This is a genomic window from Halalkalibacter oceani, from assembly GCF_023715605.1.
Lineage (GTDB): Bacteria > Bacillota > Bacilli > Bacillales > Bacillaceae_D > Halalkalibacter > Halalkalibacter oceani.
The window spans coordinates 1-43,142 of sequence record NZ_JAMBOL010000028.1 but is presented as its reverse complement, the minus strand read 5'-3'; the positions used below and the strand labels follow the sequence as shown (position 1 = coordinate 43,142).

Genomic DNA, 43,142 nt, shown 5'->3' with positions numbered 1-43,142 from the left:
GCCCTTGATAAGCTCGAGTCAAACCATTGGCGTGTTTGTCAAGGGCGATTGCGTGGCCTTCCCACTAAATTCATGGAAAGAATCTGAACCATCTACCGACTTTTCATAGAACTTTTGACAGTACCACTACCCAGCTTATCACACAGCTCTCCTGCAAATTTCTTTCCGATTGCGTTAGATCTGCCACAAGCAAGAAGATAGTCACAATGCCCTGTTTTGCTTTAAATTGTTTTGATTCTGTCCGGACGTGGTATCGCTCATTACGCAAGAAAAATGCTGCAAATCTATTTAATTACGGAGAAAGAAACAGGACTTTTGTAAAAAATATAGAACATTTCTATAAATAGGGAATAAAGGGGATGGAGACAATGGGTCGATTGCTTACTTCTTCTCATGCAAAAAAAGGGCTGCAAAAAGTACAAAATGTTGCCAATCTAATACGGACCAAGCGGGATCATACAAAATCATTAGAAAGCCAAACAGAGGATATCCGCAAAATGTTGGATGATGAATTAGAGCAGGATGAGTTTTTCGTTATCGTGGACCATTCCGGGAAGGGTGTCGTTCATACGAATAGACTGCGGGAAGGATCCTTTTTCACTGATGACGTCGGGCTTAAGGCGGCCCGGACCGCGGAACCGTTACTTCAGCTATATCCCAGAAATACAGGGGAAGTCTTACTTGACGCCTCATGCCCGCTATTTCAAGATAAAAATGGAAAGCGGTACAACTTAAGAATGGGACGATTGATTCACAAGCCGTTTCTCGGCATACTTTTTGCCGCTTTAAATGGGGTCGCTGCGCTTTCAGCAGCGATTGCCTCAAAGCTGGTCGGCGGCACACCATCAGACATGCTTATTGTGTTTCTGTGCACATTTGTTATCGCTTACATTTTCAACTTCTTTTTCCATAGGCTCCTTATCACCCATTTAAGAAGCTGGTACTCCGTTACCCGTTCGATTTCCTCCGGTGACCTGAGTGCGGAAGTCAGGACGGTCGGGCGGAGAAACGAGTTTCATCAAATTGGCTATGAAATTAATAAAGTCATTTTAGGAGTTCGCTCCATTATAAAAAACATCGAGAGCTCGATCAAGACTGTTAACCATATTAGTGATGAGCAGGAAGCCGCTTCCCAACGGTTATCAGCTGCCTTTCAACAAATATCCGCAACGATGCAAACCTTTCAAGGCGGCTCGGAGCAACAGCAAGGTTCAGTGAACCTCGCCCACCAAATGGTAAATGAACTGATGAAGAAAGCAGACAGTATGGCAAACGAAGTGAACAAAGCGGTTACCGGCGCGGATCAAGCTCTTATCACCGCAAAAAAAGGCGAAGACGCTGTACTCTCCACCACCACGATCATGAAAACGATAGAAGAAGATGTGAGATGTACGGCAGAAAAGATTAAAAAGATTGCCGCTGAAGCCGATGCAGTAATGAATAAAGTGTCCTCCATTACGGACATTGCCGAACAAACAAACTTACTTGCCTTAAACGCATCCATCGAAGCAGCCCGCGCCGGTGAATCCGGGAAAGGATTCGGTGTTGTGGCGACGGAAGTAAGAAAATTAGCCGAAGGAACAAATGAATTCGCCAAAGATATTTTATCGTCCTTACAACAGACACAGCGCGATTTAAGCGATGCCGTTCTCCAAGTCGAGAATAATATGAACTTTATTAAGAACGGCATGAATACCGTATCCTTCGCCGGCCAGACGATCTCAGAATTAAAGGCAAGCTCCTTAAAGACAAAAGAGTTAGTCGAAAACAACCAAACCTTTGCTCATGATGTCATGGCCGAAGGGAAAAAGCTCGAGCAAATTATGAAAGAAATTAACGCCATCGCCCATGACTTTACGTCTATGATTCAGGAAACAACTTCAACGATGGAAACGAATGTAGAAGGGATTCAAACACTCGCTAACGATTCCGCCTTACTCGCAACCGAAGTAGCCCAATTAAATAAAATCGTCAAACGCTTTCGTTATTCCTCTGTGACCTGAACTTAGAACTACCTGGGGACAGAGCAATCCCAAACTAAAAAGCAAGGAGTGGTGCTTTGAGGTCATGCCAACCAGCAGCGCTCTGTTGCTTCATTCGAATAACGATGGAAGGAGAGAACCACATGCACTTGAAAAGGATTTTATTTATCGTGACAGGCAGCTTAGCATTTATCTTTTTTGCCCTCATGTTTTATTTCAAACAGACTGCTTTATTTATTCTTGCCGCAGCGTTATGCATAGTTTGTATAACGCTGGCTCACATTTTTAACAAAACAACATGCAGGCATTGCGGGAAGACAGGCAGACATTATGGACAGCCATTTTCACACTGCCCATTCTGTGGGAATCCTTTTGAACCTTCTGGGAAATCGTCTTAACTTGTCATCTTAGTGCAGACAGCATCTCTGCTCTTATGGCTTCCTGCTATACACTTCATAAGCAAAATAGCCAACTAATAAACCAATTCCCGCTCCTAACCCAATAATAGACAGTAACGGAATTTGGACGATCATGCTAATAATCACACTGACGGCCGTACCTGCCAGCATCCCCAATGGTAGTAAACTATCTAACAGGGATTGCGCGCTTTTCGATTTTTTCTTACCTAGAGTGCCTTGTTTATGTTTTGATTGAAGCCTTTTAATCACAAAGACCGCAATTCCCGCCACTACGACAAGAGGGAATAAAATACGCCCAATTTCCATCATTGAACCCATATTAAAAACCCCGCTCCCTTTAAAATTTTTCAATTCTAGCATGTTCACTACCATTCACGGCCGTTGATGCACTGGTTGATGCCAACCAACTATATAGGAGCCTCGCTCTGTATCTTAGCATGAATAAGAGACTGGAACAAAAGGTTGTTTTTTGACCTTTTTCCCAGCCTCGCTAAGCAATGAGCGGAACCGCCACGATCTTTTAAAGTCCAAAGCTAGTTTTGTCTCAAGCTCTTTTATAAAATAGACAAGCCTATTTTAAGAAGTTATCCAGAAACTTACTCGCATCACTATTGAACTTCCACATCACCCCGAATTGATCAATTACGATTCCAAAGCTTGCTGACCATGGTGTTGACGATAACGGCATGATCACCGTCCCCCCTTCCGCAAGCTTTTCAAAGCTTTTTGTATTCATTTCCGGATCAGCATCAATGATACTAATTAACACGCTATTTCCCTTTGTGATTTCTCCCGTCATAGCCTGCATCGAAGGCGGCACATCAGAGAGCATTAAACGGTTGCCAAAAAACTCAATACGCGCTTCCATAATCATGTTTTGCTCTTCTTCCGTCATTGGGACATTTGGATTTTGACCGAAAGCATCAAACCTGACTTTTTGCACGCTTGTTGCTTGTAATGCCACTTCATAAAAGGATAACGCCTCTTCCGCGTCCCCATTAAATTGTAAATATGTGATGGATTTCATTATTGATTCCCTCCTTTTTATAGTTGAAGTATAATGGAGTATAGGCGACATATGTATGTCGTATATGGGAGGCTACTATGAAAAAAGTTGAGCGGCTTATCTCTATCGTGATGATCTTGTTACAACGAGAAGTTGTTCCGGCATCAGAATTCAGCCGGCTTTTTCATGTAACGAGACGAACGATTCAGCGTGATATGGAAGCATTAAGTTATGCGAACATCCCTGTTTATGCGGAATATGGAGCAGAAGGGGGATATGCGCTGATGGAAGAATATAAATTCGATAAGCGACTACTGAATCAACAGGATATCGAAAATATCCTCGTCGCTTTAGGCGGCTTTGAGCAACTGATTCAAAACCAGGAAATTCAAGCTACTATACAAAAAATCAAAGGAATGACCAGCGCAGATATTTCTCCCAAACTAGATTTATCCTTCTACGATTGGCCGGGAAGAAGAGACATGAAGGAAGATATTTCTTTGATCAGGCAAGCAATCGAGAACCACCGGCTACTAAAATTTGACTATGTCGACCAAAAGGGAAACAAAACTGCCAGAGTCGTCGAACCTTATAAGATGCATGTAAGTGAGATGCAGTGGTATCTGTTCGGTTACAGCGTGGAACGAAACGACTACCGGACATTTAAATTAGCGAGGATATTACACATTGAAAAAGGCGGGTTTTTTACCCCCCGGGCTGATCCCGAGCTTAAAGAACAAACAAAGCCCAACGAACCACATTTAGTTCGTGTTCAGTTAATGCTAGATGTTTCTGTCAGAGATCAATTTATTGAACGCTATGGCAAGAGGGGGGTTACGAAAGTGCCATCAGGCAGTTACCTGGCGAACATCGAACTACCGGAGAACCCTTTTGCCTATCAGTTTTTAGCCGGCTTCGGTAACAAAGTTAAGATTATAAAACCAAACGATTACATTAAAAAATACGTCACCTTTTTGGATCAGGCGGTGGAGCTGTACAGACAGCCAAAGAAGTAGACATCTTCATAATGAAGCTACCTTCACTTCGTTTCTTTTTGGAGCTGCAAATCTATGATTTTGTCCACGTTCGACGCGATTTCATCTACATAAAAAATTTATTATCACTGCCCCAAATACGCCTAACCCCGTCCTGATATTTAGACGGGGTTTAAAATAAAGTTGTTTAAATCTTGGTTTTTTATTACCAATGAAACGATATCCCTTTTGCATTATCTTAAAATACTCGGCAGATATAAAGAAATACTCGGAATAAAGGTTACTAACAGCAAAACCACTATCATGACAAAAATCCATGGAATGATCGATTTAGCGAGAGTTTCATATGAGACATTACTTACTTTTGTTGCCATAAATAAATTGGCACCCAATGGTGGTGTAATAAACCCAATTGCCAAGTTTAGAACCATAATCAAACCAAAATGAACTGGGTCCACTCCAACCGCTGTAACGATAGGCAACAGTATTGGGGTCAAGATCACAATTGCCGCATTGGTCTCCATGAATGTACCCGTAATCAGTAAAAGAACATTGATTAATAGCAGAATCACTATCATATTTGTTCCCATATCTATAATAAAACTTGAAATTGTTACTGGTAGCTGAGTCACCGTAAGGATTAATCCAAAACCAGCGGACATCCCAATAATAAGCAGAACCGCAGCGCTTAGCATACAGGCATTAAAAGCAAAGTATGGAAGCTCCGTTATCTTTATTTCCTTATAAACAAAGACACTGAGAATAATCCCATATATACAAGCAGCTCCAGCAGCTTCAGTTGGTGTAAATATCCCACCATATATTCCACCAAGTACAATAACAGGCACAAGCAGAGCCGGAATTGCTTTGAGAAAGATGACAAAAGCTTCTTTTACCGTGTACTGATTTTCTTCACCTTTATATTTATGCTTATTTGCATAATAAAGTGTAAACGTAATCAATGCAATTCCTACTAACAATCCGGGGCCTATTCCAGCGGCAAACATCTGTGTTACTGAAACGCCCGCGGTAACAGCGTAAATAATCATTGTTACACTGGGAGGAATTAACGTACCAACAGTTCCTGAAGTAGCTACTAAAGCAGTTGCAAAAGGAGGAGCATACCCTTTTGCTATCATAGCCGGTATCATAATTAACCCTATAGCAGCTACAGTGGCCGATCCAGTTCCCGAGATCGCAGCAAAAAACAAACATGCAATTACGGTAACAACACCTAACCCTCCTGTTATCCTTCCAAAGAATATATTAGCCAAATTCAGTAACCGTTTAGCTATCCCGCCTCTACCCATAATATCCCCTGCGAACGCAAATAGCGGCACTGCCAGGAGAGGAAAGTTATTTAATCCTTCTATCATTCTTTGAGTAAACGTGTCCATACCTATAATGTTTGTCCCTAAAATCGTCACAACAGATGAAAGACCAAGTGCTATTCCAATCGGTACGGAAAGCAGGAGAAACAAGATGAACGTCCCAAATAAAAGTAAGAATGTCATTTTTTCTCCTCCTTTGCCAGAGACCGCGTAAAGATGTTTTCCCTGTCCAGACCTGTTCTTTCTCTAAAGGACTTTATAGGCTGTTTTACATTTTTCAATTTCCACCAAATATTTTGAATCAAGCGCAGATTTATTAACAAAAAGCCTATTACACCGGCACCGTACATGACATTCATCGTAATATCCAAACTGGCCGATTTAATATTATATTCCATAGTAGATAAAGATACTCGAATGACCGAAATGAAAATGATGATGGAAAATATTAAAAATAATAAATCAGCTAAAATAAGTAATGCTTTTTGTACACTGGACTTAAATTGGTTAATAAACAAGTTTATATTAATATGAGCTTGATTACGGGTAGCATAAGAGAAGCTAAAGTACATGATCCAAATAAATATAAATCTAGCTAACTCTTCAGCCCATGAAAACCCTGTATTAAATCCAAAACGGAGTACCACTTGTAAAGAAATAAGCAGGGTCATGGCGAAAAATAGAACAACAATGAAGATCGGTTCTAAATTCTTCTCTAACCAAAGAAACGTCCTTTTCACATTCTCATCCCCCTCCCTTAAAACCCGAAAAATAATTATGGTGAAATTAATGCCTTTCTTCTTCTACTTGTTCCATAAACTCCTCATACAGTTCTGACCCTACTTGACTTATGATATCTTCCCTAATTGCTTCATTCATAACTTCGCCCATTCTGTCTCTTTCTTCTAATGACACTTCATTTATTTGCACACCCTCTTGCTCCAGCTTCGCTAACGTTTCTTCTTCCAGCTGAGTCATAAGATCACGTTGCATATCAATGGCCTTACTTGCTTCCGCTAAAATAAGTTGCTTATTGTCTTCAGATAAAGACTCCATAAAGTTCTTGTTTGCATACCAAAGATAAGGTGTGTAAATATGGTTCGTTACAGACAAATAATCCTGTGCTTCAAAAAATCTCTCATCGTAAAAACTTATAGTTGCACTTTCTTGACCATCAATTAAACCCTGTTGTAAGGAAGTAAACATTTCGGCCCAATCTATACTTGTAAGAGAGACACCAAGTGATTCCCACCCCTTAATTTGTATAGGGTTATAGCCTCTTATTCTTAAACCGCTAACATCCTCTTTCGTTTCGATAGGTCTTGAATTATTCGTAAAGTTCCGAAAGCCAATTTCCATGAAACCTATTCCAGTTAATCCGTTTGGCTCCAAAACATTGAGTAAATTTTGTACTGCTTCTCCATCTAACACGCGGTGAGCATGGGGAGCATCCTCAAACATATAAAAACTATTAAACACTTGGAATTCCGGTATTGAAGTGTAGTGTACGGTCGCCCCCAATGACATCTCTAAATCCCCCCGACGGGTTTGTTCCATCATCTCAGCGGCATTTCCTAATTGAGCATGCGGAAAGATCTCCACCTTGATTCTCCCTTCTGAAGCGCTTTCAATATTTTCTTTAAATGTTTCTAACGCGACATTTGAAGGATGGTCTGCTGAACTGTCATGCCCAATTCTTAAAAAAACTTCTTCTTGACCGGTAGCACCTGTTTCACTTTCAATTGAACCCTGACAACCAGCTAACACGCTGAGCAATAACAAGAAACTCCCTATACCAAAAACAAGATTTTTCATATATTTGACTAACCTCCCATTTCAAATAATAAAGTTGAGTTCACTTCTATTTCCTTACTGTAAACTCACTGAGACTCGTTTTGACCTGCTGACCCAGCTGAACTCTGCTCCACGGATTCTAAATGGCACCATAAAAATACAAATACACCCTCCATGAAACCGCTTGTTTTGTGCATCTTTGCTGGAAGATCCACTATATCAGTGATAGACCTAGTAGTTGTCCTCATTTCCATCGTATCAATAGTAGTTTATTAGTAAACGGTATCCAGTGAAGAGTTCAAAAGTCTTCACCGGTTATGAATTCTCAATATAGCTATCTGCCTGTCATTCTTGGACTTCTTATGATTTCCCGCCAAAAATTGCTATAACTGACCGCACTAGCTTGAAAGAATGTCACTAATTGCATTTTTAATAACCGTTGTGGCTACAACAGCAATAAACAAATTGCCTTTTTCAACCGCTTTTTGAACTTCATTCTTAGTGGTTGCAATGGTCCCTACAATGGACTGTAATTCCTTACCCTTCTCATATACTTGATTAATTTTTTTCTGCACTTCGGGATGGTTAAACCCTTCTTCTTTATAGCCAAGATTGACACATAAATCTAAGGGTCCAACAAATGCTACGTCGATTCCTGGAACACTCATAATTTCCTCTACATTTTCCAGCCCTTCTTTTGTTTCAATATGAACAATGATCAAGGAATTTTCGTCAGATGCATCCATAAATTCCTTGCCACCCTGAAAGCCATATCCTGCCGCCCGTATTGAAAATGAAGTTCCTCTTTTACCAAAAGGAGGGTATTTTGCTCTTTCTACTATTTTTTCTGCCTCTTCTTTCGTATTCACCATTGGGACCTGTATTCCCAACGCTCCCCGGTCCATAATTTTCTGAATGCTGGACGGATTGTAATCCGTTCGAACAATGGGAACTAAATCTACAAGCAACGCTGTACGTATCATCTCCTCCAACTGAGGCCAGCTGAATGCACCATGCTCATCATCAATTACGATAAAATCATAGCCTGCCAGCCCTAACATCTCAACTAATGCCGGAGAATAAAAACCTGTCATACAACCAATGGACGGTTCACCTTTTTTTAATTTTTCTTTTACTTTGTTTCTTAACAACCTACTCACCCCTACTCTATAGGTATGCTTATGAACGGAGCCAATCCTGCATTGCATCTGTAACTGCCTCAGGCTGTTCAAGTGTACTTAAGTGACCGCAATTTTCAATAAACACAAGCGTGGCATTCGGTATTATTTCGGCCATCTCTTCATGGATTTCTGGGGGACAGAGGGCATCCTCTTTCCCCGCTAACACTAATACCGGACAAGTCATGACTGGGAGCACGTCTTTGCCTTTTGGTCTCGTTTGATTAGCCTTTAATTGATTAATAAACCCTTCTGCTCCAACTGTTTTAAACATTTCTTTGATACTCTGTACCAGTTTTGGATCTTGTTTGCTATTTTCATGAATTAAATGTGGAAAGAATTGTTTTTCAGTTACTTCTTGAAATTGATGATTTTTTACCCGCTTGATTTGCTGCTCCCACGTTTTCACTTGTTCAGGTTTAGGAGAATTAGGATTTGTATCGATTAAGGCCAATCTCGTTACTCTCTCTGGCGCCTGTCGCATGACCTCCATTGCCACTATTCCTCCCAATGACAGACCGGCCAATGCAAAGCTTTCAGGCGCTGAATTAAGTAACCTTTCAGCCATTTTCTCAACAGTATCGTCTTTTGAAATATCTGCTATTAGGATCTTAACACCCTTTAAATGAAGCTTTTGATGATACCAAAGTGTTTCATCACATAACGTTCCCGGCACTAGAATAAGAGTTTCAATCTTTAACCCCTCCCCCTACAGTAGCTTCTAACATAATTAACTTGAGAGGAAATCGCCATTACCATTTTCCTCCTTAACTTAAATCTGCTATTTCATTTGAATACGCATTCATTTTGAAATAAATGAATCAGACCCCAAAATGATGATTATTTATTTTCGGGGTGTCGTCGTTGTGCTCCTCAGGATCAGCTCTGGTTCGAGAACATTTCTTATCATTTCATTATCATTTTTAATTAGCGTAAGCAAATTCTCCAGGGCAATGGAAGCCATTCTTCGATGCTGCTGAGAAATAGTTGTTAGATTAATGAAAGGATTTGCAGATATATTGATATTATCAAAACCGATAACAGAAATATCATCCGGTATTTGAAGCCCCAGTTCCCTTGCAGCTTCCATTACAGTAAAGGCAATTTGATCTGAAGCAGCAAAAAATGCTGTTGGCGGGTTGGGTTGTTCCATTTGAGCTTTCAGAAAAGTAGAGATACCATTTGAGGAAACATCAAATTCTTTAATTAAATGCTTATCAAAAGGCAAGTCATACTCCTTTAATGCTTCTTTGAACCCCTCCAACCTGCCGCTCAAATTTGAATACTTCAACGTTCCGGAAATATAAGCAATCTTTCGATGACCGAGTTCAACTAAATGCTTTACGCCTACTTTTGCTCCCTTTTTATTGTTAAGAACAACATAATTCCCAATGTCTTCATGAATATTCGTATTATAGAAGACAACAGGAAATCCCGTTTCAGCAAACTGCCGTGTTTTTGAATCATAAAGATCCACAGACCCGATAATAATTCCTTCCACTCGTTTGCCGACCAATGATTCAATCGACTTTTCAAGATTTACACTTTCGTGTTCGGTATCTGTCAATATCACATCAAATCCGCTTTTTCGTGCCTGGGATATAATCACTTTTGCTGTTTCCGCAAAAAAAGGATTCGAAATATCACCGACAATTAAACCAATCGAACTCGTTTTCCGCATATTCAGACTTCGCGCAATCTGATCTGGTGTAAACCCCAGTTCCTGAATCGCCTTAAGTACCTTTTCTCTTGTTGACTGCTTCATATGTGGGTAATTATTGATAACTCTTGAGACAGTAGCCTGTGACACCCCGGCTTTTTTAGCTACATCTTTTGAAGTAACTCTATCCATGACCCATCATTCCTTTAATTTCTAATAAGAATATAGCTAAAATAGCATACGGGTAAGGGGAAGTAAAGGAATTGTCCTCCTAACTCTTAGTGTTGACCATATGTTTTTTGTAGCGGCTCACACGTAAATCAGCCTGCTTTTTATGACCCATAAACCCTTCTAATTCACACAGGCGTGATCCGTATTCGCCAATCATCGCACTGGCTTCGGGTGTACACTTTTGATACGTACATGTCTTCAGATATTTACCAACCCATAGCCCCCCGGTAAAACGCGCCGCCCCTTTTGTCGGAAGCGTGTGATTTGTACCGATCACTTTGTCTCCGTAAGCAACATTTGTTTCAGGACCCAGGAACAGTGCCCCATAGTTTGTCAAGTTCTCTAAAAAGTAATCTGGGTCTTCTGTTAAAACCTCGACATGCTCATATGCCATTTTATCTGCCTCTGTAACAGCCTCCTCCAGACTGTCAACTATGATAACAGAACCACAATCTTGCCATGCGACACCGGCAACATCAGCTGTTGGCAGAACCTTCAACTGCCTTTCGATTTCATCCAGCGTTTGTTGTGCTAACGTTTCTGACGTTGTGATTAAGGCAGAAGGAGAAGTCGGTCCATGCTCGGCCTGCCCCAATAAATCAGTGGCAATTATTTCAGCATCAGCCGAATCATCCGCAATAATAAGAGTTTCTGTCGGCCCGGCCAGCAAGTCAATTCCGACCTTTCCGAACAGTTGCCGCTTTGCTTCAGCGACAAACGCATTGCCCGGTCCAACAATCATATCAACAGGTTGAATCGAGTCTGTTCCTACTGCCATGGCGGTCATCGCCTGAACTCCACCTAGTATATAAATTTCATCCGCTCCTGCCAAATGCATCGCCGCAACCGTTGCCGCAGGAATTTGACCTTTTATTGGCGGTGTGCAACCAATGACTCTTTTCACACCGGCAACTTTAGCCGTAAGAATACTCATGTGAGCAGAGGCAACCATCGGGTATCTCCCCCCGGGTACATAACAGCCGACACTGTTTACCGGAATGTTTTTATGGCCCAATGTAACCCCGGGTAAGGTTTCCACCTCGATATCGGTAATAGCTGCTCTTTGTTTCTCGGCAAAGTTACGGACCTGGGCCTGAGCAAACTTAATATCGCGGATAGTCTGTTCAGAAAGGGACTGGATCGTATTCTCTATTTCCTCATCGCTTAGACGGAAACTGTCGGCCGTCCAATTATCAAATTTTACAGCAAGAGCCTTAACAGCAGCGTCACCATTCTCTTCAATATCTTTTATAATTCCCTGAACGATCTCTTTCACTTTCACATCTGTTTCTTGAATGTCCGTTTCGCTTCTACCCCTTTTTAAGAACCTTACCATCTTGTTCACTCCTCACTATTGTATACGTATTCATTTCCTTGAAAATCTTATTTCACACCGACACGTAACTTCTCGGCCATTTGCTTTTCAAGCTCGCTGAAGTTTTCCGGTTTTATCATTTTGCCGTTCTCGTCAGAGTGAAACCCGTGCTCCGCTGCATGTTTTACTATTTGTGGTGACCATATTGGGTCTCTGCCTGAAAATACTTTATGTGGTTCAAGAATAGAGAATAACCAAGCATCCTCATCACTGGCATTTTCAAAGCCTCTAAATAAACCTGGTGGTAATGAAATAAGATCCCACTGGCCAATAATCGTTTCACCTTCAACCTTTTCAGGATCATTTTCATGTCCCCAATAAAACCGCCATTTTCCAGTTAAGACAAAGAAGGACTCTATATATTCATGCGTGTGATAAGCAGGCCCATTGCCAGGAGGCGCTTTCACCATTCCAAGTTGAAAATTGTGGGGTTCAGTAATAGCAGGTGAATATGTGTCATTTTCACTCGCTGTATCCCCAATAATTGCGTAATTAAGACGTTGATGCCCCGGAATAATACTATCGATAAACATTAATGGAATTGCGTTATGTTTCAATTCATCAAATCGTACAACCCAATTTTTTTCAATTTCTTCGTTTGAATAAGTTTTCTTCTCCACAATAAACGCCACCTTATGATAAATTAATGAGTAATAAAAATCAGTTCAACTAAAGTTAACTCTGTTCGTGTTTTTAAATCGCTGTCCATCCTCCATCGACTTTGATGGTGTCCCCTGTCACAAACTCAGCCAAATTAGAAGCAAGAAACAGAACTGCACCCGTGACATCCGAAGGTTGAGCCAATTGACCAAGCGGAATTCGACTTATCACATCATTATAAAAAGACTTATCCTTGAACATCGGAGCAGTCAGTTCTGATTCGATAAAAGTTGGAGCTACAGCATTCACTTTAATATTATAGGGAGCCCACTCAACAGCAAGGGCTTTTGTCAACTGAACGGCTCCCCCCTTGCTCGAGCAATATGCTGATCTTTTGATATATCCGACAAAGGCCATCTGCGAGACGATGTTGATTACTTTCCCTTTCTTTTGCGGAATCATATAAGTGCCTGCCCGCTGTGAGCAAAAGAAATTTCCTTTCAAATTTGTATCAATCACACAATCCCAATCTCCCTCTGTCACTTCCAATGCAGGCTTTGGAATATTAACACCCGCATTATTGACCAGTACATCCAAGCCTCCTAAAAAATTTACTGCCTCATCAACCATTCTGTAAATTTCCTCTACATTTCGCATATCAGCTACAACATAAGAGCAGTTTGAACTATAGTCGGTTAATTCTTTAACTACAGCAGCTAAGGTTGTTTGGTCCCGCCCTGTTATGACTACGTCAGCTTTTAACTTTGCAAATGCTAATGCGATGTCCTTACCGATTCCTTTGCTGCCGCCTGTAACAATAACCTTTTGACCCTTCAACTCAGAAAAATATGACATAATCACTCTCCCTAAAACTTCCGGAAATGGATCTAAACGCGCGCTAAAAATAATAGGAAAAAATCACTTTGAATACGTATTCAAAAAATGAGAAATAAAAAGAAAAGTTCTTAAGTACTTCCTTAGAACGGATTCTAACATAACTTTCTTTCGATGTAAAATAGTTTTTTGAATTTTATTTTATTTCAAAAGGTTCCCCTTATAAAGATTATATGACATCAAGAGCAAATTTCCATTATTTTTGCAGTAACGCACACGATCTCAACGCCTTTGGTGTTGTGGGGAAAGTCTTATGAAGATCGAAAAAGGTCAGGTGCCTTCATTGCGCAATTCCATTTTTAGGGGAGGCATTCTCAGGCCGAAGACAGATTACGCTAAACCATTGGCATGAATGTAATAAGTAAAACGAGATGAATAGCTTGTAGCAACAATCCTATGTTGACTATGCTCATTTTTCTCCGCATGATTTTGATTGCATTGCACGGGATAGGACGATGTTCATTGCATTGTAAATGGCAAAAAAGTCGCAATTCGCGAAAAAATAGATAGAACAGATTGTCCTAGGTTAATTTTTGTTCGACAGTTCTCGGTTTATTTTTATTCCTTTTAAATGAATTGGTCGACCCTTTGAAGATACATCTTGTAATCTCCTCCTAAAAAAGAGCAACCATTGATGGTTACTCCAGACCGTAGACAATACGGCTTCGGGTTGTGACTCACAAAGCCGTTTTTGCATTTTTCGTATCGTTTTCCGGAGGTGGCCCTGTCGGTTTGGTGTTCCTCCAGTGCCATGTCGCCAGTTTTTTTAATTCCTGGAAACGAAAACAAGCATCGCCTGCATGAAATTTTTTTGAGCCCCTTCAGGTTCGTTCAACGTCCGCCTGCGGAAAGGGTGCCCCCATCTCGGTAGCAAGGTCGAAGAGCCAACTTGACTACGAAACAAAAAAGCCTGTCGACTTTGTCGACAGACTGGAGCAACCATGGATGATTGCACTTTTATGCCCCCTCTGTAATTCTCCCAAGGAAAAAACCATCTACTTTCTCTAACTTCCCTCTCCAAAGTGTTTTCCGTTGATCCGGAGTAGGGAGACTATCACCAAAATAAATGCTCACGTGCTTCATATGAATAAAATTTACTTCTTCACTCTTATTACTATCCATCCCTTTCACAGCAGAAGCCAATTGTTCACTTATTTTGTGACTCATTTCATTACATTGCTCAAAATGTTCACTCAGCTCTTCAAAGTATTCCTTTGCTGATATAAGGGTACCTGTAATAAGGCACCCTTTCACATTCAAGGTTATGTCTAATGCAAAACTCCGCTTATTTGCTGCGTTGACAAAAAATTCGAGAATTTGATCTTTATGACCAGACTGATTACTCAATTCCCTATCTCCTTTCAACACGGTGTCTAAGGAAACGTAATTACATTAAGTTACACTTAATCATCTTTTTTAGCTTTTCTCCCTCTAGAGCTTTTAGATGGTTTAGTAGAGGAAGAACGTTTTGCTTTCGAGGTATTTTTTTCATTCTCGGATTCTTCGCTTGGTTCTTCTTCACCTTCATCCTCGGACTCTTCGCTTGGTTCCTCTTCCGTATCTGACTCTTCTTCTTTGCTTTCATCTGCAGACTCTTCACTAGTTTCTTCTACCGAATCTGCTTCTTCTTTGCCTTCATTATCTTTTCCAAACAAACCTTTGATGTTTTCTTCTAATTTATCTAAGCGGTCGTTTAGCTTGTTGCTGCTAGAACTATCCTCCGTTTTTTCTTGGTCTGAGGATGGTGTCTCGCCACCAGTTATTTTCCCAAGGTAGAAGCCATCAATTTCACTTAATTTACCTCTCCAGAGCACTTCTCCTTCTGAAGGGGTTGGGTTACTATCCCCGCAATACACTTTGGCTTCTTTTAGGTGAATAAAACTTGCAGAAGGTTCCTCACTTTTTTTTGCAGCCTCTCCCGCTTGAGCTAGTTGATCACTAAGGTGATGAGAAATTTCGTTCCCACCTGCAAACGTTTCGCTCATCGTAGAAAAGTAATGTTTAGCAGAGACCATTGTTCCGGTAACAATGGCTCCACCAACATTTAAGGTTATGTCCAAAGCAAAATCATGTTTATTAGTTGCTTGGACAAAATATTCTAAGATATTATCATTTGAAGCACTCATCTTAACAACTCCCTTCTCATATTATTTTGAAGACGTATCGTCATCACTTGAGAGAGTTGTCCCATTTTTCGATTTAGATTGTGATGATTTTTTTGAGGTATAACGCTTTTTACTCGTATTTCCTTTTCTTGAAGTCGTATTTTTCTTAGTTGTTTTATTTTCATCATCTTCATCAGACTCTTCTTCACTCTCATCAGATTCATTATTCTCATCTGAATCTTCATCTTCCTGGTCTGATTTCTCTTTCTCTTTCGAAGAATTCTCTACTTTATCCCTTGAGTCTTCTTCTTCATCGTCATTTGTTTCTTCATCTGTTTCTTCATCATTATCTTTATCTTTTTCATTTTGACTATCAATGAACTTGGTTAACATGTCTTCAAGTCTCCCTAGACGATCTTGGAGATTTTCATTTTCTTCTTTCAATGCTTCATAGTCTTCATTTTGGCTATTTTCTTCATCAGTGGCGTCATTTGATGATTCTTCATTATCATCATTATTTTTTGAATCATTATCCTGGTTGAATAAACTCATGGCCGAGCTCTTGATAGATTCTGCAGCTTGCTTCGATTTTTCTTTTGCCATTTGACCAAAATCTGATCCTTTGCTCTTTAGCTTGTCACTATCAATCCTGTCTTTCATTCTCTTTGCATTCTCTGGTGTAGCCAAATAACCAACAGTTGCTCCAATTAATCCACCGGCAATCGAACGCTTAATAGCACTACCATTTGAACCTGATTCCTCGTTAGCTGCGCCTTCATTATTCGTTTGCTGATCCTCCGTTTGATTTTCTACTTTTTGTTGTTCTGCCATGATCAAAACCTCCTAATTAATAATTAAACTCCGTGTTATTTAAACGATTTGTACCTAGTTTATTTTCGAGAGACTCTACCCTCTCTCTTAACATCTCATTTTCTTTTTCCAAGTTCTTTGTGCTGTTATTTGCTGCCTTAGAGCTTAGATAAGGATCTTGCTCCCACCAGTCCATACCGATTTCTTTTGCTTTATCTACTGATGCGACGATTAAACGAATTTTAATCGTTAATAACTCAACATCAGCAATACCAACTGTGATATCCCCTGCAATGACAACTCCTTTATCTAATATTTTCTCTAATACATCTACAATCGTGCTTGATTGCATTGAGTGTTCGACTGCCATAATCAAGTCCTCCTTCCTAATCTAGTTAAAGCAAACTTCCTAGGGGACCAAGGTCGATATTTAAATCATCTGCCTCAAGTCCAAAAATACTTTTTAACTCTTCCATTTTTTCTTCGAGATTCATTAAAGCTTCGCCTAAGTTTTCAATTTGTTCATCCGTCAACGTACCGCCTTCCACACGCCGCATCGCATGCCGCTCCACAATCTGGCGCAGAAGCTCGATAACAGTGAGAACTAGCTGCGCTAAACCATGTTCAGCGTTATCCGGATCTAAATGTATTCTTCCATTTGTTCTGCTGGCCGGTTGCATCCATTAACTCCTCCCTTTGTAGATCAAAATTATCTGATGAAACAGATGTATGCTGCTTTGCCTGGACGAGAGATTCTACCGAAGCAATTAATACTCTTACATCTAAATAGACTAAATCTACCCCTGCAATAGAGATCACTAGATCAGCTTTAATAGCCACTCCCTTATCAAGAATCACATCTAAAATGTCAATTAAGGCGATGTCTTTGTCTTCAATTGATTCTCTTAGAGACATATTGACTCCTCACTTATGAAAATTGGGAGAAATGGTAGGCTGGCCAAGGCCCTGATGCAACAAACTGCCATCCCCGCTCCCCCATTTTTTTTTCATAGTCTTGAATTTGTTCTAAGAATGTTTCGACATCCTCTTTAGGAATGAGGTATACACCATTCCACGTCATGTTCTCTTTTTTTCCCGTCACATCCTTGTTCCAGTTTCTTTTCACTGTACCTTGCGAAACATATCCAAGCAGATGGTTATGCACTTCTTCACCGATACGTTTCTTCTCCGCTTCCGCTTCCTCTGCGATGATTTTATCGAGTTTTTTATTCTCAAAAAACTGCTTTCCTCTAGGTAATTTTTTAATTTCTTCTTTTTTAGCTTCAACCGCTGGATTATTCTTTGCTACTTCTTCGTTCAACTGCTGATCATCGCAATATATTTTAACGTTCCACTCTTCATTGCCTTTAATGGAGTTAAACGTTTCGGCGAGTTTCATCTCATGATCTTCAATGGTTTTCATTACACTCTCTTCTGATTTATACAACGTACAGAATTTGAGCGGAATCGTCGTATAGCTTTTCGCTAGCTGCATCACTGTCTCATGATGATGGAAGGCTTTTTCTTGAAGCCACTCCATATCTTCATCCACACGCTCTTTAATCTTTTCTTCTGAATACTCTCTTCCATCTAACCTGCAAACAACAGCACTATGCTGCCCTATGTTGATTAAATAAAGCTCTTCCTCAGGATCAAATCCTTTCATTGCTGGAAGCGACTCGCTGCTTAATTCAGAGGTTGGAATGACTCCGTATAAATAAATCAATTGTTCCATCTTTCCTACTCCTTTTTCCTTCGCTGTGCCATCTGCTCCCATTGTTCAATCTCCAGCTGTTTCGCTACTTCATAGCGAGTAAGCAGCTCTTCTTCCTTTGCTTTATAAGCTTCTTCAGGAATTTCGCCAAGCTCATACATCATTTGGAGCTGAATCAGCTTCTGTTGGATTGTTGGCAGATCATATAGCTCTTTATCTGCTTCTTCTTTCACTTTTTCACCGATTTTTATAACAAGGTTAATGGGGGCTGTCACCAGCTTGTGGATCATCAGCTTTCCTCTACCTTCAACCTGATATTGACAAAATTATAGGCTGGCCAAGGGCCGGTGTAGTTAAATTCCACTTTGTCCTTCCACTTCTCATGAGCCTCATTAACCTTTTGATCAAACTCTTCCTCTTTATCTCGATCGACGAGAAAAGAGGCGTTTACCAGCATCGTTTCTCCAATGGGATCATTCGCTTTTGCAGCCACTGCCGACTTTTCTAACGGCTCATATACCTCATCTTTTACCTCGTTTCGCAAAGACGTCATAAACTGTTGAGCAGCATCTCCAATTTTAATCCGCTCGTAATAGCTCGCTGCTTCAGATTTCCCTTTAACAGCATGTGCCATTTTCTCTAAATTGGTATTTTTCCTCACTGTGGCTTCAAGCCATTCTTTTTTTGCAATCACCTTTAATCCGACTTCAATTTTTCCTTTTATTTCTGGGAACAGCTTTGTAAATTGGGGATATAAATTCTCAAGTAATACCCCCACATCTTCTGATGACTGAAATACATTTCCAAAACTAACAGGAATAACTGTGTCTTTTTTTTTCATTACGACGGAAACGACATGCTGGTGCATCATAAGATTCTCTTTATTCGGGTGATAGATCTTCATAGGAACGTCCGCCGCTACCATCGCCGCGTTTTTATAGCGGACCGTAAAAAGCTTTCGCTTCACACCTTCAAATTCTACTTCACCAAAGTCATCATCTATATCAGTCTCTATCCCACAGAATATATACGTACCCATTTTTATCTCTTGGTTCATCTTGAAAACCCCTTTATTTAAGCTATTTCTATCTCCTGATTAATGAGAGACGTTCATTTGTTTTAATGCTTTTTCGATTCGTTCTTCTGCTGCCTTCATTGGTTGATCTGCGTCTATACAGCGGCTTAGCTGATGACCTAAAATGTCCAAACATAGCTGCTTGAATTCCTCATTTTCTCCATCAATGGCGATGCCCTCTTCTACGACCAGCTTTGCAATCATGAGTGAAGCTCTTAAACTAGGTCCGCTTTCACCCGTACACTCTTCTCTTACTGTCGAGACAAGCGTTGTAATCTTCTTTGCCTGACTCTCCTCAAGACCGAATTTCCCAGCTGCGATAGTGGCTTCATGTTCTTGATCTTTATAATCCACAATAATCGAAATGACACGATCTAATAAGGCATCCTGGGTTTTAAATACTCCGGCATATTCTTCTGGATTACTTGTGAAAATGACTCTAAAATCAGGATGAACAGGAACAAACGGCTCGGTTTTCTTTAAACCGTACAGGGGCAAGATCTTCTCTTCAAGAATGGATAAAAATAAATTATTCGTTGTAGGCTTAGATCTCGTGAATTCATCGTAAACAAGCGTATAACCATGTTTAACCGCTTCAAGCAGTCGTCCATCTCTCCATGTTTCGTGGACAGTTTCGTCCTTTTTGTAAACTGAGCGCACGTAGTTATCAACGATTTTCTTGCTTGTATAGCCTGTAAAATCACCGATTAAATCTTTATTATCTAACTCATGGTGTCCATGAATCAGCATAACCGGACGTCTTCTTTTTTTAGCAAGGGCGAGTGCCAGAGAGGTTTTTCCGGCGCCTGTTGGACCTGTGTAATGAATAGGGTAGCCTGCTTTTAAATAACGCAAGGAGCGAGCTAGCAGCTGTTTTGTATCTTCATCTTGAATGAGACCGTCAGTTTTTGTTTTGCTACTATTTTTTAATACAGTCACTGCTATCCCTCCTACTCATTACTTTTCTTTCATTGATCGATGGCACTTCTGTAACGCACTTCACGCCTTCTAAAAGAAGTGACTTCTTTATCCTCGTTTAGAGCTACATCATATACGCCGATCATTTCATCTTTTGCATATTTTTTCATATATTCTTTTTCTTCAATGACTTCAACAATTAAATGCCAGCCACCGTTTTCCGCTTCTTCCACTGTCGTTATTTTATGAAGAGGGGCAACGTGTTCATTGAAGAAGTCGGCGACATTATTCATGATTTCTTTTATTCCCATAGTGCCCTCCTGCTTATCAGACAACGTACAGCCGACCTGATCCGACTGTCATTACCGCCATTTATATACTAAATGCAGCATTTCTTTCATTCGGCTGCTCTGGCAGGCCTTCTTCTTCTACCTCATCACGCAAGAGACCTACTGCTTCCGCATAGCGCAACCACGTATCAACACTTGCAATAACGACACGCGCTTCAACGGTTAAGATTTCGATCCCGACGACCGAAACCCTGACAAAAGCATCAATGACAATTCCTTTATCTAAAATACGGTCAATGACCTCCGCTAAACTTGAGCTATCGGTACTTTTCTGAATAGCCATTTCTCATGCCCCTTTCTTTATTAAGAACCCATCGTCTTAATGTCATTTGAACTTTTAACATCCTTATAACTTTTGATGCGTGAGACGCCTTTAATCTGGCTGACTCCTTTTATTTTCTTGTCATCTTTTTCATTCTGGTTTGAAGAGATTTTTTCTTGAAAATCTTTTCCGGCTTCTACTGCATTGCCGATTTTATCTTTGACCTTCAGTAAGGTCTCTTGCGCTTTCTCTTTCCCCTCTTCTGCCTTATCATGCAGCTTATCGGCACCCTCATTTTTTGCATCTTCAAGCTTATCAGCAGCATGATCAGCTTTGTCTTGGACATTTTCAATAAACTTTTCTTTTGCTTTGTCTTTGACCGTTTCTTTTAGTTCATCTTTGATTGGTTCTGGAGTATATTCGACTATTTTTTTAACCGCTTTGCCGGCAGCTTTTTTAAATGTGCTCATCGAATTCCTCCTCTTCTACTCTGAATCAATGAACGCTATTTCTTGGACTCTACCAAGTTTTTTAGCATTTCTTCGATTCTTTCTAAACGATCACTTAATTGTTTATTTTCTTCTTTTATTTCGTCGTATTCAGAAGAAGACTGTTCTTGGGAGGATTCTTCTTCCTTACTCTTATCTTGTTGATCTTCTTGTTGTTCGTGTCTTTTCTTCGGTAAAAATCCTCCCCCACTCATGTACTCGGAGGCCGTTTGTCTAAAGCTGTTAATGGCTTGCTCCATTACGATTTCTTGGGCTGTTCTTTTTAATTCTTTTCCTGCCGACCTCATAACTTCAGACTCACTTAAACTTTTCATTACCTTCTTGCTTGTACCAGGACTTGATAATAAACCAATTCCTGCTCCTACTACCCCGCCAATCAACGCCAGGTTCAGAGAATTCGTTTGGTTGTTTTTGTCTGTGCTTTGCTCGCTCTTTTCTTTCGTTGTCATATGGCTTCCACCTCGCTTTTAAATTAGGCTATTTACTCCATTAGAAACTAAATTGTGGCTGTATGTTTTGCCCTCTCTCTGGCAGACCTTCTTCCTCTACTTCATCACGCAAAAGCCCCACGGCTTCCGCATAACGAAGCCAAGTATCCACACTAGCAATCACAACCCTCGCTTCTACCGTTAGAATTTCAATACCTACTAATGAGACTCTGACAAAGGCATCAATCACAATCCCTTTATCTAAGATTCTGTCAATCACTTCTGCCAGACTTGAACTATCCGTACTTTTTTGAATACTCATCTAGCTCACTCCTTTATCGATTGTTTCTTGCGCTTAATCATAGGATCGATCCTCACCAAACGAAGAACAACCAAATTCTGACGGTTACGGGTCTATTCCTTTGAAGATAATGATTAAAACGAGTCTTTAGTATCGATTAAATGAATTGCCATATTTTTCATCAAAAAGCACTCCTTACTCCACGAGTCGATTCGTTGAAATCATACAGGCCCTGGTTTGTTACCGGATTTATTACTATTTCGTTTCTTGATTAGATCCATAAGTTAAATAGTACTTAAGTCAGACCGGTGGCATGAGAAATAGCTATTGTCAATCCTTTCACATGGATACTTTTTACCTTGCCTTCCACTAAACACAAAAGAGGCTGGACAAAAGGTTGTTTTTTGACCTTTTTCCCAGCCTCTTCTTCCATATATTCATCCTCTATATAAGCAAATAAATCACTTGATAGTTCTCGATTGAAAACGGCTATTTTATCGCTGAAATTAGAAAATCTAAAATAGGGTTTGGGCGGTGGAGCAAGCTCTGCCCCAATAGCTATTTTAAAATCAATCCAAACTGGAGTATTTATCGGTTTGTAGCGGTCTGTAATTTCAGGAAATAAGCTACCACCATTTGTGTACCACCTTGTTACAGTTCTACTGTTCAATCCTTCATCTAAGGCCCTTTTAGGGCTTATATAGACCCCGCTATCTTGTTCCATTACTTTATGGTATAAATACAATTCAATCTCTCCTTTGCCTAAATTAAATCATTATTTGCATAAGAATTTGAAATAACTTTATTTCGGCACACTTTTGAGGGCTTGGTTGTTCTTCCAGTTCGATTCCAGTTGTCATGTTGCAAAAAATCATCTACATACAAAAAAACTGCCAGCAAGGGATTGGGGTTGAGTAGGTCCTCCCAGCTGACAGTTTTTAAACGACTTTATTATGATTTAAACAACTATATTATCACTGAACACAAATCTCAGCTTACTCCACGGTCACGCTCTTCGCGAGGTTGCGCGGCTTATCGACGTCGCAGTCGCGGTGCAGAGCGGCGTAGTAGGAGATCAGCTGCAGCGGAATGACCGTGATGAGGGAAGTCAGGTATTCGTGAACTTTCGGAAGAACGAATGCGTCTCCGTCCTGGTCCAGACCTTCCATGCTGATGATGCATGGATAAGCGCCGCGTGCGGCGACTTCCTTCACGTTTCCGCGAATGCTCAGGTTGACGTGCTCCTGGGTTGCGATCGCGATTACCGGAGTGCCGTCTTCAATTAAGGCGATCGTTCCGTGCTTCAGTTCTCCACCGGCGAAGCCTTCTGCCTGGATGTAGGAGATTTCCTTTAGTTTCAGGGCTCCTTCTAAGCAGACAAAGTAGTCGGCGGCGCGGCCGATGAAGAAGCAGTTGCGTGTGACCGCGAGATAATCGCGGGCGATCAGCTCAAGCTTCTCTTTTTGGTCGCAGAGCGTTTCCATTGCGCTTGAGACGATAGCCAGCTCCTGCAGCGGATCGAAGTCAAGCTCAATCCCTCTTGCTTTCGCTGTATCAACAGCAAGCAGGGTAAGCACGGCCATTTGGGCGGTATACGCTTTTGTTGAAGCAACCGCGATTTCCGGCCCGGCATAGGTGTGCAGGGTGAAATCCGCCTCCCGTGAGAGAGTGGAGCCTGGCACGTTCGTAATCGTTAATGCCGGATAGCCTTTTTTCTTCACGTCAACGAGAACGCCGCGCAGATCGGCGGTTTCTCCGCTTTGTGAGATGAAGATAAAGAGCGGGTTTTCTGATAATAAAGGCATATTGTATAGAAATTCACTTGCAATGTGAACCTCTACGGGACGTTGTGCGATTTTCTCGATCAGCTGTTTGCCGACAAGACCGGCGTGGTAGCTCGTTCCGGCAGCGATAATATAGATGCGGTCTGCTGCCTTCATCGCTCCGCGGATCTCGTCGTCAAGACGAACGGTGCCGTCTTCATTCTGATACTTTTGAATAATGTTACGGATGACAAAAGGCTGTTCATCAATTTCCTTCAACATAAAATGAGGGTACGTGCCTTTTTCAATGTCGCTCGCATCAAGCTCAGCGGTGTAAGGAAGGCGTTCGACCTTCTTTCCGTCAAGCGTTTTAATCGTAAAGGCGTCGCGCGTCACGATGACGACTTCCTCATCCATAATTTCAACAAATTGATTTGTCACCTGCAGCATCGCCATCGCATCCGAAGCGACAACATTTGCTTCTTCTCCGACGCCAATGAGCAGCGGACTTTTGTTTTTACCGACGTAAATCGTGTCACGGTTCTGCTTATCAAGCAGCGCTGTCGCATAGGATCCTTTCAATAAGGATAATGTTTGACGGAACGCTTCTTCGACCTGGCTTCCCTTTTTCACAAAAAGCTCGACCAGCTGAACCATGATTTCGGTATCGGTGTCGCTTTTGAGTGTCACATCGGCTAAATAATCCGCACGAAGCTGCTCATAGTTTTCAATGACGCCATTATGCACGAGCGTAAAGCGCGCTGTTTCACTTTGATGCGGGTGGGCATTGACCCGGCTCGGTTCACCATGAGTCGCCCAGCGGGTATGACCGATGCCAACCGGGCCGTCGACATCCTCGGCGACGATTTGACGTAACGCGGCAATGCGACCCTTTTCCTTGAAGACATGAACGCCCGCGTCATTGACAACAGCAATTCCGGCTGAATCATAGCCGCGGTATTCAAGCTTTTCTAATCCCCGTAACAAAATTTCCTTCGCATCATTTGTCCCAATATAACCTACGATTCCACACATATAACAGTTACCTCCCAAGTGGGGGGCAAGGACCTGAGGGCAGACTTGCCCCCGCTCTCTATTTTTTTATTAGAAGGCATGGCTGCTTCCGGCTTTGTGCAGAGAGTTGCCTCTCTGTTTTCTCCAGAAGCTTAGCGGCTGTCATGCTACAGCCGGAGGGCATCCGCCGAATACTCGATAAACCCTCTCCTCGTCAACTACACGTTCTCGTCCGTGTGTAGTCCTGGCGCTTTGATTACAATGACGACTTCGATCCTCCTCTCTTTTTTTAACTCACGAACCATCATACCGTAATGAATCCGGAACGTCAATTAGAAACACAGTAAGCTCATTTCCCGAAAACACCGCTCGGAGACAGGCTCTGCGCCTAATTGAGTTCTCTTTCCCATGATTTTATATATTCTGCTTCCATGCCTTTGCCGTGCGGCCCTCATAAGTCACCACGAAAAACGTGATAATTAAAAATATGCATAAGCAGCTTGTCTTGTGCTGCTTATGCATCGCCTCTTTTTCTTACTCCGCTCCCAGCTCAGCTTTTACAACCGTGGCGATCTCATCGACATACCGGTCGCATAGCTCTTCGCTTTGTGCTTCGACCATGACGCGAACAAGCGGCTCTGTGCCCGATGGACGAACGAGGACGCGGCCTTCTCCGTTCATATCGTCTTCGACCTTGTCAATCGCCGCCTTGACCGCCTCGTTTTCGCTGACCGCATGCTTGTCGCTGACGCGGATATTGACGAGCTTCTGCGGATACGTCTGCATTTGTGCCGCAAGCTCAGATAGCGGCTTATTCGTCATCTTCATAATGTTCACAAGCTGAAGCGCGGACAGAAGCCCATCTCCGGTCGTAATGTGATCGAGAAAGATGATGTGGCCTGATTGCTCACCGCCAAGGTTGTAACCGCCTTTGCGCATTTCTTCCATCACATAACGGTCACCGACCGCCGTCTGCTTGGCGATGATCCCCTCTTCTTCCAATGCTTTATAAAAGCCGAGGTTGCTCATCACCGTTGAAACGACCGTTCCGTGCTTGAGCCAGCCTTGCTCCTTCATATACTTCGCGCAAATAAACATAATTTTATCGCCATCGACGATTTGACCTTTTTCATCAACTGCAATCAAGCGATCGGCGTCGCCATCAAAGGCTAGCCCGATTTGCGCGCCTCTTTCCAGAACGAAGGTACTTAGCGCTTCAGGATGAGTTGAGCCGCAGCCGTCATTAATATTGACTCCGTTCGGCGCGGTTCCCATCGTCGAAATATCCGCTTCAAGATCGGCAAATAAATGCGGAGCGAGCGAAGAAGCAGAGCCGTGCGCGCAATCAAGCGCGATATGAATGCCGGAAAAATCCTCCTGAACGGTTTGCTTCAGAAATTGCAAATACTTCTGACCGCCTTCGTAGTAATCGCTCACTTGCCCAAGCGCGCCGCCCGTCGGCCGAGGCAGCTCATCCTCGCTGTCTAAATACCGTTCAATCTCCTGCTCCTGCTCGTCTAACAGCTTAAAGCCATCCGGACCGAAAAATTTAATCCCGTTATCCGGCACCGGATTATGCGAAGCGGAAATCATTACTCCGGCATTAGCGCTTAACGCCTTTGTTAAGAAAGCGACCCCGGGTGTTGAAATGACCCCTAAGCGCATCACCTCAGCTCCGATTGACAACAGACCGGCAATGAGCGCACTTTCCAGCATCTCGCCGGAAATACGAGTATCACGGCCAATAATCACGCGCGGCTTCTCTGTATGTTTCGTCAGCACATAGCCACCCATTCTGCCGAGCTTAAAAGCAAGCTCCGGCGTCAGCTCCGTATTTGCGACTCCCCTTACTCCATCCGTACCAAAATAATTTCCCATTATTCATTCTCTCCTTCAATCACATCATTACGTATTATCACCGGAATCGTTGCCTGAACAGGCTGGAAGCGGACATTGGAAGGGCCGTTGATTTGCAGCTCTGCTTCGTGTTCCCCTTCTTGAAAATTACTGATATCGATATATGCCTGAATATCCTCTATATCCAACTGTTCCACTATTTCTGCTGTTCCATATGCGATCAGGACAGCAGTGGGAGCTTCAGCCAGCGTCGCCGTCTGGCCATCTGCTAAACCGACGATCTCAATTGGAACGTTCGCAAGCTCTCTCTCCTGTTCCTGATCCACTGTTACTGTGACCGTCACGACCTCAGGCGATACTTGTTCTACTCCAGGTGGAACGGGAACCTGCCATTCGTAACTGCCACTTTCGGTAATTTCATTCAAATTAAGATTTCCTAACTCAATCACCTGTAACTGATCAATAATCTCCAGCGGACCATAAACGGTTACCTCGCCCGGCTCAAGCCGAACCTCCTGAATGCTGAGCCCTTCCGGAAGCTCACCTTCTCTGCCGACGCGCACCGGAACTTCCCGATTCGGGCTTGTAATCGGCACGCGGACGTCAACAACGGATGGCTCAGGCTCAAGCTCTATTTCTTCACCGTTTGCCTGGTAAAGCGTCACCCGCCCTGTCTCCTCGATCATCTTGTCAGCCCCAGCGACATCAATAAATACTTTCGCTGAATCGACCTGGGAGACGATGCTCCGTGCCGCTCTGACATCAACATTGATTGGATTCACAATCGGCGTTCCCACTGTATAGCCCTCTGTCACTTCTTCCGCATGCAGCAGTTCAACTTCAACAGGAAGAGAAATCGTTTGTTTTTCCTGAAGCTCAACGCGGGCAAATTGCGGAACGATTGAGACAGTCAGTTCCTCAGGAAACCCGCGGTGCTGAACATTAAGAGTATGCACACCTTCCTCGCGCTCGCTCACATCGACAAACACTTCATATGTTGGCCGCGTTAACTGAAACAGCATGATTTCACTTTGCGGCCCTCTCAGATTGACTCTGACGCTTTCCGTTTGATCAATAACGGCGTAATTCTCTTCATCATAGAGCACACTAAGCTCGACCTCTTCCAGCGTGTATGTAGCCGGACTGATTGTCGGCAGAACGCCTGGCTGACTTGTTAGATCATCAAGGTTTACCATCGTAAAGAGCATTAGCGCAATAAAGAAAGAAATAATCTTAACGAACCAATGACTATTAAACAGTCTATCCATTTTTCTTTCCCCCCCACTGCCAGCGTGAAGTGGTTGTTTGCTTGCCTTCCACTAATAGTTCTTGTTCAAGCAGACCTCTCAGCTGTTCTTCGTCAAGGTCGCGATGCAGCTCACCATTTTTCGTGAGCGAAATATTTCCTGTTTCCTCCGACACAACAATCGTGATCGAATCGGTCACTTCACTTACGCCGAGCGCCGCCCGGTGTCTCGTACCGAGTTCTTTTGAAATAAACGGATTTTCAGAAAGCGGCAAATAACAGGCTGCGGCTAAAATTGTTTCATCCTTAATGATGACCGCCCCATCATGAAGCGGCGTATTCGGAATAAACGTATTGATCAGCAGTTCCGCCGTCAAGTTGGCATTCATTGCAATCCCTGTCTCGACGTAATCATTCATCCCCGTCTCACGCTCAAGCGACATCAGCGCCCCGATCCGCCGCTTTCCCATGTAGGTGGAAGCTTTTACAATCGCGGCAATCGCTTTTTTCACTGTATCATCCTGTGGAATCGTTCTGCTCGCAAATAATCGTCCTCTCCCCAGCTGTTCAAGCGCCCGTCTAAGCTCCGGCTGAAAAATAATGATAATCGCCAGCAATCCGTATGTAACGGTCTGCGTCATTAGAAATTCCAATGTTCGCAGCCCGAGAAACTTACTGAGAAACCAGACAGCGAGAATAACGGTAATTCCTTTCAGCAGCTGTACGGCTCTCGTACCGCGAATAATCATGATCGCCTTATAGACTACGTAGGTGACGACTAATATATCTACAATTTGCCCGATATAATTAAGCAAACTAAAATCTTCAAATGAAAACATGGCTCTTCCTCCAAACCATTATCATACATGATGCTGTTCCAAAAAAGCATCAACGAAGCGGGGAATGTGGTCCGCACGATTGTTTTAAAGCAAGTAGGGGCAGATTTTGCTGTCCCGTTACCTTTGTGCAGCGCAGAACAACCGCTTCATTTTTTCACCTTTTAAAAAGGCTTTTTTGAGAAGCCCTTACGAAATACATAGATCACACGTTTCGACTAAGCAATTGATGAGACTTCATCCGTTTTTTAATACCGGTCTCAATACGGTCATTTTATCAATCTATCCATAGGCGACTTATCATCTGTCACAGGTTTCATTATAGCTTGAATAACCCCTGCTTAGCAAAGTTTGACAAAGATTATTCGCGGGAAACTTTCTCTGCCGGCTGCAGGCCTCTTTATGAAGCTATTCAGATCAATAGAAAAGGATACCCCAATAGATTGTTTTCTTTGAGATATCCTTCTTTATTTCGCCCAATCATTTCACGATCGCAACGACTTCTTTAAAAAATCCTTTTATATGATACCAGACCCATTCAAGCACCTGATTGACCTCTTCAATCTCTCCCGACACATGCCCGGCAGAAGCATAGTACGCATCCCCGTTCACGAGCAGGACATTTCCCTGCACCTCGCCATCAATCTGAAGCGTTCCGTTACGCACGACAAGATCTCCTTCAATCACTTCACCTTCCGGCACAATCACCTTGCCTTTATCCTGATCAATAATCACATGACCCGGCCCCGTGACGACGACCTGCTCGTCATCGCCCTGCCAGAGAGACGAGATGCTGATTGACATGAGCAAAAAGAAGACAGCTGCTGAAACGAGCAAAGGATGGCTTCTCGTCCATTGCTTCCACTTTGACGTTGATTTTTTTTCCGGCAATCTTGCCATAACACCTGCTGTAAATCCAGACGGGGCTTCAATATGAGATGAGCTTTGGACAAAGGCAATGACCTTCTTCAGCTCAGTAAAACGCTGACGACAGGAAGGACATTGTGCCAAATGAGCATCTAACTGTTCTTTTTCTTCTTGTGTGGCTTCACCATCAAGGAAGGCTTGTATTAACTCCTCATAATGCTTTTCACATTTCACTCATAAACACTTCCTTCCTACACATGACGCATTCTTTTTCTCAATGCTTCCCGGCCGCGATGAATTCTCGTCTTCACTGTGGATGGAGGCATATCAAGAATTTCACTTATTTCATTAATGGATAGATCTTCAATGTATTTTAAAATAATTGCAGTCCGATATTTCGGCGGGAGCTGGTTGATTTCCGATTGAACCCACTCCTGCATTTCAAGTGTTACAACTTGATCCTCAGGCAATTCCGTATCAGCAGCAAGCTGGGATTCCAAGGTTAACCCATCAGAACCTTTTACTTGTTCCTGAAGGTAAAAATCGGGTTTCTTCTTGCGTAAACGATCAATCGCTACATTGGTGGCGATCCGGAATAACCAGGTAGAGAATTTACGATTACTGTCAAAACGATCAATATTTGTATAGGCCCGCAGAAAAGCCTCCTGCGCGATATCCTGTGCCTCATGCACATTCCCTACCATTCGATAGGAAACTTGGTATATCTTGTCTTTATAAAGCTCGACGATTTCCTCAAACGCCTGTTGATCACCTTTCCTCACTTCCCGGATTAACCTTTTTACTATCGTTTCCATGTTCCTATCCCTACCCACATTCGTTCTGACTTATATACGGATAAGCTCCGTCTTCCGTTTCATTATTTTTTATGAAATCTGATCTTTCTATCATAACATACCTTTTGCCTAAATCAGATTAGCCATTAGTGTTTTTTTTACTAAATATTAGGGTATGTAAGTAATATAAAAAGCGTACTTACGACTTGTAGAGAGGGTGGCTTGGAATGAGCACGGAAAAACAATTACTTGCGGAAATTGAACATTACCGCCAGCTGTTAAACGAGAAAGCGAAAACCAACCCGCTTCCTTCAGCTCCAATGGTCTGCTTCAGCAAGAAGCTCGATCAGCTGTTAAACAAGTACAATAACTTGACGAGATCACTCCCGCCTCAAACACGCCATCTGGAGTAGGCGGCAGGCGCAATTTTAGAGACCCCGAAAATAGATACAAGAAAAACCGTGGACCACACACGGTAAGACGACCAACAATAAGTACTTCGGGTCTTGTTATCATCAAAGTTGGGTAAACTTCGTAAAAGCGTAGCACCCGGCTCCCCGGCTCCCCGGCTTTGCCGTTCCCTTAAAGTAAACGATCTACTGGAAATCCATTTACCTTCATTATTTAGATTGGGATCATCGGTAAAGCAATCAATATAGCAGACAAAAACACACCTTCAGCGGTCATTAGGCCAAGACCTAATCCGCTAAAGGTGTGTTTAGTATTCACGATGGAGCCTAGCGGGATCGAACCGCTGACCTCCTGCGTGCAAGGCAGGCGCTCTCCCAGCTGAGCTAAGGCCCCGTTTTTGCAATAGATGCTCTTGTACAAGTATGAGCCATGAAGGACTCGAACCTTCGACCCTCTGATTAAAAGTCAGATGCTCTACCAACTGAGCTAATGGCTCCCGATGTGTGTTTCAATGACGCTTCTCATGGTGCTTCCGGACGATGTTTCGCTCCGTTGTCTCCACCTGTTCCTTCCTCTTCCCAGCTATGCTCTGATGCTGGCTGCGTCGGAACAACTCGAAGTCTTTTCGACGATGCTTTCGCTCGTCACTGAGCTAATGGCTCCCGATGTCTTTCCAATGTCGCTTCTCATGAGGCTTACGGACGATGTTTTGCTCCGCCGTCTCCACCTGTTCCTTCCTCTTCCCAGCCATGCTCTGATGCCGGCTGCGTCGGAACAACTCGAAGTCTTTTCGACGATGCTTTCGCTCGTCACTGAGCTAATGGCTCCCGATGTGTGTTTCAATGTCGCTTCTCATGGTGCTTCCGGACGATGTTTCGCTCCGTTGTCTCCACCTGTTCCTTCCTCTTCCCAGCCATGCTCTGATGCTGGCTGCGTCGGAACAACTCGAAGTCTTTTCGACGATGCTTTCGCTCGTCACTGAGCTAATAGCTCCCGATGTCTTTCCAATGTCGCTTCTCATGGTGCTTCCGGACGATGTTTTGCTCCGCCGTCTCCACCTGTTCCTTCCTCTTCCCAGCCATGCTCTGATGCTGGCTGCGTCGGAACAACTCGAAGTCTTTTCAACGATGCTTTCGCTCGTCACTGAGCTACCTACTTGGTTATAAAAAAATGGCTGGGCTAGCTGGATTCGAACCAGCGCATGACGGAGTCAAAGTCCGTTGCCTTACCGCTTGGCTATAGCCCAACGAAATGGTGGAGGGGGACGGATTCGAACCGCCGAACCCGGAGGGAGCGGATTTACAGTCCGCCGCGTTTAGCCACTTCGCTACCCCTCCACAATCATTCAAGTGCCGGCCAGAGGACTTGAACCCCCAACCTACTGATTACAAGTCAGTTGCTCTACCAATTGAGCTAGACCGGCATGTTATAGACAGTGTTCCTTACTTTATGCTGAGACTGTGTCTCTTCCTCTTGACAGCTTTTGCTCCGATGCGGGCTGCGTCGAGACAACTCGCCGTTTATTCGACGATGCTTTTGCTCGTCTCTACCAATTGAGCTAGACCGGCATAATATGGATAGTGTTCCTTACTTTATGCTGAGACTGTGTCTCTTCCTCTTGCCTGATTATGCTTCGATGCAGGCTGCGTCGAGACAACTCGTTGACTACTCGACGATGCTTTTGCTCGTCTCTACCAATTGAGCTAGACCGGCATAATATGGATAGTATTCCTTACTTTATGCTGAGACTGTGTCTCTTCCTCTTGACAGCTTTTGCTCCGATGCGGGCTGCGTCGAGACAACTCGTTGATTACTCGACGATGCTTTTGCTCGTCTCTACCAATTGAGCTAGACCGGCATGTTATAGACAGTGTTCCTTACTTTATGCTGAGACTGTGTCTCTTCCTCTTGACAGCTTTTGCTCCGATGCGGGTTGCGTCGAGACAACTCGCCGTTTATTCGACGATGCTTTTGCTCGTCTCTACCAATTGAGCTAGACCGGCATAGTATATGTAGCATGTTGGCTTTTATCCCTATGTATGCTGGTGGAGGATGACGGGATCGAACCGCCGACCCCCTGCTTGTAAGGCAGGTGCTCTCCCAGCTGAGCTAATCCTCCGGCAAATGGTGACCCGTACGGGATTCGAACCCGTGTTACCGCCGTGAAAGGGCGGTGTCTTAACCACTTGACCAACGGGCCAAAATACAACTCTTTCTTACTGACAAAAAATATTATATAAAAAATAAACTTTAAAGACAACCCCCTTTGTATAATTTTTCTTAGAAAGGGATGCAAATCGATTACAATCGTTTCGAAATCGCTGAAAACGGGGGCTTCTGCCATCCGTGTAACGCGCGGACCGGGGGCCTGTCCGAATCAACGCGAAGGTTTTTATACTTTCTTAATGCAAAAAGAAGGCTCATCAATCAGCAACATTGAGCCTTCTTTTTATCGCGATTTATTGTGGTTGCTTGGGAATATCAAGGTTCCACTGATGAATCAAGGTGCGGACGGCAGCTTTGTCTTCGGCGCTTAATGGGCTGACAGGTTCTCTCGTGACGCCCGGGTTTAAACCGATTTGTCGCATCCCTTCCTTGACAATCGCTACATTGACACCGCTGTTGTATTTTTCCCGTAAGTTTTCAAAAGGAAGTACTTCATTCCAGACGCTCCATACTTTCGTTTCATCGTTCTTTTTTAATGCGGCAAGCAGTTCGAGTGATTTTTCAGGATAAAGATTGACCAATCCCGATGTAAAGCCTCTGGCGCCAGCATGGAAAAAGAATGGCGCCCACTTTTCTGCGATCCCGCATACCCACGTAATGTTATGATGGGCGGGGATCGAATGAACGGTTCTAGCAAAGCGCGGCAAATCATTAATCGCGTATTTAACCGCAACTAACCTTTCCAGTGAGGACAGTTCCTCCAACACCCGATCTGAGATAGCTGGATTTTTAAAATAAATCACGGCCGGCAAATCGACATTTTCAATAATCGATTTAAAATAATCCACCACCCCGTCATCGGTCATAAAAGGGTGAACAGGCATATGAATCATGATGCAATCAGCTCCGACATCCTTCGCATAGTTGCCCAGTTCAATCGCCGTCGCAACCGAATAACCGACCCCGGCCAAAACGGTAGCACGCTTATTGGCACATTCAACGACATATCTGATTTCTTCTTTCACTTCTTCTAATGTCAGCGCATAAAACTCACTCGTATTTCCACAGGGAACAAGCACATTAACTCCCCGGTTAATCAAAAACTTCACATTTTCTTTTACACCGTTCCAATCAATTTCTTTCGACCCTTCTTTGAAAGGAGTAATTGTAATGCCTGAAATATCCTCGAACTTCTTTCCAAATGATTGATAGTCCATTTTTTTGCCTCCATTTTCATCTTTTCATGAGCTGAAGCAATAAATGAAATTTGATATATCAATAAAAACTTAAAGAAATAACGCATTATTTCTTTAAGACATTGGTCAACGTTCTGTTGATATGTCGTTTCATTAATTCTTCTGCTCGTTCAGGATTGCGCTCAATAATCGCTTGCAGAATTGCCTTATGCTCTAAGTAACCATCCTTCATTTCATCTTTCTCTGTAAGGGCTCTTTTGCGAAAGGCTGTCTCAAAGCTTGAAATATTGTTCAGTAAGTTGGTCACCATCGGATTGTTGGCAATCTCCCGAATGAGGGAATGGAATCTCGTATTCTCTTCTACAAGTGCGTCAATATCCCTTTTTTCAAAAAGTTCCTCCATGAGAGCGAGCTGCGCCTTTAATTTATCAACTTGCCGGTCATTGACCTTTGCCGCGGCAAACTTCGCGCACAAACCTTCTACAACTGCTCGTAATTGAAGAACTTCCTCAATATTCGTATCGACATATTCTGAGACATACGTCCCTTTTCGAGGGATCGTCACAACCAATCCCTCGTTCCCTAAAATTCGAAAAGCCTCCTTGATCGGTGTCGTACTGATTCCGAGCTTCTCGGAAAGATCCCGCTCCTTTAAATGCTCACCGCTTTTGATTTGCCCTCTTACAATCGCCTCTCGCAATGATTCGACCACTACTTCTCTTAATGATTTCACATTTCGAGTTCTAGTAGAAATAAGCTTTTCAAAAGACTGTTCAGCTGACTCTTTATTCATACTAGACATCTCCATTCGTCCAATTGATATATCAAATATTATCATAGCTGCTGGCGGTTGTAAATGTGCGAAAAGCAGGACAGACTTATCATAAAAACAGCAAGCACACAGGGGTAGGGGCTTTCGTCACATTCCCGGTAAAGGTTAATTCCCCTGTATCCTCGTTAACGTGAAACGAAACAATTGAATCACTTTCCTGATTGGCGACTAGCAAAAACCTCCCATCAGGAGAGAATGTGAAATGTCGCGGCACCTCTCCTTTGCAGTCATAATGATTTACATAACGCAGCTTGCCTGTCTCCTCCTGAAATGTATAGAAAATGATACTATTATCTCCCCTGTTTGTCGCATAGAGAAACCGGCCACAAGCGGAAAACTTCACTTCAGCCGCCGTGTTTTCAATGTCCGCTTGATGTGGGAGCGTCGAGACCGTTTCCAGCTCCGTCAGCTCGCCACTCTCTTCTGTCCACCGGTAGCTTGTCATCGTCGAATTCAACTCGTGAACAATAACGAGATAGCGATTAGAAGGGTGAAAAGCGAGATGCCTCGGACCGGCACCCGCCGCTGCCTTATAACGGCGGTGCGGCTCCAGCTTGCCCTTTTCGGTATCAAATCGATACACATAAACCGTATCCGTCCCGAGATCGGCTACCAATGCAAATGAATTGCTCGGATCAGTGATGATCGAATGGGCATGCGGCCCTTCCTGTCTCGGATGGACGCTTGCTCCGACGTGCTGGACGACATCCGTTGCCTCTCCTAATCGGCCATCAGCTAAAATCGGAAAGACGACAACACTTCCTTCACCATAATTGGCAAGCAGCACATAGTTCTTTGAGCGGTCAACAAAAGCATAAGCAGGACGCCTCCCGCGGGAAGATCGCTCATTTAACAGGGTCAGCCTGCCTGACTCGCGTTCGATGGAAAAGGCGCTGACAGCCCCGGTCGGCTCGCCTTTATATTCAAATAAGGCGTTGATGGCATAAAGCGTGTGATCTGGACCGGGCGTTATAAAGGATGGATCCGCTACTTGCTTCACGACATCGTAATAGCGCAGTTCTCCGCTTTCCTCATTAAAATGATAAAGATAAATCCCTTCACTTTCCTTGTCTGTAAACGTTCCAACATACAAAAGCCGGTCTTTTTGCCCCACTTCATCTACTCCCTTCCGGTTGTCATCAATCATTGATGCCGCCCAGATCATATGTGAGAGCACTTCTCCCTCCATCGATCACAAGCGTCTCACCATTAATAAAAGCAGCTTTGTCGGAAACCAGAAAAGCAACCGCATACGCGACATCTCCGGATTCCCCACTCTTCCACTCGGATGGTATTTCATTATTTTTTTCATATAGGCCCCATCTTCTTGATAAATGTCCGGTGATAATATAGTTGTTTTGATAAAGCCGGGGCAGATGGCGTTGACGCGAATGCGATACGCACTTAAATCAATCGCCATGCTTCTCGTCATCGCCAGAATTGCACTCTTTGACGCGTTATAAGGAAAGAAACGCGGCTGGGTACGCATCGCATGTGTGGACGAAATGTGGATAATTGCGTTATTTTCTTCTTCTTTTAAATACGGGATGCTATATTTTGATGCCAGGTAATGCCCGCGAAAATTAACCGCGATACATTCATCAAATTCCTCAACGGTACAGTCTTCCACGCTGTGTGTAAAATTAATGCCGGCATTATTAACTAATACATTTAACCGGCCAAACCGCTGATATGCGTTTTCGACCATTTCCTGAATGGCAGATTCCTCTTTAATATCGACCTGAAGAGCAATCGCCTCGCCGCCTTCTTTTTCAATCGCTGCGGCGACTTGTTGTGCTTTGGTTTCTTCAATGTCTGCCACCGCTACCGCATAGTTCTCTTTGGCAAGCTCCAGCGCTACCGCACGGCCAATCCCGGAGCCTCCCCCGGTTACAATTGCTACTTTCATATGAACCTCCCTTTCTGTTTACTTCATAAAATGACTCGGAACAAACATGACGATTTCCGGAATAAAGGTAATGATCAACAAAACAGCAATCATAACGAAGTAAAATGGCAGCATGGTTATGCTTAGCCTTTCAATTGAAACCCCACTTATTGCACTGCCGACAAAAAGAGTACCTCCTACTGGGGGGGTTAATAGACCGATTCCAAGGTTTAGCATCATCACGACCCCAAAGTGGACAGGGTCCATTCCTACTGCAGTGACAACAGGAAGTAAGACAGGAGTAATGAGTAAAATCAGTGCAGCCATATCCATAAAGGTTCCTAAAATAAGCATAATCAGATTGACAAGCAAAAGAATGATTACTTTACTATCGGACATATTCAGCAAAGCGTTGCCAATCACACTCGTCACATTCAAGTAATTCATTAAATAACCAAACGCACTTGATGTACCAATAAGAATAAAGACAATCGAAATCGTTCCGAGCGTATTTTTTAAAATAAGGTTCATACGCGAAAGAGGAATATCACGATAAATGATAAAAGTTACAATAAAAGCATATACAACAGCAATCGCCGCAGCCTCTGTTGCTGTAAAAATACCGACTACCACACCAACAACGACAATTAAGACAGTCATTAGGCCTAGCATGGACTCACGTAAAGCTGTAAACGTCGCTCTCAACGTATATGGTTCACCCTTTGGATATTTACGCTTTAACGCAACCAGATAACTAAATACCATCAACGCAATTCCTAAAAACACTCCAGGTACAATCCCTGCTAAAAACAGTTGCCCAATCGACACTCCGCCTCCTGCGACAAGCGCATACAAAATAATATTATGACTCGGCGGTATTAGGACCCCTTGTACAGAGCTAGCTACAGTTACGGCCGTCGAATAATCGGCTTCATAGCCGTTTTTCTTCATCATTGGAATCATGACTGATCCGATTGATGAGGTATCAGCTACGGAAGACCCCGAAATTCCTCCAAAGAACATACTTGCTTGAATATTCACCATTGCTAAACCACCGCGAAATCGACCGACCAGTGCCTGTGACAACTTAACAAGACGGTCAGAAATACCCCCTTGTGACATCAGCTCCCCCGCTAGAATAAAAAATGGAATCGCAAGAAGTACATAGACATTAATACCACCAACAATGCTTTGCGCAACCATCAAAAAAGGTAAATCCAAATACCAAGCTGTCACGATCGAAGAAATGCCTAATGCAAACACAATCGGTACTCGAATGAATATTAAGAAAAAGAAACTGCCAATCAAAAGGTAAACAGCCGTCATATTGCTAATCATAGCATCCTCCGTCCTTTGTCGATAATCTGAAGTAGCATTGCCAGACCAGAAATAGGAACAGCCAAATATAACCACGACGAAGAAATTCGCAAACCAGGTAACGTATTTGTACTTGTTAATTGCACAAGCTGGAAACCAGCTATTATAAAAAAGATGGAAAACACGCTCATCATTATTAGAACGACCCAATGAACCATGTTCATATATTTTTTTGGTAAAATAAAATCGATAATCGATAATCGTAAATGAGTGTCGGTCCGAATCGCCATACTCGCACTAGTCAAGGCAATCCATACCATTAATATTTTCGCTAATTCCTCGCCCCACGCCGGAGTAGCACTTAAAACATATCGTCCAAATACAATCCAGCTAACAATCATCACAAGCAGGACAAGTAATACCTTTGAAAAATATTCAATAAATAGCGTTGCATACCGGGAAAGCGTCTCCATTCTTTCACACCTCCATTTTGATCTTTTTCACGGAGAATCGCATGAAAAACCGACTCTCCGTAAAAAAACTAGTTACTCCGCCGTTTGAATCGCTTCAATGAGGTCTGCAAAATCCCCGCCGTACGTTTCATAGAGGTCACTTACTTCTGCTTGCCAGCTTGAAAGATCATCAAGTTGTATAATATTTGCCCCTAACTCTTCTAACTCAGCTAATGCTTCTTCTTCAAATTTCTCCGTTTCGCTTCGAACAAATTCAGAAGACTGTACGGCAGCTTCCTGGATAATTTCCTGATCTTCTGCACTTAATTTATTCCAAGTCATTTCTGAAATAACGACTACTCCTGGACTCGCGACATGGCTTGTTAATGAGAAGTTTTCGGCCACTTCATAAAATGAATTTGTTAAATAGCCTGCGATCGTATTTTCAGCTCCATCCACGACCCCTGTTTGGATAGCGCTATACAATTCGGCATAATTCAGTGGTGTTGGATCGGCATTAAATGCTGAAATCATATCCATAAATATCGCATTTTCCGGTACCCGGATTTTTAACCCGCTCATATCTTCTACTGTTTCAACCGGATTTCCACTAGTAAAAATATGTCTTGCTCCATCATCATAATAGGTTAACCCTTTCATCCCGCCGATGAATTCTTCGACACTTTGAAGAATTTCCTCACCTGCCGGACCATTCAACGCATTCCATTGATGCTCACGATTTTCAAAAATAAATGGCAAGGCAAGCACCCCCATCGGATCCGCACCAAAATCTGTTAAAGCACTTGAGTTGGGCCGGAAGAAATCCAAGCCTCCAGCCTGGACGGACTGTAATTGTTCTCTTTCTGAGCCTAAGGCACTTGCCGAGAATATTTCTATTTTAATTCTGCCGTCAGTCGCTTCCTCCACAAGACGAGCAAATTCATAGGCTCCTTCTGTAATTGGGTGATCATCCGGATTCAGCTCTCCGTAACGAAGTATCATTTGCTCTCCATTCCCGGCAGTTTCCTCTTCCCCTTCCCCGCTTTGCGCCTCATTCTCTTCTCCAGCTTCCGGCGCTGGTTCGTTTGTCTCATTCGCAGACCCACAAGCAGCGACAACAAGCACAAGGCCGACAGCAAGCAACAGAAGCAATAGTCTCTTTTTCATCAATGAAACCCCTCCTAATAATAAATTTGATATATGATATTTCATAAACAGTAAAAAAAGATTTAGGATGTTCGATCCTGAAGTTGATGTACGCTGACATTCCCCCAGCTTAAATCGGGAACCCGCAAGCGCTCGATTCGCTCCCAATCAAGCTCCATTCCCAGCCCAGGGAGGCCGCGATCAGGCACGAGCAGATAGCCCTGTTCATATTGAACCGGCTTTTTCACAATATCATCCGTGTATAATTTCGGACCGGTCGGATCAGATGTATACGTCAGGTTAATCAAGGAGCTGCCTAAATGCGCCATCGCCGCAGTACCGATTGATAATTCCTGCGTTGTCCCGAGCAGGCAGGCTTTACCGGCAACCTCGGCTGCCGCAGCCGCTTTTCTGGCAGCGCTAATTCCACCGATAAAAATTGGTGAGATATTGAAAATATCAACGGAATCATGGCGAATCATTTCATATTGCTGACGGAAATCCCACACATGCTCACTAACTGGATGATCGACTTTCAGCCGAAATTGACGTAGCCCTTCGAAATCATTACGAACAGCTGGACTTTCAATCATTTCAAAGTCGTACTTTGCCAGACGCTTCACAATTCTAAGTGTTTCCTTCCAATCTAATAGATGACTGAAGTCGATTGATTTAATTTTGACTTTTGAACCAAATTCTTCAGCTACCCTAGCCAAAAATGCTTCGTCTGCATCAACATTTTTTCCAACATACAGGCGAAATACATCAAACCCTTCCTGTAAGCGCTTTCGGACGACGGCAAGATTCTCTTCCACTTCTTCAACAAAACGATGGCGGAATATTGGATAACATACTTTAATTTTTTCCTGATATCGGCCACCCAGCAATTCAGCCACGGAAACATGTAAATATTTCGCGCACAGATCATGTAACGCGGCATCAATTCCATTGCGAATAAAGCTGCCTTTCTCGTAATAGTACATGACTGCCGGGTAGTTTTCAGAGAGAACGTTGTTAATCAGTGTCAGGTCAAATGGATTCTGCCCACGTAACATTGATTTCAGGACATTTTCCAAATCGACTACATCGACCGCGTACTTCGGCAAATGCGAGAAATCCGACATTTCGCCTATCCCTGTTACTCCTTCATCCGTCATGATTTCAACAATTACATGCTTGTTTACAAAGCCGGTATGTCTTGGTACCCCTACAACTGTCAATTTCACATCACTTATTTTCAATATAACTCCCCCTTTGGAATCTGATATATCAATAAATTTATCAGCCATTTTACAATTAGTCAACTTATTTTTCTAAATATTGTTTTAATTAATTATCTGTAATAAGGCAATCCTCCTTTAATAACAGGTTTTATGTCTTTTTAATAAAACGTTTGTTTAATTTGCTAAAGCCGGCTCACCGTCCAACCTTCTGTCCGCGTTTCCCAATTGTTTAATAAATCTAGTTGTGGACATATTATGGTAGGAGGTGGATCATTTTGGACTTTCCCACAATTCATACGAACTTTTGGGATGCGGTCATCGCGGTTCCCGTCGTCATGCTTGTAACTCAACTCATTAAACTATTTTTTAAAATGCCTAAAAAATTTGTCCCTACCGTCGCCCTGCTCCTGGGATTAGGCATCTCCATTTTTATAAGTCACCGACATAGCCTCGTTGTCGGGATATTTATGGGCTGGTTTTATGGATATGCGGCAATTGGCAATTATGCCGCCTTAAAAACGACTATCACTGCCTGGCGGGAAGAAAAATCTTAAAATAAATGGGTGGCACCAAACGTAGCAAGATAAAAGAAAGGTGGTAACCCGTGCGCTAGTATAATTCAACCGTAGTTACCATACAACGTAAGGAGGAAATAATCATGCCGGTTACCATTACCCCTTATTTAATGATGAACGGAAATGCTAAGGAAGCCATCCAATTTTATGAACAAACCCTAGGTGCTGAAGTACTGACGATTATTACATACAGAGACATGCCGGATTCCCCTTCTGAAGATTTGAAAGAGCTGATTGCCCATGCAAAAATTAAAATTGAAGAAGCGGCCCTGATGTTTTCTGACACCCCCGGCCCTTCATCCATTACGAGCGGCAATCAAGTCACCATTTGCATTTCAACCAATGATGTTGAGAAATCCAAGCGGTTCTTTGAAGCCTTAACCGACGGAGGCCGAGTGAAAATGCCGTTTCAGGAAACGTCATTTAGCCCCGGCTATGGCAGCGTTACAGACAAATTTGGCGTAACCTTTCAAATCGACACGGAAGCACAAGGGTAAATGTTTGTTTCATTCGTTTGCAGCTTAGCTCGAGTAGAAAGCAGAGTACGAAAAAAGGAACAGCTTTTTCACTGTTCCTTTTTTAGATAAATCTTCCCTTATAGCCCTCATTTATCCATCCTATTAGTTTAAAATTCTGTCCATCTTATCGGCAGCATCTATCGTGACTCCAAAAACAATTTCTCTGTCGAATTTACAAGAAAATGGCGTGTAGAGAGCAACATCATAATAGAAAAGGAGGGAGAGTGAAAACTTTTATAGAGCCGGAAATAGTGAAGATAAAAAGTAAACTGGTGAAGGACTATCATTCGTGGTGAGGGTAAGGCGGCTTTCTTCTCTTGCCACCTCAACATTAAATACAGAAGCAAAACAAAAAGCCCTCCATCTCCTGAAAGGCTTGCCGCATAAGGCGTTCGAGGTAAGCTTCCAAGCGGACTTGAACCGCTGACCCCTACCTTACCATGGTAGTGCTCTACCGACTGAGCTATGGAAGCGCAAAAATGGCTCCACAGGTAGGACTCGAACCTACGACCGATCGGTTAACAGCCGATTGCTCTACCACTGAGCTACTGTGGAATATCATTGAAGTTGTTCATTCGTACGCTTGTGGTACCTGTCTCTTCCTCTTGATCGCTTTGCTCCGACGTTAGCTGCGTCGAGACAACTCGAAAACTTTTCGAGGAAGCTTTCTCATCGTCACTGAGCTACTGTGGAATATGTATAATATTGCTTTTCACTTACGCTTTTGGTCATGGAAGAAAAAAAAGAGTTGCCCGGCAACGTCCTACTCTCACAGGGGGAAGCCCCCAACTACCATCGGCGCTGAAGAGCTTAACGACCGTGTTCGGCATGGGAACGGGTGTGACCTCTTCGCTATCGCCACCGGACTTTTGATCGAGAGATTACCGGCGACCTTCTTTGTCAGCTTCATGGTCTTCGGTCATGTCACGTACTGATGTACGCTCCATTCCTCAGCCATTTGCTTCCTCGAATGTCTTGGTTCTCTTTGATCAATCTATATCGGGGAAGTCGCAATGGCTCCGTACGCTACTCGTCTAGAGTGGAGAACCCCACTCCTCTCTAGACTTTGAAAAACTTGTAGCGACTCCGCACATTGCTGCGTCC

At 43.0% G+C, this 43,142-nt stretch carries 45 protein-coding genes, 9 tRNA genes, 1 rRNA gene and 1 pseudogene; 5 read left to right on the top strand and 51 right to left on the bottom strand.

The genetic code is table 11. The features are described from left to right. Nucleotides 1-368 precede the first annotated feature (368 nt). Nucleotides 369-2,003 carry a methyl-accepting chemotaxis protein gene (locus M3202_RS18915; protein WP_251224795.1) on the top strand — a complete coding sequence of 545 codons (1,635 nt, stop codon included), beginning with the start codon at nt 369-371 and terminating at the stop codon, nt 2,001-2,003. Between the two features lie 410 nt (nt 2,004-2,413). Here the strand turns inward: M3202_RS18915 and M3202_RS18910 are convergent, their stop codons facing one another. After that, the gene (locus tag M3202_RS18910; RefSeq protein ID WP_390188961.1) at nt 2,414-2,719 is read right to left on the bottom strand and encodes a hypothetical protein; all 306 of its coding nucleotides are present in this window, start codon (nt 2,717-2,719) and stop codon (nt 2,414-2,416) included. 253 nt (nt 2,720-2,972) lie between these two features. Further along, nucleotides 2,973-3,428, bottom strand: a complete 456-nt coding sequence (locus M3202_RS18905) for a VOC family protein (RefSeq protein ID WP_251224794.1) — start codon at nt 3,426-3,428, stop codon at nt 2,973-2,975. A 77-nt stretch (nt 3,429-3,505) separates the two neighbouring features. On the opposite strand from M3202_RS18905, the gene M3202_RS18900 reads away from it, so the two are divergent. Beyond that, the gene (locus M3202_RS18900) at nt 3,506-4,423 is read left to right on the top strand and encodes a helix-turn-helix transcriptional regulator (RefSeq protein ID WP_251224793.1); all 918 of its coding nucleotides are present in this window, start codon (nt 3,506-3,508) and stop codon (nt 4,421-4,423) included. Nucleotides 4,424-4,635: 212 nt separating this feature from the next. Here the strand turns inward: M3202_RS18900 and M3202_RS18895 are convergent, their stop codons facing one another. The 31 genes from M3202_RS18895 to sigW all read right to left on the bottom strand — a co-directional run bounded on the left by M3202_RS18895 (nt 4,636) and on the right by sigW (nt 30,335). Then, nucleotides 4,636-5,916 carry a TRAP transporter large permease gene (locus M3202_RS18895; RefSeq protein ID WP_251224792.1) on the bottom strand — a complete coding sequence of 427 codons (1,281 nt, stop codon included), beginning with the start codon at nt 5,914-5,916 and terminating at the stop codon, nt 4,636-4,638. Next, complete coding sequence (locus M3202_RS18890) at nt 5,913-6,473, bottom strand: TRAP transporter small permease (RefSeq protein WP_251224791.1); 561 nt, start codon at nt 6,471-6,473, stop codon at nt 5,913-5,915. The genes M3202_RS18895 and M3202_RS18890 overlap by 4 nt, the downstream gene beginning before the upstream one ends. A gap of 46 nt (nt 6,474-6,519) precedes the next feature. Beyond that, a complete protein-coding gene (locus M3202_RS18885; RefSeq protein WP_251224790.1) occupies nt 6,520-7,548 on the bottom strand; it encodes a TRAP transporter substrate-binding protein in 1,029 nt (342 codons plus the stop codon). A gap of 377 nt (nt 7,549-7,925) precedes the next feature. Beyond that, complete coding sequence (locus M3202_RS18880; protein WP_251224789.1) at nt 7,926-8,678, bottom strand: HpcH/HpaI aldolase family protein; 753 nt, start codon at nt 8,676-8,678, stop codon at nt 7,926-7,928. A 28-nt stretch (nt 8,679-8,706) separates the two neighbouring features. Continuing rightward, on the bottom strand, nt 8,707-9,381 hold the full coding sequence (locus M3202_RS18875; RefSeq protein ID WP_251224788.1) for an alpha/beta fold hydrolase: 675 nt from the start codon (nt 9,379-9,381) through the stop codon (nt 8,707-8,709). A 168-nt stretch (nt 9,382-9,549) separates the two neighbouring features. Further along, nucleotides 9,550-10,557 (bottom strand): LacI family DNA-binding transcriptional regulator, encoded by a 1,008-nt coding sequence (locus M3202_RS18870; RefSeq protein ID WP_251224787.1) that lies wholly within the window; start codon nt 10,555-10,557, stop codon nt 9,550-9,552. A gap of 79 nt (nt 10,558-10,636) precedes the next feature. Beyond that, the gene (hisD, locus tag M3202_RS18865) at nt 10,637-11,932 is read right to left on the bottom strand and encodes a histidinol dehydrogenase (protein ID WP_251224786.1); all 1,296 of its coding nucleotides are present in this window, start codon (nt 11,930-11,932) and stop codon (nt 10,637-10,639) included. Nucleotides 11,933-11,979: 47 nt separating this feature from the next. After that, on the bottom strand, nt 11,980-12,591 hold the full coding sequence (locus tag M3202_RS18860; protein ID WP_251224785.1) for a cupin domain-containing protein: 612 nt from the start codon (nt 12,589-12,591) through the stop codon (nt 11,980-11,982). A 73-nt stretch (nt 12,592-12,664) separates the two neighbouring features. Next, a complete protein-coding gene (locus M3202_RS18855) occupies nt 12,665-13,426 on the bottom strand; it encodes an SDR family NAD(P)-dependent oxidoreductase (protein WP_251224784.1) in 762 nt (253 codons plus the stop codon). 996 nt (nt 13,427-14,422) lie between these two features. Continuing rightward, on the bottom strand, nt 14,423-14,812 hold the full coding sequence (gvpU, locus tag M3202_RS18850) for a gas vesicle accessory protein GvpU (protein WP_251224783.1): 390 nt from the start codon (nt 14,810-14,812) through the stop codon (nt 14,423-14,425). 56 nt (nt 14,813-14,868) lie between these two features. Further along, nucleotides 14,869-15,591: a gas vesicle accessory protein GvpU gene (gvpU, locus tag M3202_RS18845; RefSeq protein WP_251224782.1), complete on the bottom strand. Its 723-nt coding sequence runs from the start codon at nt 15,589-15,591 to the stop codon at nt 14,869-14,871. 21 nt (nt 15,592-15,612) lie between these two features. Then, nucleotides 15,613-16,401: a YtxH domain-containing protein gene (gene gvpT / locus M3202_RS18840; protein WP_251224781.1), complete on the bottom strand. Its 789-nt coding sequence runs from the start codon at nt 16,399-16,401 to the stop codon at nt 15,613-15,615. A gap of 16 nt (nt 16,402-16,417) precedes the next feature. After that, a complete protein-coding gene (locus M3202_RS18835; RefSeq protein ID WP_251224780.1) occupies nt 16,418-16,750 on the bottom strand; it encodes a gas vesicle protein in 333 nt (110 codons plus the stop codon). A 25-nt stretch (nt 16,751-16,775) separates the two neighbouring features. Further along, a complete protein-coding gene (locus M3202_RS18830; protein ID WP_251224779.1) occupies nt 16,776-17,060 on the bottom strand; it encodes a gas vesicle protein K in 285 nt (94 codons plus the stop codon). Further along, complete coding sequence (locus M3202_RS18825) at nt 17,011-17,295, bottom strand: gas vesicle protein (protein WP_251224778.1); 285 nt, start codon at nt 17,293-17,295, stop codon at nt 17,011-17,013. Before M3202_RS18825 ends, M3202_RS18830 begins: the two co-directional genes overlap by 50 nt. 13 nt (nt 17,296-17,308) lie before the next feature. Beyond that, a complete protein-coding gene (locus tag M3202_RS18820; protein WP_251224777.1) occupies nt 17,309-18,157 on the bottom strand; it encodes a GvpL/GvpF family gas vesicle protein in 849 nt (282 codons plus the stop codon). Next, the gene (locus M3202_RS18815) at nt 18,121-18,384 is read right to left on the bottom strand and encodes a gas vesicle protein GvpG (protein WP_251224776.1); all 264 of its coding nucleotides are present in this window, start codon (nt 18,382-18,384) and stop codon (nt 18,121-18,123) included. The genes M3202_RS18820 and M3202_RS18815 overlap by 37 nt, the downstream gene beginning before the upstream one ends. Beyond that, nucleotides 18,384-19,151, bottom strand: a complete 768-nt coding sequence (locus M3202_RS18810) for a GvpL/GvpF family gas vesicle protein (RefSeq protein WP_251224775.1) — start codon at nt 19,149-19,151, stop codon at nt 18,384-18,386. Before M3202_RS18810 ends, M3202_RS18815 begins: the two co-directional genes overlap by 1 nt. A 39-nt stretch (nt 19,152-19,190) precedes the next feature. Continuing rightward, nucleotides 19,191-20,108 carry a gas vesicle protein GvpN gene (gvpN, locus tag M3202_RS18805; RefSeq protein WP_251224774.1) on the bottom strand — a complete coding sequence of 306 codons (918 nt, stop codon included), beginning with the start codon at nt 20,106-20,108 and terminating at the stop codon, nt 19,191-19,193. Between the two features lie 29 nt (nt 20,109-20,137). Next, a complete protein-coding gene (gene gvpO, locus M3202_RS18800; RefSeq protein WP_251224773.1) occupies nt 20,138-20,398 on the bottom strand; it encodes a gas vesicle protein GvpO in 261 nt (86 codons plus the stop codon). 61 nt (nt 20,399-20,459) lie between these two features. Continuing rightward, the gene (gene gvpJ / locus M3202_RS18795; protein ID WP_251224772.1) at nt 20,460-20,720 is read right to left on the bottom strand and encodes a gas vesicle protein GvpJ; all 261 of its coding nucleotides are present in this window, start codon (nt 20,718-20,720) and stop codon (nt 20,460-20,462) included. 20 nt (nt 20,721-20,740) lie between these two features. Beyond that, complete coding sequence (gene gvpQ, locus M3202_RS18790; protein WP_251224771.1) at nt 20,741-21,169, bottom strand: gas vesicle protein GvpQ; 429 nt, start codon at nt 21,167-21,169, stop codon at nt 20,741-20,743. Nucleotides 21,170-21,204: 35 nt separating this feature from the next. Continuing rightward, entirely contained in the window at nt 21,205-21,657 is a 453-nt protein-coding gene (gene gvpT / locus M3202_RS18785) for a GvpT/GvpP family gas vesicle accessory protein (RefSeq protein ID WP_251224770.1), read from the bottom strand. A gap of 40 nt (nt 21,658-21,697) precedes the next feature. Next, entirely contained in the window at nt 21,698-21,958 is a 261-nt protein-coding gene (gene gvpA, locus M3202_RS18780) for a gas vesicle structural protein GvpA (RefSeq protein WP_251224769.1), read from the bottom strand. Nucleotides 21,959-22,232: 274 nt separating this feature from the next. Further along, nucleotides 22,233-22,682, bottom strand: coding sequence for a hypothetical protein (locus M3202_RS18775; protein ID WP_251224768.1), 450 nt, complete (start codon nt 22,680-22,682; stop codon nt 22,233-22,235). Nucleotides 22,683-22,932: 250 nt separating this feature from the next. After that, complete coding sequence (gene glmS / locus M3202_RS18770; RefSeq protein WP_251224767.1) at nt 22,933-24,735, bottom strand: glutamine--fructose-6-phosphate transaminase (isomerizing); 1,803 nt, start codon at nt 24,733-24,735, stop codon at nt 22,933-22,935. Nucleotides 24,736-25,248: 513 nt separating this feature from the next. Further along, the gene (gene glmM, locus M3202_RS18765) at nt 25,249-26,592 is read right to left on the bottom strand and encodes a phosphoglucosamine mutase (RefSeq protein WP_251224766.1); all 1,344 of its coding nucleotides are present in this window, start codon (nt 26,590-26,592) and stop codon (nt 25,249-25,251) included. Next, nucleotides 26,592-27,839: a CdaR family protein gene (locus M3202_RS18760; RefSeq protein ID WP_251224765.1), complete on the bottom strand. Its 1,248-nt coding sequence runs from the start codon at nt 27,837-27,839 to the stop codon at nt 26,592-26,594. The genes glmM and M3202_RS18760 overlap by 1 nt, the downstream gene beginning before the upstream one ends. Further along, entirely contained in the window at nt 27,832-28,656 is an 825-nt protein-coding gene (gene cdaA, locus M3202_RS18755; protein WP_251224764.1) for a diadenylate cyclase CdaA, read from the bottom strand. The genes M3202_RS18760 and cdaA overlap by 8 nt, the downstream gene beginning before the upstream one ends. Nucleotides 28,657-29,133: 477 nt before the next feature. Beyond that, on the bottom strand, nt 29,134-29,754 hold the full coding sequence (locus M3202_RS18750) for a zf-HC2 domain-containing protein (protein WP_251224763.1): 621 nt from the start codon (nt 29,752-29,754) through the stop codon (nt 29,134-29,136). Between the two features lie 17 nt (nt 29,755-29,771). Next, nucleotides 29,772-30,335 (bottom strand): RNA polymerase sigma factor SigW, encoded by a 564-nt coding sequence (sigW, locus tag M3202_RS18745; protein ID WP_251195798.1) that lies wholly within the window; start codon nt 30,333-30,335, stop codon nt 29,772-29,774. A 206-nt stretch (nt 30,336-30,541) separates the two neighbouring features. On the opposite strand from sigW, the gene M3202_RS18740 reads away from it, so the two are divergent. Next, the gene (locus M3202_RS18740; protein WP_251224762.1) at nt 30,542-30,727 is read left to right on the top strand and encodes an aspartyl-phosphate phosphatase Spo0E family protein; all 186 of its coding nucleotides are present in this window, start codon (nt 30,542-30,544) and stop codon (nt 30,725-30,727) included. Between the two features lie 318 nt (nt 30,728-31,045). Here the strand turns inward: M3202_RS18740 and M3202_RS18735 are convergent. From M3202_RS18735 to M3202_RS18665, 15 genes and pseudogenes are all read right to left on the bottom strand, one after another. Then, nucleotides 31,046-31,118: transfer RNA gene (locus tag M3202_RS18735), tRNA-Ala, on the bottom strand. A 30-nt stretch (nt 31,119-31,148) separates the two neighbouring features. After that, nucleotides 31,149-31,221 (bottom strand) — tRNA-Lys (locus M3202_RS18730). Between the two features lie 675 nt (nt 31,222-31,896). Next, nucleotides 31,897-31,971, bottom strand: a tRNA-Gln gene (locus tag M3202_RS18725). A gap of 6 nt (nt 31,972-31,977) precedes the next feature. Then, nucleotides 31,978-32,062 (bottom strand) — tRNA-Tyr (locus M3202_RS18720). A gap of 13 nt (nt 32,063-32,075) precedes the next feature. Beyond that, nucleotides 32,076-32,148: transfer RNA gene (locus tag M3202_RS18715), tRNA-Thr, on the bottom strand. A 620-nt stretch (nt 32,149-32,768) separates the two neighbouring features. Then, nucleotides 32,769-32,844 (bottom strand) — tRNA-Val (locus M3202_RS18710). Between the two features lie 6 nt (nt 32,845-32,850). Beyond that, nucleotides 32,851-32,925, bottom strand: a tRNA-Glu gene (locus M3202_RS18705). Nucleotides 32,926-33,184: 259 nt separating this feature from the next. Then, on the bottom strand, nt 33,185-34,108 hold the full coding sequence (locus M3202_RS18700; protein WP_251224761.1) for a dihydrodipicolinate synthase family protein: 924 nt from the start codon (nt 34,106-34,108) through the stop codon (nt 33,185-33,187). A gap of 85 nt (nt 34,109-34,193) precedes the next feature. Then, nucleotides 34,194-34,880 carry a GntR family transcriptional regulator gene (locus M3202_RS18695; protein ID WP_251224760.1) on the bottom strand — a complete coding sequence of 229 codons (687 nt, stop codon included), beginning with the start codon at nt 34,878-34,880 and terminating at the stop codon, nt 34,194-34,196. Between the two features lie 88 nt (nt 34,881-34,968). Then, complete coding sequence (locus tag M3202_RS18690; protein ID WP_251224759.1) at nt 34,969-36,096, bottom strand: lactonase family protein; 1,128 nt, start codon at nt 36,094-36,096, stop codon at nt 34,969-34,971. Next, a pseudogene (locus tag M3202_RS18685) lies at nt 36,059-36,828 on the bottom strand (SDR family NAD(P)-dependent oxidoreductase). The gene M3202_RS18690 and the pseudogene M3202_RS18685 overlap by 38 nt, the downstream one beginning before the upstream one ends. An 18-nt stretch (nt 36,829-36,846) precedes the next feature. Further along, entirely contained in the window at nt 36,847-38,133 is a 1,287-nt protein-coding gene (locus M3202_RS18680; RefSeq protein WP_251224757.1) for a TRAP transporter large permease, read from the bottom strand. An 8-nt stretch (nt 38,134-38,141) separates the two neighbouring features. Next, nucleotides 38,142-38,597, bottom strand: a complete 456-nt coding sequence (locus M3202_RS18675; protein WP_251224756.1) for a TRAP transporter small permease — start codon at nt 38,595-38,597, stop codon at nt 38,142-38,144. A gap of 72 nt (nt 38,598-38,669) precedes the next feature. Next, nucleotides 38,670-39,743, bottom strand: coding sequence for a TRAP transporter substrate-binding protein (locus tag M3202_RS18670; protein ID WP_251224755.1), 1,074 nt, complete (start codon nt 39,741-39,743; stop codon nt 38,670-38,672). A gap of 62 nt (nt 39,744-39,805) precedes the next feature. After that, the gene (locus M3202_RS18665) at nt 39,806-40,963 is read right to left on the bottom strand and encodes a mandelate racemase/muconate lactonizing enzyme family protein (protein ID WP_251224754.1); all 1,158 of its coding nucleotides are present in this window, start codon (nt 40,961-40,963) and stop codon (nt 39,806-39,808) included. A 257-nt stretch (nt 40,964-41,220) separates the two neighbouring features. Here M3202_RS18665 and M3202_RS18660 point away from each other — a divergent pair, with 257 nt between their 5' ends. Together M3202_RS18660 and M3202_RS18655 are read left to right on the top strand one after the other, a co-directional pair. Continuing rightward, nucleotides 41,221-41,499, top strand: a complete 279-nt coding sequence (locus M3202_RS18660; RefSeq protein ID WP_251224753.1) for a hypothetical protein — start codon at nt 41,221-41,223, stop codon at nt 41,497-41,499. 104 nt (nt 41,500-41,603) lie between these two features. Continuing rightward, nucleotides 41,604-42,017 carry a VOC family protein gene (locus tag M3202_RS18655; RefSeq protein ID WP_251224752.1) on the top strand — a complete coding sequence of 138 codons (414 nt, stop codon included), beginning with the start codon at nt 41,604-41,606 and terminating at the stop codon, nt 42,015-42,017. Between the two features lie 421 nt (nt 42,018-42,438). On the opposite strand, the gene M3202_RS18650 is transcribed toward M3202_RS18655, so the two are convergent. The 3 genes from M3202_RS18650 to rrf all read right to left on the bottom strand — a co-directional run bounded on the left by M3202_RS18650 (nt 42,439) and on the right by rrf (nt 42,904). Next, nucleotides 42,439-42,511, bottom strand: a tRNA-Thr gene (locus M3202_RS18650). 7 nt (nt 42,512-42,518) lie between these two features. Next, nucleotides 42,519-42,593: transfer RNA gene (locus tag M3202_RS18645), tRNA-Asn, on the bottom strand. Between the two features lie 195 nt (nt 42,594-42,788). Beyond that, a 5S ribosomal RNA gene (rrf, locus tag M3202_RS18640) occupies nt 42,789-42,904 on the bottom strand. Nucleotides 42,905-43,142 lie beyond the last annotated feature (238 nt).

Excerpts from the sequence above, each read along its gene's own strand:
- glmM (WP_251224766.1), bottom strand. The coding sequence starts at position 26,592 with ATGGGAAATTATTTTGGTACGGATGGAGTAAGGGGAGTCGCAAATACG.
- M3202_RS18695 (WP_251224760.1), bottom strand. The coding sequence starts at position 34,880 with ATGAATAAAGAGTCAGCTGAACAGTCTTTTGAAAAGCTTATTTCTACT.
- M3202_RS18895 (WP_251224792.1), bottom strand. The coding sequence starts at position 5,916 with ATGACATTCTTACTTTTATTTGGGACGTTCATCTTGTTTCTCCTGCTT.
- sigW (WP_251195798.1), bottom strand. The coding sequence starts at position 30,335 with ATGGAAACGATAGTAAAAAGGTTAATCCGGGAAGTGAGGAAAGGTGAT.
- gvpA (WP_251224769.1), bottom strand. The coding sequence starts at position 21,958 with ATGAGTATTCAAAAAAGTACGGATAGTTCAAGTCTGGCAGAAGTGATT.
- M3202_RS18655 (WP_251224752.1), top strand. The coding sequence starts at position 41,604 with ATGCCGGTTACCATTACCCCTTATTTAATGATGAACGGAAATGCTAAG.
- gvpU (WP_251224782.1), bottom strand. The coding sequence starts at position 15,591 with ATGAGTGCTTCAAATGATAATATCTTAGAATATTTTGTCCAAGCAACT.
- gvpT (WP_251224770.1), bottom strand. The coding sequence starts at position 21,657 with ATGACAACGAAAGAAAAGAGCGAGCAAAGCACAGACAAAAACAACCAA.
- gvpQ (WP_251224771.1), bottom strand. The coding sequence starts at position 21,169 with ATGAGCACATTTAAAAAAGCTGCCGGCAAAGCGGTTAAAAAAATAGTC.
- M3202_RS18815 (WP_251224776.1), bottom strand. The coding sequence starts at position 18,384 with ATGATCCACAAGCTGGTGACAGCCCCCATTAACCTTGTTATAAAAATC.
- M3202_RS18760 (WP_251224765.1), bottom strand. The coding sequence starts at position 27,839 with ATGGATAGACTGTTTAATAGTCATTGGTTCGTTAAGATTATTTCTTTC.
- M3202_RS18700 (WP_251224761.1), bottom strand. The coding sequence starts at position 34,108 with ATGGACTATCAATCATTTGGAAAGAAGTTCGAGGATATTTCAGGCATT.
- M3202_RS18885 (WP_251224790.1), bottom strand. The coding sequence starts at position 7,548 with ATGAAAAATCTTGTTTTTGGTATAGGGAGTTTCTTGTTATTGCTCAGC.
- M3202_RS18900 (WP_251224793.1), top strand. The coding sequence starts at position 3,506 with ATGAAAAAAGTTGAGCGGCTTATCTCTATCGTGATGATCTTGTTACAA.
- cdaA (WP_251224764.1), bottom strand. The coding sequence starts at position 28,656 with ATGTTTTCATTTGAAGATTTTAGTTTGCTTAATTATATCGGGCAAATT.
- M3202_RS18680 (WP_251224757.1), bottom strand. The coding sequence starts at position 38,133 with ATGACGGCTGTTTACCTTTTGATTGGCAGTTTCTTTTTCTTAATATTC.
- M3202_RS18810 (WP_251224775.1), bottom strand. The coding sequence starts at position 19,151 with ATGAACCAAGAGATAAAAATGGGTACGTATATATTCTGTGGGATAGAG.
- M3202_RS18740 (WP_251224762.1), top strand. The coding sequence starts at position 30,542 with ATGAGCACGGAAAAACAATTACTTGCGGAAATTGAACATTACCGCCAG.
- M3202_RS18675 (WP_251224756.1), bottom strand. The coding sequence starts at position 38,597 with ATGGAGACGCTTTCCCGGTATGCAACGCTATTTATTGAATATTTTTCA.
- M3202_RS18910 (WP_390188961.1), bottom strand. The coding sequence starts at position 2,719 with ATGGGTTCAATGATGGAAATTGGGCGTATTTTATTCCCTCTTGTCGTA.
- M3202_RS18870 (WP_251224787.1), bottom strand. The coding sequence starts at position 10,557 with ATGGATAGAGTTACTTCAAAAGATGTAGCTAAAAAAGCCGGGGTGTCA.
- M3202_RS18855 (WP_251224784.1), bottom strand. The coding sequence starts at position 13,426 with ATGTCATATTTTTCTGAGTTGAAGGGTCAAAAGGTTATTGTTACAGGC.
- glmS (WP_251224767.1), bottom strand. The coding sequence starts at position 24,735 with ATGTGTGGAATCGTAGGTTATATTGGGACAAATGATGCGAAGGAAATT.
- M3202_RS18905 (WP_251224794.1), bottom strand. The coding sequence starts at position 3,428 with ATGAAATCCATCACATATTTACAATTTAATGGGGACGCGGAAGAGGCG.
- gvpJ (WP_251224772.1), bottom strand. The coding sequence starts at position 20,720 with ATGGCTATTCAGAAAAGTACCGATAGCTCAAGTTTAGCGGAGGTCATT.
- M3202_RS18835 (WP_251224780.1), bottom strand. The coding sequence starts at position 16,750 with ATGGCAGTCGAACACTCAATGCAATCAAGCACGATTGTAGATGTATTA.
- hisD (WP_251224786.1), bottom strand. The coding sequence starts at position 11,932 with ATGGTAAGGTTCTTAAAAAGGGGTAGAAGCGAAACGGACATTCAAGAA.
- M3202_RS18830 (WP_251224779.1), bottom strand. The coding sequence starts at position 17,060 with ATGCAACCGGCCAGCAGAACAAATGGAAGAATACATTTAGATCCGGAT.
- gvpT (WP_251224781.1), bottom strand. The coding sequence starts at position 16,401 with ATGGCAGAACAACAAAAAGTAGAAAATCAAACGGAGGATCAGCAAACG.
- M3202_RS18820 (WP_251224777.1), bottom strand. The coding sequence starts at position 18,157 with ATGGGAGCAGATGGCACAGCGAAGGAAAAAGGAGTAGGAAAGATGGAA.
- gvpO (WP_251224773.1), bottom strand. The coding sequence starts at position 20,398 with ATGGGAATAAAAGAAATCATGAATAATGTCGCCGACTTCTTCAATGAA.
- M3202_RS18670 (WP_251224755.1), bottom strand. The coding sequence starts at position 39,743 with ATGAAAAAGAGACTATTGCTTCTGTTGCTTGCTGTCGGCCTTGTGCTT.
- M3202_RS18825 (WP_251224778.1), bottom strand. The coding sequence starts at position 17,295 with ATGTCTCTAAGAGAATCAATTGAAGACAAAGACATCGCCTTAATTGAC.
- M3202_RS18915 (WP_251224795.1), top strand. The coding sequence starts at position 369 with ATGGGTCGATTGCTTACTTCTTCTCATGCAAAAAAAGGGCTGCAAAAA.